Source organism: uncultured Psychromonas sp. (assembly GCF_947489755.1).
Lineage (GTDB): Bacteria > Pseudomonadota > Gammaproteobacteria > Enterobacterales > Psychromonadaceae > Psychromonas.
Map to the genome: position 1 here is coordinate 57,672 of NZ_CANLFB010000019.1, position 43,575 is coordinate 101,246.

Below are 43,575 nucleotides of genomic sequence, written 5' to 3' on the forward strand. Positions count from 1 at the left end.
CATTTTTTAGCGACTAAAATAAGGTCTTGGTTACGCATTATTTTACTGACCGCAGCCACCATTTCAGGTGTAATACCTGCGCGTATACGTTTGAAATCAACTTCAGTCGTTGTCTCTTGTAATAACCAATTGCGAAAATCGCCCACGGTTAAATGTGAAATTTCTGAAAATGCTGCGGCATCATGATCGTCAATAATAAGACGTGTTATTTCATCTTTTTCATAAGGAATCAGTGTTTCTTCAAGAAAGGTCTTTAACGGTAATTCAGCCAATAACATTTGTGCGACAGCACGTTGCTCTGATGACATCGCAGCAACACCAGCCAATTGGTCGCCCGATCTCATTGGTGATGCTTTAGCCATCAAATCAGCAAGATTATCAAATCGATAAACATGACTACCTAGCTGATAGCGATAATTGGACATGGTAAATACCTCAAAACATTAAATTCGGCGCAAACTTTGCAAACTAATAACAACATAGATTGCGAGGATCGTTCCAACTGAATAACGCTATTACGCAAAAACAAAATTACTTTTAAAACAGCATGTTAAGTAAATAACGCCTCAAATTGAGGCATAAATAAGAAAAGGCGGAAAAATGGGGTTTATAAAGCAGCACCAAGGCAGTACCGTCTCTGCACTAGAAAGGTGCAAATCATTTACTTTTGATGTCAATCAACAAGCAGAAAGCCTAATACAATGGGAGCAACGCTATAATCAACACAGTAGTGGCACATTCAGCGGTTATTTAGATGAATTGAAGTTAGGAGGCATTCATTTCTTTGAAGAATTCACTAACCGCACATTACAACAACAGTGCTGTGTGAAACACGACAATCTATGGCTTGGTTTTTCATTGCAACCGCAAAGACCGAAAATTAATAACAGTGGGATAGTCGAAGGGCAATTAATGACGCGTCCTTCTGGTATTGAATTTGAATTAATAACACCACCAGATTTTCATATTTATGGCCTTGTGATTAATAAAAAGAGTATTAGTGAGGAGATGATTGGAGGAGATTACGATCTATGGCAAAACCAAAGCCATACCATGCAGGCTTCACGACCTAATCATTATGTGAGTTATGAGTTAGCCAAGTTGATTAGTTTATTGTTGAATAATAATAACTCACCGATGGGAAGTCATAGTGTTTTCGGCGATGAAAACCCTGCTCGATTAGCCAGATTAACGCCACTTATTACGTCTAAAGTAGCGGATTTATTGGCACAAACAGAATATGGCTTTGATGAAGTGAAAGTAACACAACAAACCACTCAAAGAGTGATTGCTGATATTACTCATTACATTAAAGAAACCAATAACTACCCTCTCACTATCACCGAATTGTGCCAAATAACCAAGGTCAGTCGACGCGCACTGCAATATTGTTTTGAACAAGGCTTTGGCATGTCACCCATTCAATACATAAGAGATTGTCGTCTCAATGAAATCAGACGTCTTTTATTAAATGCAGATAATGAACTTGGTATTGCAGACCTTGCGCTGGATTTTGGTTTTTTTCATATAGGCACATTCAATGCACAATATAAAAATTTATTCGGAGAAACACCGACACAAACTATTAAACGTTCAGAGACTTACCAAAATATAATTATTCACCAAGATAATGCTAAAAAATAAGACTCAAGTAATAATGAAAAATATTAGATCTGTCACTTGTTACAATAATTGCATTCTTTAATCTGACTTGCTTATGATATTATGACTGTTCTTTTACCGATTATAAGTTGTCACTATGCCCCATCCATTACTCGCGCGAGCAATCGATATTTGTGAGTCTAACAATGTACGCTTTACAGCCGTTCGCCAGCAGGTATTTACTTTGATGGCAGAGCATAAAGGCGCGATTACAGCTTATGAATTATTAGAGCAATTACAAAAATCCGATAGCAAAGCAAAGCCTCCAACTATTTATCGTGCTCTTGATTTTTTATTAGATAATCATTTCATTCATCGTATAGAGTCATTGAACTCTTATCTGATGTGTTGCCACCTAGGTTGTGAACACCCGATGCAATTATTGATTTGTGATAAATGTAAGCGAGTGATTGAACTCAGTGATCCTATTATCGATGAAGCATTCTCAACAAAAGCTTCTCAATTTGGCTTTAAGATAACAAACAAAGTATTAGAAGCACATGGTGTTTGCGACAGATGTATTGCGTAATAAATGAAAAAGTAATCCTCACTTAATAAAAAGTCAGTAATAGATAATGAAGGTTGTATCGTTCAACATTTTTCACCTTCATTTTTATTCTTTCACATAACCTTCTCAAACTCACTTTTCAAAAAAGTATTGAAAAAGCAGATTAAAATCATTTCAAACAGTAACCATTGCTCTCATTACTAATTCAAGATTCAATCGAAACATCTTATTTCTGAACATATGACCAACAAGCATATCAAAGATAGTGCTCAATACGGTTATGAAAGGTGCTGGTAGGAAATGATTAAAAAATAGTAGTAGAAAAATGAAGTCAGTATAAATAAAAGAAGTTATCAACTTATATAACGCTATTATCGGTTATACCGTTGTGATTTTAGACACCTTTATAAAAGATTAAAGTAGTACACCAGCTCTCGCTCAATCAACACAAACTAAGCATAACGTTCCTATTACTCGATGTAGTAACGCTATACATTGCGCCCCATTGTCTCAAAATACAGGCAAAAAAAGCCCCCAATATACGGAAATATATTGAGGGAAACAGGGAAGAGATCATGAAATATCTTCAACTGGTTAGTCATTTGATATTTCATTTAGTTCATAAATTATATAACAAATAATTTATAAACTTAATGCGCTTCATCCCAATTATTACCAACATCTGCGTCAGCAATTAATGGCACATCTAGATCAGCTGCATTCGCCATAATGGCTTGAATCTCTTTTGTATACTCTTCGACACATTCTTCTTTAATGGCAAAGACTAATTCATCGTGTACTTGCATGAGTATTTGAACGCTACCTTGTGGCTGTTGTTTCACCCAAGCTGCCATATCGATCATCGCTTTTTTAATGATATCCGCAGCAGTACCTTGCATTGGTGCATTGATCGCTGCGCGTTCTGCCGCTTTCTTCAGCATACCGTTTTTAGCATTGATATTAGGTAACTGTAAGCGACGTCCAAAGATAGTCTCTACATAGGCTTTTTCATTCGCTAACAAACGCGTATCTTCCATGTATGTTAATACTGCTGGGTAGCGACTAAAGTAACGATCCATGTAAGTTTGTGCTTCTTGACGACCAATATTTAACTGTTTTGCTAAGCCGAATGCGCTCATACCGTAAATCAAACCAAAGTTAATCGCTTTAGCACTACGACGCTGATCAACTGTCACTTCATCAAGTGATACAGAGAATACTTCAGCAGCAGTTGCCTTATGGATATCTTTACCTGTTGAGAAAGCCGTTAATAGACCGTCATCTTGAGACAAATGCGCCATAATACGTAATTCAATTTGGCTGTAATCGGCAGCGACAATTTTATATCCTGGTTGTGCAATAAACGCTTGGCGAATACGACGACCTTCTGCACTACGGATTGGAATATTTTGTAAATTTGGATCGCTTGATGATAGACGACCAGTCACAGTGACCGCTTGATGGTATGAAGTATGTAGACGACCAGTATCTGCATTAACCATTAACGGTAATTTATCAGTATAAGTCGATTTTAATTTACTTAAACCACGGTGCTCAATAATCAACTTAGGTAACGGGTAAGTTAACGCTAACTCTTGAAGTACTTCTTCTGCTGTAGAAGGGGCACCTTTAGGTGTTTTCTTAATGACAGGAATATTGAGTTCTTCAAATAAAATAGTCTGTAATTGCTTCGGTGAACTCAAATTAAAAGGTTTACCAGCTTCTTCATAAGCTAATTCTTCTAACTCTAATAAGCGTTTTGCAATTTCAACACTTTGAACACCCAGTAATTTACTATCAATTTCTACACCACCTCTTTCTATGTCAGATAAGACAGTTAATAACGGTATTTCTATTTCATCTAATACCTTCAATAACTCAGGTATTTCTTTTAAGCGCGCTTGTAACTCAAGATGTAAACGCAACGTAATATCTGCATCTTCAGCTGCATAAGGAGCCGCTTCTTTAATCGCTATTTGATTAAAAGTCAGTTGCTTCTTACCTTTACCGGCAATATCTTCAAAGCTGATACATTTATGGCCTAGATATTTTAACGCTAAGGTATCCATATCATGCTTACCGGTACTATCTAATACATACGATTCCAGCATAGTGTCAAAAGCGATACCGCCTAATGTAATACCATGGTTAAGTAAAACACTGCGATCGTATTTAAGATTTTGACCTACTTTTTTATGTTCATCTGACGTCAACAAAGGCGTTAGTAGCTCAAGTGTCTCAGTAAAATCTAATTGTGTAGGTGCATCAATGTAATCATGCATTAACGGTAAGTAAGCGGCTTCAATAACAGGCGCGGCTTCTTCACCTACATTAGTCTGAATAGCAAAAGATAAACCAACGATTTTAGCTTGCATGTAATCTAAGCTGGTTGTTTCAGTATCAAAAGCGAATACGTCTGCTTGCTTTAATTTTTTAATCCACTGTAATAATTGGCCTTTTGTATAAATCGTTTTATAACTATCACGATCTACCATTGATTTAGCGGCTTCTATAGGCGCAACAAACTGCCCTTCTTGAGATGAAGAAGCTTTAGCGACTAAATTATCACCTGCTAATAATGATGCTAACCAACGTTTAAACTCTAATTTTCCAAATAGTTTAATTAGCTCATCAGTATCTTGCGCAGAAGGTTTAAAATCTTCATAACCTTGGTCTAATTCAACATCTAATTTAATGGTAGCCAATAAGTAAGACAAACGTGCCATTGCTTCATTATCTGCCATCTTTTTAGCCATGGTTTTACTACCACGGAAACCTAAATCAGCTAATTTATCTAAGTTTTCATAGATGCTATCCATGTTACCTAAACCTTGTAACATAGCTAATGCGGTCTTTTCACCGACACCTGGTACACCAGGAATATTATCGACCTTATCACCCATTAATGCTAAATAATCGATGATCATTTCAGGTGGAATACCAAATTTTTCTTTAACGCCTTCAACATCTAAAGTGGTATTAGTCATGGTGTTAATTAAGAAGGTATGTTCATCAACTAATTGCGCCATATCTTTATCACCAGTACTGATCAGGGTCTTAACCCCCATCTTACTCGCCTGTAACGCTAAGGTACCGATCACGTCATCCGCTTCAACACCCGGAATAGTTAAAATAGGTAAGCCCATTGCTTTGATAACGGCATGTAATGGTTCTATTTGGCTACGTAAATCATCAGGCATACTCGGACGATTCGCTTTGTATTCACCGTACATATCATCACGGAAGGTTTTTCCTTTTGCATCAAACACAACCACAATATGCGTTGGACTAAATTGCTTTAACAGGCTTTGTAGCATATTCACTACGCCGTACACAGCCCCTGTTGCTTCACCCGCAGAGTTGGTTAAATGTGGAGGAGAAAAAAAAGCACGGTACAAATACGAGGAACCGTCAACAAGCACAAAAGGATTTTCAGGAACTACAGCCATAGATTAACTACCAATCAGATAAAATTGGTACATAGTATACCTACACGCCATAAAATTGTGATCACGTTTTATTATATTGTCGAAGTGAAGTAAAAATTAGAGGTTAATAGTGCGGATTGATAGCGAGGGTATCAATCTCATTAGAACTTAAAAATTAAGCAATTAATCTCCCCTAAATAAAGAGACAAAAGGTAAGTGGCCATTCACTTTCAATGTATAACTCTCTGTGGATAACTCTGTTAATGAATTTACTTAAAATTTGAGGCAGAACAATAAACAATAAATACCTTTTATTTTTCAAAAAGATACAATCAAAAATAAAACGCAAAAAGCACATTCAATACATTATTGAATGTGCATAACAAATATAAAAATTACCTAGTTTAGTTTATATTAGCTCGTGTAATGGCCAACAGGGTTCGCATACATTTTTAATACTGTATCCTGTAATTCTGGCTTAATCGCTTGAATACGGGCTTTAAATGCTTCGATATCTTGTACTGGAATATTATCGACATCTTGCTCAGCCGCGATGAGGTTAGAAGGATGTAAAAAGTAATTTTGATAAATTTGGCTATCAATTTCTTCAGCAACTTGATCCGCATTTTCAAATGCGCCGCTTAGAGGTTTACCAAAGGCAACATGGACATGACCTTTTTTACCGATAATACCACTGACAATACTTTCAATATCTTCGAATTCAGATTTTTTATATTCACCAAATTCTGCTTTCTCATATAATTCACGTGCTTTTTGTTGATCACATGGGTCAAGCTCATAAGAAACGGCAACAGGCACAATATTTAATGATTTAATATATTCAGCAAATGGAATTTTTTTCTTTTTACCATTCACATAAAACATTTTGATAATCGCAGGATCGGTTTTGTCGAAACCATCTTTTGCACGGCCTTCTTTTTGCGCAATCCAGATACTACTGTCTTCTTTCAATGAACTACAAATATAATCTGATAAGTGCGATAACGATTTCATCATCTCACGAACACCAGTGACGGAACGTTTAACAATAAAACTTTTATTCATGCGCATTAAATCTGAAACAAAAGGTTTACTCAGTAAGTTATCACCAATTGCAATACGTACTGTTTTAAAATCCTCTGAATACAAAGCCCAATTAACAAAAGAAGGATCCATCGCGATATCACGATGATTAGATACAAACAGGTAGTTTTTAGTCGCGTCTAAATTTTCTAAACCAGAATAAGTGAAATTTGTCGTAGTAGAATCAATCATGCGTTGTACATAACGTCCCATGATTTTTTGCATTTGATCAATACAGTTAATTTTTCGCCATTTAAATAGTAAATATTGTCTCACTAAGGGTTTAAGCGCAAAACCTAAATACTTTGATAGTTTAGGGAAACGAAAGCCTAATATCGCATCGATAAACTCTTCGCTATTAATGACGCGTTTGATAGCAGGCTGTATCTCTTCATCATTATAAGGGCGAATATCGCTAAATTTATCAATGTTACTTGGCATGTTTTAATTCTCTATAAAATGGAAGACGCATTTTACATGCTTTTAGCTATGACAGCGAGGAGATTTGACTGAATTTGCTACCTGAGCCAATTAGATTGATGCTTCAGAAGGTAGTTTTTAAAATGCATTGACGTCAACTTTGATTGATTTTCAGTAAGGTGCTAACTGACTAGTTGAATATTATTAAAACAGAAAGTAAGTCGATCAGTGTCTGTAGGAGACTTTACGCTTCCTAAAAAAGCTTATTTAGCGTAAATCTACGCTAAATAAGATACCCCTATCGCATGCGATGAGAGGATTATTCAGTACGATTAACTTAGCGGGAATTAACTTAACTGGAATCCATTGAACTAATATCAATTGAACGGTAACCAGTTAAATTAGTAGCAACCTAACCGAGGTTAGATGAATGCAAATGCATCGCCGTATATATTATCGATTAAAGCACCTTGTTTAATGAAATCTTCACGTGCGATTTTTGCCATTTCAAAGCGGCCTACGATATAAATATCAAATGCAGACAAGTCACTAAATTCATCTAATACTGCTTGATGAACATAACCTTTTTTACCTTGCCAAAATGCTTCAGGTAGCTCTACAACAGGGTGAAAATGGATATTTTGATACTCTGTAGACCAGTTAATCGCTTGTTCTTCAAAGTAAAAGTGTGAATATTCCTTAACTCCCCAGTATAGGTAAACAGGGTTCTCTAATTCAGACTCAACAATTTGCTCTAGAATCGATTTGACATAAGAGAAGCCAGTTCCACCTGCCATTAAGATAATAGGACGAGTTGAAGATTCACGTAAATAAGCGGCACCGTTAGCAATTTCGACTTCTAATGGCTCACCTGATTGCATTTTTTCAACGACTTGCATCGCATATTTGTTATCTTCAGTGGCACCGATATGTAATTCAATTAAATCGCTTGAAGGTGTATTGGCAATAGAAAAATGACGTTTATCCCCTTCCCCCATGATCACTGATACATATTGTCCAGCTTTAAAAGAAACAGCACTGGTTGGGGCTAAAAATATACGGTATAAAAACGCATTTAACTTTTCAATTGACGCTACATTACAAGTAATTTGTGACATTCTTTTCTCTTTATTTTTTGGCGAAAAATATGACTAACATAAGGTTAAAAAGTTAATGATAACTAGTTCAACCTTTTTATATTATGGCAAAATATCTAACTCATTCCAAAGATCATCTATTTTTTCTTTTACTTTTTCATCCATGACAATAGGTGTCCCCCATTCACGGGTTGTTTCACCAGGCCATTTATTGGTTGCATCTAGGCCCATTTTTGAACCTAAACCTGAGACAGGTGAAGCAAAATCTAGATAATCGATAGGTGTATTATCAATTAAGGTGGTATCACGGCTTGGATCCATACGCGTGGTGACTGCCCACATCACATCATTCCAATCTCGGACATTAACGTCGTCATCACACACAATAATAAATTTAGTGTACATAAACTGGCGTAAGAAAGACCAAATACCTAACATCACCCTCTTCGCATGCCCCGGATAACTTTTCTTCATCGAGACGACAGCCATACGGTATGAACAACCTTCAGGCGGTAAATAAAAATCAACGATTTCAGGGAATTGCTTTTTAATAATTGGAACAAATACTTCGTTAAGTGCCACACCCAGTATTGCTGGTTCATCGGGTGGACGTCCAGTGTAAGTACTATGGTAAATGGGATCTTTTCTTGTCGTAACATGGGTTACTGTCATTACTTGAAAATCGTCGACTTCATTATAATAACCAGTATGATCACCGTAAGGTCCTTCTGGCGCTTCTTCACCAGGCATCAAGTAACCTTCTAAAATCATTTCCGCTGTTGCAGGGACATCTAAATCATTACTTAAACAAGTTGCGACTTTAGTCCGTGAGCCACGTAATAGCCCTGCAAAGGCATATTCAGATAAGGTATCTGGCACAGGTGTCACTGCACCCAAAATAGTCGCTGGGTCGGCCCCTAAAGCAACACTCACGGGAAAAGGTTTACCCGGATTAGCTTCTTGCCACTCACGAAAATCGATCGCACCACCTCGATGTGATAGCCAACGCATGATAATTTTATTTTTAGAGATCAACTGTTGACGGTAAATACCGAGGTTTTGGCGTTTTTTATAAGGACCTCTCGTAATAGTTAGCCCCCACGTAATTAACGGCGCTACATCACCAGGCCAACATTTCATAATAGGTAATTTAGTTAAATCGACATCGTCACCTTCCATCACAACTTCTTGGCAAGCAGGTGAACTTACCTTTTTGGTTGGCATATTTAACACTTGCTTGAAAATAGGCAACTTTTCCCACATCGCCTTTAGGCCTTTAGGTGGTTCAGGCTCTTTTAAATAAGCAAGCCATTCACCGACTTCACGCAATTCACTGACTTTCTTTTTGCCCATTGCTAATGCAACACGTTCAGTGGTGCCGAAAAGATTAGTTAAAACAGGCGTGTCGTAACCTTTAGGATTTTCAAATAACAAGGCAGGTCCGCCAGCACGTAGCGTACGATCGGATATTTCAGTCATTTCTAAGTTCGGGTCTATTTCTTGGCTAATACGCTTTAATAGCCCTTTTTCTTCTAGCTGATTTAAAAAATCACGCAAATCATCAAACTTCATATTCACCTGCTTATTATATTGAACGGTTACAACTTATTAATCTCGATTAACTATCTAAATCAATACGAAAGAGAGCCAATAACTGATCAAGTTTACTGATTAAAATTAATTATGTCTTAATTGAATGAAAGAATAATAGTAATTCTACTTAATAGCTTATCAAGTGTTATGTCACTAACGATCAGACAAAATTTAAAGTAAAAAAAACGCTACCTAAGTAGCGTTATTTTCCAATAAATCAAAATTAATTATTTTGATTTTTGGTTTTTCATTGCGTCGAAGAAGCTATCGTTAGTTTTGCTTAAACCTAACTTATCGATCATGAATTCTGTTGCGCCGATTTCACCCATTGGATGGACGATCTTACGTAGAATCCACATACGTTGTAATTCATCAGCTTTAGTCAGCAATTCTTCACGACGCGTACCTGAACGAGTGATATCAATCGCAGGATAAACACGTTTTTCAGCTAATTTACGATTTAGATGAATTTCAGAGTTACCTGTACCTTTAAATTCTTCATAGATAACTTCATCCATTTTAGAACCCGTATCGATAAGCGCAGTAGCAAGGATAGTTAAACTACCACCTTCTTCTACATTACGTGCAGCACCAAAGAAACGTTTAGGACGATGTAATGCATTAGCATCAACACCACCTGTTAGTACTTTACCTGAGCTTGGGATAACGGTGTTGTAGGCACGCGCTAAACGAGTGATCGAATCAAGTAAAATAACCACGTCTTTTTTATGCTCTACAAGACGTTTTGCTTTTTCGATAACCATTTCAGCGACTTGTACATGTCGGCTAGCAGGCTCATCAAAGGTTGACGCCACTACTTCACCACGTACTAAGCGACGCATTTCTGTTACTTCTTCCGGACGCTCATCGATTAATAAAACAATCAGTTCGGCATCAGGGTAATTAATTGAAATACTTTGTGCGATATTCTGCAATAGCATAGTTTTACCGGCTTTTGGCGGTGCAACTATCAATCCACGTTGGCCTTTACCAATCGGAGAAACTAAATCTAAGATACGTGCAGTAATGTCTTCTGTGCTACCACTACCATTTTCTAAACGGAAACGCTCATCAGGATGGATAGGCGTTAAGTTTTCAAATAAGATTTTATTGCGGGAGCTTTCTGGTTTGTCGAAATTGACTTGCATAATTTTCAGCAATGCAAAATAACGTTCGCCTTCTTTAGGCGGTCTTATTTTACCTTCAACACTGTCACCAGTTCGTAAATTGAAACGACGAATTTGACTAGGGGAAATGTAGATATCATCTGGACCAGCTAAATAAGAGCTGTCAGAGCTACGTAAGAAGCCAAAACCATCTTGTAAGATTTCTAAAACACCAGCACCGAAAATATCAGCACCACTTTTAGCATGGGCTTTTAATATTGCGAAGATAATATCTTGTTTTCTAAGGCGGGCTAAATTTTCAAGCCCCATAGAACTTCCAAGCTCAACAAGCTCAGGAACGGGAGTATTTTTTAATTCGGTTAGATTCATAATTCTTTTGATGTTTTAATATGGATTAAATGGGTAGATAACGTGTGTTTGAATAGCTTAAATATGAATTGCTCATAATTTGAGCGTAAAGGTAGCATTAATAATTGGAACTGTCCAGAATGAAGATTAAGCTAGATTAACTTAACCTCATTCTGAGTAGAATATTTAAACGTTAGCGTCTAAAAACTCTGTAAGTTGTGATTTAGAAAGTGCGCCAACCTTAGTTGCAGCGACTTTTCCATCTTTAAATAATAATAAAGTTGGAATACCACGAATACCAAATTTTGGTGGTGTTTCACTGTTTTGATCGATGTTTAATTTACCAACAGTTACTTTCCCTGCATATTCAACAGCGACTTCACTTAAAATTGGTGCAATCATTTTACAAGGACCACACCATTCAGCCCAAAAGTCCACTAAAACAGGACCAGCTGCATTTACAACGTCAGTGTCAAAACTTGCATCACTTAAAGTTACGATATTTTCGCTCATTTTTATCTCCAGAAAAGATTTACTAGTAGAAAGTTATTATAACATGCTCACTGGTAAAATATATTTTTTGATATTTGAATCGATCTCAATATTTATTGCAAGTATAAACTGCTATGCTCTGCAAATGAATAAAACACACCTAACTCAAACAAAATTTTCAGACTTGCCTCTAGAGCCAAGTCTACTTTCAGGTTTAACTGCTATAGGTTTTGAATACTGTACGCCGATTCAAGCTTTGTCACTGCCAATTACCTTACAAGGTAAAGATATTGCAGGCCAAGCTCAGACGGGTACAGGCAAAACGTTGGCATTTCTACCTGCCGTTTTCCATCACCTATTAACTAACGATGTACCTGAAAATCGCCGTAAGAATCAACCTAGAGCTATTATTTTAGCACCTACGCGTGAACTTGCGATTCAAATACATAAAGATGCAATCACTCTTTCAGAGTCAACCTCTTTACGCCTTGGTTTAGCATATGGGGGCGAGAAAGTTGAAATTCAACAAAATAAACTAGAAAAAGGTGTTGATATCTTAATTGGTACCACGGGTCGTATTATCGACTTCGTTAAACAAGGTGTCATTAACTTAGATTCAATACAAAGTGTTGTCTTAGATGAAGCGGATCGTATGTTCGATTTGGGTTTCATTAAAGATATTCGTTATTTATTCCGTCGTATGCCGGCTGCTGATAAACGTTTAAACTTATTGTTCTCTGCAACTCTGTCGCATAAAGTACAAGAACTTGCATTTGAACATATGAATAGCCCTGAGCATGTGCAAATTGAACCTGAAGTAATGACTTCAGCTAATATTACAGAAGAACTTTTTTATCCTTCGAACGAAGATAAAATGTTGTTATTACTGAGCTTGATGGAAGATGAATGGCCAGAGAAAGCGATTGTATTTGCTAACACTAAACATGCTTGTGAAAAAGTATGGGGTTACTTAGCAGGTGACGGTCATCGTGCAGGCTTGTTAACCGGTGATGTACCACAGAAAAAACGTGAGCAAATATTAAAACAATTTACCGAAGGTGAAATTGATATTTTAATTGCAACTGATGTCGCAGCACGTGGTTTACACATACCGAAAGTATCACATGTATTCAACTTTGATTTACCTGATGATTGTGAAGATTATGTACATCGTATTGGCCGAACAGGTCGTGCTGGTGAAACCGGTTTAGCAATTAGTTTGGCTTGTGAAAAATATGTGTTTAATTTACCTGGCATAGAAGAGTATATTAAACATAACATTCCTGTCAGTGAATACGATAAAGCCTCTTTATTAGACTCATTACCAGTAATGAAAGTCACTAAATATAAAGTGCATTCAAACAACAATCGTAAAGATAATTACCATAGGTCACATAAAAGATAATATGACAGCAGCACGTTATACCATTATTGATTTAGGCTCTAATAGCTTCCATATGCTGACAGTCGTTAAGCAAGGGAATGGTTTTAACGTTGCCTCAAAGCATAAGCAGAAAGTACGCTTAGCCGCTGGCTTAAATGGTGATAAACAACTCGATCAAGCAACAATGGAAAAAGGCTGGGCTTGCTTAGAAAGCTTTAGATTGTTGCTAGACGAAATCCAACCCGTTTGTATCCTGATCACAGCGACGGCGGCATTACGAATCGCCGTTAACAATCAGCAATTTTTGAATAAAGCTGAAAAAATACTACAATATCCAATCAATCTTATTTCAGGTATTCAAGAAGCAGAGACTATTTTTAAAGGCGTTTCTTTTACCGAAAATACAGATAAAGAATTATTAGTATTAGACATTGGAGGGGCAAGTACTGAGTTGGTTTTAGGACAAGGTAACAAAGTCCATGTAGCGAATAGTTTAAACATAGGTTGTGTGACTTGGCTAAGTCATTATTTTGCCGATGACCTGCTTAATGAATATAACTTTAATAATGCGGTCAATGCCGCAAGACAAGTCATTTCAACGGTTAAAGCGCAATATGTTAGCCTTGAATGGGAACTAACGTTGGGTGCGTCAGGTACGATTCAAGCGGTCAATGAAATCAATCAAGCACAACAATTAAGTCATCATTTATCCATTGAATTATTACAACAAATTAAACAACAATGCATACAATGCCAGTCAATTAAAACACTCAACGTTGTTGGGTTAGAAGCATCTCGAGTGCCTGTTTTTGCCAGTGGTTTAGCTATTTTAATTGCCATTTTCGAATCGTTAAATATTCATTCAATGCAACGCTCTAATGGTGCTCTACGAGAAGGCTTAATAAGCATGATGTTTAATGGGCAAACTCATTTCAACTCATCACGCTTAAATTCAAATAGTCAGTGATCACTTCCATTTTATAGAGCGCCTATTTCTCGCTAGTACTTTATGTTATAAGTACAAAAGAGTCTGATTTAATATCGCTTGTTCATATTTCAAACCAATAACATTAATCATTACATAAGTAACCTCAATGCTAGTTAATGAAAGCGTCATTTAATTTAAAATGCATTCGTTATATTTTTTAATAATCAGCGCAGTTAGTTCTGTGTAATTCAAAGCAAATCATTGAAGCAATAACCGATGACTGGAAAATAATTTAACGCAGAAGTCGAATGAAATAGCGGTACTGTACCGCTTTATTACCAGGCACTGAGCTTAAATAACAGAGGACAACATAGAGCTGATTATGGGTAATTCAAAATAACTTAACACGCTAAATACCATCACTACTTATTCAAATTTGTATCAATTTAACTTAACGGCACAATAAGGATTTAACATGAAACATTTAAAATTAAGCATTCTTCTTTTATTTGTTACGTTTATTACCGCTTGTAGCATGATTAAAATCAATACCTCCACCACTGCTTTTTATACACCAGAATTTACAAGTACTGGTAGTATCGCCGTTATCCCTGCCGATATTGAAAACAATAATTCATTAGAGTTTTCTCACTACAAGCAAAAAATAGAAGATAAATTACGTTTAGCAGGTTACTCCATTGCAGCAAACTCTGACACGGCGGAATATATTGCTATTGTTGCTTATGGAATCGATGATGGTGAAACCTCTCTTATTTCTACGCCTATATTTAGTTCTCCAAATGCACTCCGTGGTGGCCGATTAGCCAAGTCTAAACACCGTTACTCAATGCCTCGCTATCATCGTAGAGTTATAGGTACTTCAACGAGTTCAATCACCACCTATAACCGTGCGCTTGCACTTGATATCGTAGAAGCATCATCATTAAAAAATGGGCCAGAGGATGATGCTAAAAAAGTATATGAATCTCGAGTAAAAAGCGTTGGTGAGTGTGGTGTTGTTGCTGGGGTATTTAATGAGTTACTTGAAGCCATGTTCACAAATTTCCCTGGTGAAAGTGGTCAAACTATTAATGCAAAAATTCCTTACGATGGTCAATGCTAGGCGTTTTAACATGATCCACATGACTTGATTCTAATTCAATGCTGAATAACATAATCTTTATTTTTGTTAATTTAAAGACATAATAAGCGTATATGAACATTTATTTCATCGATAAATGTTCATCGCTCCATACCAAAATTTAATTTAATGAATAAATACATTTTATCCTTCCTTCATATCCGACCATTCTTTTTCATACCTTATTTAGATAACATTTTTAACAAATAACAGAGTAAAAATCAGATCTTTTAGCACATAATAAATATTTTTTCTTTACATTTAACAAAACTCTCGAAATAGAACTAAAAACACTACAAATGCTCGATTAAACACAAACCATGACCGAACGCTCAAATTAAAACCTTTTATGTAGCTAAATTGTTAATGATAAGTATCTTTGTGCACATCAAATCGAACTTAAATATTTATACAGTAAAAGGGAATAGAGATGAATAAACAACATTCGTTACTCGGTAAATGCATCGCAGAATTTATAGGTACAGCCCTATTAATATTTTTCGGTGTTGGGTGTGTAGCTGCATTAGTGTTAGCAGGTGCAAGTTTTGGACAATGGGAAATCAGTATCATGTGGGGTATGGGTGTAGCGATTGCTATTTACTGTACGGCAGGTGTTTCTGGCGCACATATTAATCCAGCAGTAACGATTGCATTAGCTTTATTTCATGGGTTCGGAAAAGAAAAAGTACTGCCATATATCCTATCTCAACTACTAGGTGCATTCTGTTCAGCCGCTTTGATTTATGCACTTTACAGTAATTTATTCACAGATTACGAAATAGCACATGGCTTTTTACGTAGTAGTGAAGCGGCTTTATCAACTGCAGGTATATTCTCGACGTATCCTCACCCATCAATATCAATGTTTGGTGCATTCTCAGTAGAGTTTGTTATTACTGCGGTACTCATGTTTGTTATTTTAGCGCTTGGTGATGAAAATAATGGCGCGCCACGTGGGGCATTAAACCCTGTTTTGATTGGTGTCTTAATCGCAGTAATCGGCGGTTCATTAGGCCCACTAACAGGCTTTGCAATGAATCCAGCACGTGACTTTGGTCCAAAATTATTTGCTTACCTAGCGGGATGGGACTTTGCCTTAACAGGTGCAAAAGAAATTCCTTACTTTATTGTTCCAATCTTAGCGCCTATCTTCGGTGCATGTTTTGGCGCATGGATATACCCGAAAGTGATTTCTCCATACCTACCTGAAACAGGCCATGGTTGTACTATTCCAAATGAATGTGATTAAGAATATTTAGATATCAATTAAACCAAACATTATAAAAGAGCAGAGTTATCTGCTCAACATTAAACAAAGAGGAAAATGTAATGACAGATAAAAAATATATTGTGGCACTAGACTCAGGCACAACAAGCTCTCGCGCAGTGATCCTTGATCATGATGCAAATATTGTCAGTGTTTCTCAACGTGAATTTACACAAATTTATCCACATTCAGGCTGGGTAGAACATGATCCAATGGAAATTTATGCGACACAAAGTGGCGTACTAACTGAAGCATTAGCAAAAGCAAGTATTAGCAGTGATCAAGTCGAAGCTATTGGTATCACTAACCAACGTGAAACTGCCATTGTATGGAACAAAGAAACAGGTAAGCCAGTTTATAATGCGATTGTATGGCAGTGTCGTCGTACGGCAAGCATCTGTGAAGAACTAAAAGCACAGGGTTTAGAAGAATACATACGTGAAAATACAGGCTTAATGCTTGACCCATATTTCTCAGGCACCAAAATTAAATGGATACTCGATAATGTAGAAGGCGCACGTGAAGATGCAGAAGCGGGGAAATTACTATTTGGTACTGTTGATACGTGGTTAATTTGGAAAATGACACAAGGAAAAGTACACGTAACTGACTACACCAACGCATCACGTACTATGTTATTCAACATCAACACATTAGAGTGGGATGACAAACTATTAAAAGATTTCGGTATTCCAAGATCAATGATGGCCGAAGTGAAAAGCTCTTCAGAAGTTTACGGTAAAACGAATATTGGTGGTAAAGGTGGAACGCGTATCCCTATTGCCGGTATTGCTGGTGACCAACAGGCTGCATTGTACGGGCACATGTGTGTAGAAAAAGGCCAAGCAAAAAACACTTACGGTACAGGTTGTTTCTTGTTAATGAATACAGGTAAAGAAAAAATAACATCGACACACGGCCTATTAACGACAATAGCTTGTGGTCCTAGAGGTGAAGCAGCTTACGCTCTTGAAGGTGCAGTATTCATGGGTGGCGCTTCAATCCAATGGCTTCGCGATGAAATGAAATTGATCTCAGATGCTAAAGATTCAGAGTACTTTGCAACTAAAGTTGATTCATCAAATGGTGTTTATGTTGTACCTGCCTTTACTGGTTTAGGTGCACCTTATTGGGACCCGTATGCCCGTGGAACCATTGTAGGCCTAACACGTGGTACTAATTCTAATCATATTATTCGTGCGACATTGGAAAGTATTGCTTACCAAACACGTGATGTACTTGATGCAATGCAAGCAGATTCAAATATTCAATTAGCGTCATTACGTGTTGATGGTGGTGCGGTTGCGAATAACTTTTTAATGCAGTTCCAGTCTGACGTACTAAATACCGCTGTTCATCGACCAGCAGTGACTGAAATGACAGCATTAGGCGCTGCTTACCTTGCCGGTATTGCCGTTGGATACTGGGACGGTTTAGAAGAGTTATCTAATAAAGCAACAATTGAACGCTCTTTCGAACCTAAAGCAGTACAAGAAAAACGTCAACAACGTTACAACGGTTGGAAGCGTGCCGTTAAGTGTGCGATGGTCTGGGCAGATCTTCATAATGAAAATAACGAAGATACGCCATAAACAGCGAGTAATAAGTTAACGCTTTCAGTCCATTCGCCTATTAGGTGACCCAAAGCAATACAAAAGAGCATCCCTAGGATGCTCTTTTTCGATACTATCCCCTTCCTTATGCCCAAAAAACATTGAAAAATGTAGATAAATGATACAACTTGTTGATAACCGAAACTAAAATACTACTTACCACTCAAAAAAATTGTAATTTCTTGCTATTCGCTTTAGTCGCAGTAAACTTAATTTATTACATTTCGGCAGAGATACAAGGAGTAATATTTAGTGAAGCAGACAACCAGGCACCAAGAAATTGTCAACCTAGTACAAAAAAATGGATATGTTAGTACAGATAGTCTTGTTGACCACTTTAAGGTCAGCCCTCAGACTATTCGCCGAGATCTTAATGAACTTGCAGGTGAAAACAAAATTCGCCGTCACCACGGTGGTGCAACGACACAACAAAGCTCTGTAAATACCTCTTATAGCGCTCGTAAAGTAATGCAACTGAACGAGAAAGACTCTATTGCAGAAGCCTTAGTAAAATATATTCCAAACGGCGCTACTTTGTTTATTGATATTGGTACCACGCCAGAGTCAATTGCTAAAGAACTCGTTAAAAACCACAAAGGCCTTCGCGTTGTGACTAACAACATTAACGTGGCTGGAATTTTAATGGGTAACAAAGACTTTAAAGTTATCCTTGCCGGTGGTGAAGTGCGTAATAGAGATGGCGGTATCGTTGGAGAAGCAACCCTAGACTTTATTAAACAATTCCGTTTAGATTTTGGCATTTTAGGCATTAGTGGTATTGATTACGATGGTTCATTATTAGACTTTGATTATCATGAAGTGCGCGTTAAACAAGCGATTATAGAAAATAGCCGCAGTATTTATCTTGCTGTTGACCATACTAAATTTGGTCGTAATGCGATGGTTAATTTAGGTAATATTAGCGAAATAGATATGTTGATAACCGATCTTCCGCCACCAGATGAGATTGTAACCATCTTAAAAGAACACGAAATTCCGCTTGAAGTGACTTCAGTAAAAAAAGCAATATAAGTTTATTTTAGAGAGGCTGATTTAACTCATTAGCTTATTAAAAAAATAAGCACTTAGTTCAATATCTAAGTGCTTATCCTTTTGAGTCCAAGTTATTTTTATATTGAATTAACTATCAACATCAATATGTTATTTGTTTGCTTTTAAAAACTTAACGGCACGATCTGGGAAGTCAGTAAACACACCATCAACATTCGCTTTATTGTAGAAAATATCTAATAAGTCTTCGAAGTCATCAGCATAAGAAGGAATTCTTCCTTCGTCTAATCTAAATGTATACGGATGAACCTGCATACCAGCATCATGTGCATCTTTAACTAGAGAAGTAAACACAAGCTTATCTTTAGTTGATTCAGGTGCGACTACCATTGGTTTCCATGGGCCAACGCCATCAGCATAAGTTGCAATTTCTTTCATTGCGCCAGGCTTAAACATCCAATCATAATTATAATCGACCGCTTTACCATCTACATATTCCTTGGTTTCGCCCCAGCTCGTTTCAGCCATTAACTGTACTAGCTTTATATCCATCGCTAATTTAGGCATTAAGTCAGTTTTAATGCGCTTCAATTCATTAGTATCAAAAGACTGAAGATAGACGCGAGAAGACTTATCTGTATAACCATATTCTTTAAGTACTTTTAATACCGCAGTACTAATATCTTTACCTTCATGGCGATGGAACCAAGGCGCTTTTATTTCAAGGTAAAGACCAATATCATTGCCAGTACTGGTGTTTAATCCTTGAATTAATTCTATTTCATTCTCTAAAGTATGTACTTGAAAGTGAGACTGACCAAGCGGGAAACGTGTTGGATAATCAGCTGATTTTTTACCCTCTTTAACATTAAATGCTTCAGTCATTTCCAGTGTTTCAATTTCTGCAAACGTAAAATCAATCGCATAATATCGACCATCTTCACGCTTACGGTCAGGGTAAACATCTGCCACATTTGTTACGCGATCTAAATAGTGATCATGTAATACCACTAACTTATCATCTTTAGTCATAACCACATCTTGCTCGATGTAATCAACACCCATTGCATAGGCCATGGATTTAGCAGCCATAGAATGTTCTGGTAAGTAACCACTTGCACCACGGTGTGCAACAACGATTTTATCTGCGTATGTATAGCTAGCGATAGGTAATGAAATAACAATACCTAACAACAGTTTTTTTAGACTTGGTAATTGAGTAAACATAGTTTGAATAATCCTTATAATTTAATAGCTTATTTAATAAATTCTATGATTCATTTTCCTGATTTTAAACATATTGAGATAGCTAAAAATAAAGCCTGTATTAAGTATAAATAACTCAATACAGGCTTTGTTCAATCAAGATATTAATGTATCAGTTTGCCCTTAGGCTTCTTTTGCATTCTCTTGATCTATTTTGCGTTGTTTATGGATTTTATTCTCGCCAAACATCGCTAAGATAAGAAACAGTATAGATAAAACACATGAAAGAATAATGACAAGGAAGCCACCATCCCATCCAAAGTGGTCAACAGTGTAACCTAATAAGGCATTGGCTGCGACGGCACCACCAAGGTACCCGAATAGACCCGTTAATCCCGCTGCAGTACCCGCTGCTTTTTTAGGTGCAAGCTCAAGTGCGTATAAACCGATTAACATTACAGGGCCATAAATTAAGAAGCCAATAGAGATTAGAGCCAGCATATCAACAGTAGGGTTACCCGCTGGATTGAACCAGTAAACAAGTACTGCAATCGTCACTAATACCATAAATAAGATACCGGCAGGTGCTCTACGTCCTTTGAATAACTTATCTGAGATTAAACCACATAATAATGTGCCTGGAATACCTGCCCATTCATATAGGAAGTATGCCCATGACGATTTATCAACAGAGAATTCTTTCACTTCACTTAAGTAAACAGGTGCCCAATCCAATACACCGTAACGGATTAAGTAAACAAACGCGTTTGCAATGGCAATAAACCATAGTAATTTGTTGTTAAAGACATACTTAAAGAAAATTTCTTTTGCAGACATTTCTTTTTCAAAAGATTCATCATAATTATCAGGATAATCATCTTTATATTCTTCAATCGCAGGTAGACCACAAGATTGCGGTGTATCTTTCATTGTTAAGAATGTAAAAGCAGCAACTAATAATGCAAAGAAAGCAGGCACATAGAATGCAGCACGCCAGTCATCGTTAAATGCCCACAAACCTAATAGGAATAATGGACCGATTAAACCGCCACCAACGTTATGCGCGACATTCCAAATAGAAACGATTCCGCCACGTTCTTTATGTGACCACCAATGTACCATCGTACGTCCACAGGCAGGCCATCCCATTCCTTGAAACCAACCGTTAAGGAATAAAAGAATAAACATGGCAGTAATGCTACCGGTTGCCCATGGCATAAAACCAAAACACAACATCACTAATGCTGACATCACCAAACCTGTCACCATAAAGTAACGTGGATTAGAGCGGTCAGATATATTACCCATAATAAACTTAGATAAACCATAAGCGATAGAAACAGAAGCTAATACAACTCCCAGATCACCACGGCTATAACCGTATTCTTCAATTAAGAAAGGCATTGCTAAACTAAAGTTTTTACGTACTAAATAATAACCAGCGTAGCCGATAAAAATACTTAAAAATAATTGCCAGCGAAGACGTTTATAAAGAGGATCAATTTGATTTTCAGGCAGACGGTCAATATGCGCCACAGGCCTAAATAAATTTAACATAGGTGATTCCTTGGGATAAATGTTGCTTGTATTAAAATAATTTTTCAATTTCCCCATGATATTAATAACTTTAATCTCATGGCTATTTTTACAGGCGCGATTATCACGCGAACGAACAAAAAATAATGATAAACAGATCACATTCGAGCACTAAATGATTTAAATCAATAAAAATATTTAACATTATGATAAACAAACCAACTTAATTTGTTCAACAATCAAACATATTAAACAAAACCAAACAAAAAAGTTCGATAAGAAACAAAAAGGAAAATTATATTTAAGCGAGCCGCAAGGAAGAGGTGCTTAAAATTCGTTCAAGATTAAATACAATAGATCAAATGATGCGTTGATAAAAAGGGGTCTTAGCCACTGGATATTTATTGGGAATTGAGCATTAATGATGAAGGTTGATGATTAGTCATTCATCAAAAATTTGAAGTAAGCATAAGAAAAGGCATTAGCGTTATTAGTTATATATGAATGACATTACGGCTACCCTAGACTTCATTGTTATTAAGCTTAAAGTGACAAAGAAATATAGGGTAATTACTATTATTTATAAGATCTATATTGAGCAATAGTCATTTTATTTTAGCGCGATTGCTTCATTAAAATCACGTCGATAATGCAACGTTGGCAAGTCACTTTGGAGGCCCTGTTGGCGCTTCGTCGGCAGTAAGGTAACCATCACCATTTTTATCGAGTGATTTAAAACGCTTCACCCTTCCTTTGAACTCTTCAACTGACACTTTATTATCAAGGTCTTTATCAAACCTCTCAATGAATTTCATATTACGGCGGTTTACATTATTGTTAGGTTTATCATTATTTATTGAATGGTCCTTTATCGCTGCGTTCTTAGCTGAATTGCTACCAGCAGAAGCGTTACTCTTAGAATAACGATGAACTGTTTTTTTAGGTACTTGGACAGAAGTATCAACAACACCTCCCCTTACGCTACGTACATAATTATTCACTCGAATCATATCGCCTTGCGGCCCTCTAGACATTGCTTCACCCGTTTTAGGATCACTTCTCTGAGCACCTGCACCATGAACATCCATGATATTGCCTCGCATTTTTCCTAACGATTTTCCAAAAGCAATATAAACTGCATTTTTCTCAGGAACCGGTCCATCAAGGTGAGTCGTTGAACTCCAATAATAAGGGTAATCTTTTTCTCCGGCTTCATTCTTAATAGTAGATGTTTTAAATACTGGATCGATAGCAGCAGAGTTAGAGGTTGCAGGTGAACGACTATAATCAACAATGCTCTGCAACTCTTTGGCATTAGGTAACCGCCAATCGTCATATCCACCTAATGTTAGGTTATTAGAATAAGTTAAAGCATCTTGCCAATTCATGCCCTTATCGCTATCTACTGTTTGCCACATTAATCCCGTTGCTGTGTCTGTAATGGTGCCATCATTGTTATTAACAAAGTGGTTTTTACCATAACCTTGATTACCTCTCACAAACCTAAAGTACATTTTATTAGGCTCTTTAGTACGAGGATCAAACTTCGGATAGCCTTTAATACGACCATCAACAAAGTTAACACCAAACACTGTTTTATCATCTTTCATTGTTGTTGATACATATTCAGTGCTACTCCACACTTGAGCATCAATTTCTCGCTCCCCTTGGTTTACATCGCCTAATGGTTGTTGAAAGTAATCAGTATCAATAAACGGTGTAATAGCTGACTGACCTTTAACTGAACCTGTAAATTGAATTAAAGAATAAAGCTCTTTAATATTAGCGATCCTCCAATCGTTATACCCACCAAAATTGAAAGACTTAACCGCTTCTAATGCCTCCTGATAAGATAGTTTTTTAGTGAGTCCTTGTTGCCACATTAATTGCGTGACATTATCTGTAATCGTGCCGTTATTATTGTTCGTGTAAGAAGGACTATTAATGATAAAACTTGCATCTTGCCCAAAGAAACTATCTATTTTATTAGGATCTTGAATCACACTATCATTGCTATAATATGGAGTCTGACCTGTATCAACCACCTGATACATATAAGTTTCTTTATTGTTAGCTGATGGAACAATGCTACTTTTAGTTGCACTATTTTGGTTATTAATGATCATCAAGTCTTCACCGAAAATGACATGACCAGAGTAATTTTTTCGAATGACTTTCAAGCTCGCTTCTTCATTTACATTGCCAGTATTAAAATGGGTATAAACGAGATTTTTTACATTTGCTTTTTTAGCCATTTTACTTGAATCAGCTAAGTCTAAATGTGCACGTTGACGTGTGTTTTTGCCTTTTTTACTGTGATTATTGCCTTGTCTTTGTTTGGCATTGTTTTGTTTACCATTGCGATTTTGGATCACCATGCCACCAGAATCGATTATCATAAAATCAGCATTTTTAGCTAACGTTGGTAATTTATCTGAATAGGTAAGGTCACCTGTAATGACAATAGACTGCCCTTTGTAATCAAAACGATAAGCAATAGTATGAATAGTATGTGGCACCTCTACTGTGCTCACTTTGATATCACCGACTTTAAATGATTCTCCGCCTTGTATATCTTTGACATCGAATGCTTTTTTACGATCAGCAAGTGTGCGTTGCGTTTTACCTAATCGATATTCAATGTCTTCTTGGTAAAGTTCTACATTTGTTTCAGTCAATTTAATCGTATTAGGTGGGCCAACAATAGTGAAGTTATTACGCCCCATTAAAGCGTTAATTAAAATAGGAACAAATTCTTCATTGTGATCAAGGTGATGATGCGTAAAAAAGAGACTTGATAGATCATGAATTTTAATCCCTAAACGATGCAAGTTAGCTTGAGTACCATTCCCCATATCAACAAGAATCTTAGTTTCTCCTGCGCTAACTAATACACTCGCACTTGCCCTATTTTCATTATATTGAGGTGAGCCCGACCCAATAATAGTCGCTGTCAGTAAATCTTCAGCATTAACGGTGTTGACTAGCATAGTGTTCAGTATAAAAAGCCCCACTATCACTTTAATTTTTCTCATCATCGCCTCAATTTTATTAAACGTATTTGTATACATTCTATTTTCAGTTAAAAAGACTATAAAACTAAAATGAGCAAGAATTATGGAGAAAAGAAGAAAACTTTCTTCATGATATGTTTCAAGATCTCTATTTGAGCACATATATTAAAAACTCTATTTCTTTGTTCATTTTGAATAAAATATAATCAAAAAACAAAGTAATATGGTTATATTTTATCTTTTTAGATTTAATAATAGTTACGACTAAAACTATTATTAAATAGATTAATCGACTAAACAGCACGCCATAAAACCACTGTAAGGCCCCTCCACAAGCGGATTCAATCAACAAACCAATCAAAATGTAATCAGTTAGTTAACGTAATGAATAAACTTATAACATCAACACTCTTTAAATTAACACTTGATAGTTAGTGCACTAATCATTAGGATCGTTATTAATTGAACGTTCAATTAATAACGTTTTATGAAGAATAAAAATAATAAGGAAGTTATTTATGGCGAGGCCAGCGGTCAAAGAAGTTAGACAACAACAACTGATCGATGCGACATTAATGTCAGTAGAACGCCATGGTTTACAACACACCACTATCAACACAATCAGTGCAATGGCAGGTATGTCATCTGGCATCATTAGCCATTATTTTGGTGGTAAACAAGGTTTAATCGAAGCCGCCCTTAAGTATCTTCTCGACCAATTAAAACAAGCATTATTGAGCAGAATTTCAGATAAAAATCTGTCCCCAATAGATCGGTTATCAATGATTGTTGAAGCAAACTTCACTGAGTTACAACGATCTAGTGCTGCGACTAAAACATGGTTAAGCTTTTGGTCTCAAGCAATGCATGAACCAGGTCTAGCAAGACTACAAAATATCAATAGTAAGCGTTTATATAGCAATCTTCTTTTTTGCTTTAAACAGCTATTATCTAATACAGCTGCGACTAATGCAGCCAAACAAACAGCCGCTGTGATTGACGGTTTCTGGCTACGAAGCGCCTTAAGTGCAACGCCAGAAGAAGAATTCAAACAAGCTCAAATATTATCTAAAGCCTTTATTAATACTGTTATTACACAGTATGGAGAAAATCAATGTCATCATTAATCGTTTATCAAAATTATGTCCATGGTCAATATATTGCTAATGGCACTGGCGAAACATTTGAAGTCATTAACCCAGCAACGGGACAAGTTAGTTACTTAGTAGAAACAGCCACTGAAGCAGTTCAACAAGCAGCTATTGCGAGTTCAAAAGCAGGATTTGCAACGTGGTCAAAAATGACTGCGATCGAACGTAGCCGCATCTTACTTAAAGCCGTTGCGTTATTGCGTGAACATAATGACGAGCTTGCTGCAGGTGAAGTTTTAGACACAGGTAAGCCATTACAAGAAGCAATTGAAGTCGATATCGTTACAGGTGCAGACTCAATTGAATTTTTTGCAGGGTTAGCGCCAAGTATTGAAGGTAATCAACAAACTATTGGTGATGACTTTTACTACACACGCCGTGAACCATTAGGTATTTGTGCGGGTATTGGTGCTTGGAACTATCCATTACAGATTGCTTGTTGGAAAGCCGCACCCGCTTTAGCTTGCGGTAACGTAATGATTTTTAAACCTTCAGAAGAAACACCTCGCGGTGCAATGCGTTTAGCAGAAATTTTCACTGAAGCCGGTATCCCAGATGGTGTATTCAATGTGGTTCAAGGTGATGGACGTGTTGGTGCATGGCTAACTGGTAATGAAGATATTGCCAAAGTCTCTTTCACTGGTGAAGTGGGTACAGGTAAAAAAGTAATGGCGGCAGCTGCCAGCTCATTAAAAGAAGTCACCATGGAATTAGGCGGTAAATCACCATTAATTATTTTTGATGATGCCGATGTTGAAAATGCTGTTTCTGCAGCGATGTTAGCTAACTTCTACACTCAAGGTGAAGTTTGCACTAACGGTACGCGTGTTTTTGTTCAAAAAGAACTCTACCCTCAATTCATTAAACGTTTAGTTGAACGCACAGAGCAAAACATTATCTGTGGCGATCCAATGAATCCAGAGACAAACTTTGGTGCATTAATTTCAAAAGACCACCAGCAAAAAGTGTTGGAGTACATTGAAATCGGTAAAAAAGAAGGTGCAACGTTATTAACAGGTGGTAAAGCATTACAACCTGAAAGCGCACCAAACGGCTTCTTTGTAGCTCCTACCATTTTCACTGATTGCACAGATGAAATGACACTCACTAAAGAAGAAATCTTCGGTCCTGTTATGTCTGTACTGACTTTTACCGACGAAGAAGAAGTTGTTAAGCGTGCAAATGATACACGCCTAGGTTTAGCAGCAGCAGTATTTACACAAGACATCACGCGCGCACACCGTGTAATACACCAAATTCAAGCAGGTATTTGTTGGATCAATGCTTATGGTGCATCACCAGCTGAAATGCCTGTAGGCGGCTACAAAATGTCAGGTATTGGCCGTGAAAATGGTAGCGAAACATTAAAAGCTTATACCCAAATTAAAGCGGTATATGTTGGTATGCAAAATCTTGAAAGCCCATTTTAAGGATGACTATGACTACAACAAACTATGATTATATTATTGTGGGTGCAGGTAGTGCAGGTTGTGTACTTGCAAACCGTTTATCAGAAAATCCAAACAATAAAGTTCTACTACTAGAAACGGGTGGCAGTGATAAGAGCATTTTTATTCAAATGCCAACGGCCCTCTCAATTCCAATGAATACCAAAAAGTATGCATGGCAGTTTGAAACGGAAGCAGAACCGTTTTTGAATAATCGTCGTATGCATTGCCCTCGCGGTAAAGTACTGGGCGGTTCTTCATCAATCAACGGGATGGTCTATGTACGTGGCCATGCTCGTGATTTTGACGAATGGCAACATGCTGGCGCTGAAAACTGGGATTATGCACATTGCTTACCTTATTTTAAGAAAGCAGAGACTTGGTCATTTGGCGGTAATGATTACCGCGGTGACTCAGGTCCACTTGCCACCAACAATGGCAACAACATGAAAAATCCACTATACCAAGCATTTGTTGATGCCGGTGTAGACGCAGGTTATTTAGCCACTGCTGATTATAATGCGGAGCAACAAGAGGGTTTTGGCCCAATGCACATGACGGTTAAAAATGGCGTGCGCTGGTCTACGGCTAATGCTTATTTAAGACCTGCGATGAAACGCAGTAACTTAACCGTTGTGACACATGCTCTAGTACACAAAGTATTGCTTGAAGGTAAAAAAGCAGTCGGTGTTCGCTATGAAGTAAAAGGTCAATTAACTGATCAGCTTTGTAGTAAAGAAGTCCTACTGAGTGCTGGATCTATCGGGTCACCTCATATCCTTCAGTTATCAGGTATTGGTAAAGCAGAAACATTAAAAGAAGCGGGTATTGAACAACACCATGAATTACCTGGTGTAGGTGAAAATTTACAAGACCACCTTGAATTTTACTTTCAGTTTAAATGTTTAAAACCAATTTCATTAAACGGAAAAATTGATCCGCTAAATAAACTATTAATCGGTATGCGTTGGATCTTAAATAAATCAGGTCTAGGTGCAACTAATCACTTTGAATCATGTGGATTCATCCGCTCAAAAGCGAGCTTAGAGTGGCCAGATCTTCAGTATCATTTCTTACCTGCAGCAATGCGTTATGACGGTAAAGAAGCGTTTGCTGGGCATGGTTTCCAAGTACATATTGGTCACAACAAGCCGAAAAGTCGCGGCTCTGTGAAAGTCGTATCAAGTGATGTAAATGTTGCTCCACAAATTCAATTTAATTACTTAGCACATCAAGATGATATTGAAGGCTTTAGAGCTTGTGTTCGTTTAACACGTGAGATTATTAATCAACCGGGTTTAGATGAATATCGTGGTGAAGAAATCCAACCTGGATTGGCAATACAAACAAACGAAGAAATTGATGAGTTTGTCAGAAGCTCTGTTGAAAGTGCTTACCACCCTTCTTGTTCATGCAAAATGGGTGAAGATGAGATGGCAGTCGTTAACTCAGAAACGAAGGTGCATGGCATCGACGGACTTCGTGTAGTTGATTCCTCTATTTTCCCAACTATTCCTAACGGTAACCTTAACTCGCCAACGATCATGGTCGCAGAGCGTGCCGCAGATATTATCTTAGGCAACAAAATGCTAGCACCAAGCACTGCTAAAGTAACAGTGGCGGAAGATTGGCAGCAAAAGCAACGATTAACAGAGCCAAAACGAAAAACGAGTTAATCGAAAATGAGTTTCACTTTTAGTGATTCGTTGATTGCAAGATCAATGAATGACTAAAATGAGGTGTAAGGTCAACCTATGCAAGTATTGCAAATGGCCTATCAAACTGCGTTATTTTTCAGGGTTTAACTATCGTCATCTAACTATGTCATTTATTGGCATTATCACTACGATACTTAAGGTTTGAGGGCAAGATTGTCTTAAAAATAATGGCGTAGCGTTTTAAAACATAAAACAAGGAATTATCTATGTTTATCAACACTATCCACTGGGAGGCCAAATAATGACTCTTTGGCTCTCGATCGGCATCTTATTCGTTTTTGCTGCCATCGCATTTATCTTATTCCGTTGGGGTAATATGCAATGTATTGGTGTAACACCAGTACGTAAATTTACCTTTATCGCGATTCTATTTACATCTGGTTTAGATGTAGGTTTAATCATGTTCCCATTGACTGAATTTGCAGGTTATGCCGATTTAGCCACTAGCCCTGAATATGGTTTTACTAATCCCCTCTCTATAGAGTTTGGATTTTGGGCATTTTTAATTTGGGCTTTCTACTTTGTTACTTGTTTCTATTTTTGTGTCATTGAACCAAGAGTTAAGTTTTTTGAAGTGCCACTGATCAAGTTTATCAACAATGTCGTTATTATAGGTACGTGTGCCTTTACGGCCTATTTGTTACTCACCAACTTACCTTGGTATTTACCAGGCCTAGGTGACGGCGAGAGCATTGTTGGCAGTTTCTACTTAATCGTATTCTTAGCGATCGCAGCGGCTGTATATTCAAGTACAAGCATTCGTTACGTACGTATTTTAAGTTTAGGTAGTAGCTGGTTATTTTTCGCATTGATCATCATTATGTGGTCTGGCGCTTTCTTATCTGATAATTCAAGTGTTGGTGAGTTCTTTACTACCTTTGGTTTAATCGGCGATTACTTTGCTAATATTAATCACTTTGTATTACCGTTGAATGATTACCATGAATTTTACCTTTACTGGTGGTTTGCTTGGAGCATCATGATTGGTCAATTTACCTCTCGTTTTGTTAGTGGCATGAAAACGTATCAAGTATTAGGTGCAATGATGATATTCCCATCTATCCCAATTGCAATTTGGTTTACTGTGCTTTATTACTACAGCGTCAATGCTATCTCTACGGCAGGATTTTATAACTTAGCGATGGTTATTGTGGGCATTACCTTTGTAATCAACTCACTAGATTCGCTGGTTCGTTTATATACTGATAACTTAAACTTAACAGTAAAACGTTTTGGTAAAATACCTTACATCATTGGTAACATTGTTTTATTGAGTGGTTTAACATTATTGTTCAAACTAAACTTTTTACAAATCCAATGGGTTGGTGCGTTAGCAATCGGTTTAATCTTAGGATGCTTTGGTTATATGCTATTAGCTCACTACCGTAAAGTAGCCGATATTGAACGTTCTCCAAAAGAGAATAAAATCGACTTTACTAAAATTGAATTGATGGATTAACCAACGATTACAACCTGATATTAAGTGTGTTTACTACTTAATATCAAAGGCAGTAATACACTAATAAAAAGCAGAATAGCGAGTTTCGTTATTCTGCTTTTTTTATGATTTTACACATGAGTCTTATGAATATTTTTGTTATGCTACACAAAAAATAGAGTGAGCATTATGGAAAAGCAAGAGCAGTTATTAATTTCATTACGACGAGTGATCAGAGCGATTAGCATTCACTCTCGTCAATTGAATAAAGAGTCTGGATTAACTGGCCCACAGTTACTAGTAATGAGAAAAATTGACCAGCTTGAAGCGCCACTTGCTAAGCAAATAGCCCAAGAAATTACATTAAGTGCTGCGACAGTAACAACCATTATAGATCGATTAGAAGCGCGCGACTTTGTTATCAGAACGCGTAGTAAAACAGATAAACGTAAAGTACATCTTTCATTAAGTGAAGCAGGGCAAGCGGTTTTAAGCTCATCACCACAACCATTACAAGAACATTTTATTAAACGCTATCAGCGCCTTGAAGAATGGGAGCAAAGTCAGTTACTGTCTGCCGTAGAGCGCATTGCTTCAATGATGGATGCCACTGAACTTGATGCAGCGCCAGTATTATTAGTCGGTACCATCCAAGACGCAGAGTCTTAGTAAGCAGTAAACACATCTATTGTTCTGCTATTACTTATACTATTCTATCAGTTAAACTCTTCCATCAGTAAAATTCTATCGGGTAGCGATTCGCTCAATCGTTACCAGTACCAATACCTACATTCGTAGCTCGACGACATTTTACGATGACTTTGATGATGACTGATACTTAGGTTAAATATGGAGACCTAATATTAAACCTAAATAATGTGTTGGATTTGTTCTATTTGATGATTAAATATCGAATCTAGTGCTTTAATACTATCGGTCGCTAACGCAAAATACTCATCTTGATTAATACTGATTTTATCTGCGCTAATTAACTCCCTTTCAATAGTACTACTTAAAAACTCCATTTTTAATTTAGCGACTTTTAATAACGCCTTATGTTCACCTGTAAAACGTTCAAGTGAAGATAGTTTAGGTAATGTGCTATTAATGGTTTTCTGCATATTTTGTTGTAAAAATGATAAACGTATTTTATGAACACTCGAACATGTTTTGCTCGTTGCAACACCCGTCCCTATTGCGCGCGATTGCCCTATTATTTCAGTCGTGACAACCAACTCCCTCCATACGAATCCAATATTTGGTAATGTAGGAAAAGATCCTGCATTTAAATACCCTCGCTCAGCTTCATCTTCTAGTAGATACAGTAAATTCGCTATTAACTGTGTATGTTGTTTAAAACTATTATCTGCATCTCGCGCTTTATCATGTTGTTTAAGGCGTTCCCAATGATCTATAAACGAACCCCAACGCCCCTTTTCATCAAGGGTACGCTGTGCTTCAAGATACTTAATTTCATTATTAACTTGTTGCTCAATCGTGGTTAACATGGCTTGTTTACTTTGATCACCATTTAAGAATGCAGAACTTAACCCGCGATGAGTTTGTATAGCGCTGATCAGCAATTTAATATGCGAGATGTTATCCAGCCCTTGTACGCATAATGCTTTTTGTTGTTTAGTTTTATAATGATGTAGCCACACTGAAAATAAAATGATCAGTAATAAAATAATGATATAGATTCCCATATCCGTTCCTTATTCAATAATTTTAGCCAGTGATTTGTGTTAGTGATTTAAGGTGAGTTGCAACGGTTTCAGCCTGCTTGGCTACTTCAGCATTGGCTCTAGCCCCTTGTACCACCAGCTCAACATGTTCAGCAATTTCATTGGTAGCGAGTGTTTGTTGCTCAACATTATCTGCAACAGTTTTTATCTTCTCCCGCACATCGAAAGTCGCTTCTTCAATTTGTTGTAATGATTGATCGACGACATCTGCTCCTTGCTTGCATTGCGTAGATTGCTCAACAACATTAGACATACTGTGGCTAATTTTATTGCCTTGATTTATCACCGAACTCACATTTTTTACAATGCTGTCCGCCGCTGTATGTGAACGATGTGATAACGCGCGAACCTCATCTGCAACAACAGCAAAACCTCGCCCAAACTCACCTGCTCTTGCCGCTTCAATAGATGCGTTTAATGCCAATAAATTAGTTTGATCTGCAATACCTTGAATAGATTCAGAAATCTCTGCAACCGTGTGAGCCAGAGTCATTAATAACTCAATATCGTTTGCTGTTGTGTCGGCTTCAAAAGACACTTTTTCTAAAGATATTTTTAATTCCGCAATAGAAACTCGACCTTGTTCAGCAGTATTAAATGCATGTTCCGATGAATGATGAACGTCACTGATACGTGTATTCACTTCATTCAATGAGACACTCATTTCAGTAATTGCTGCAGCCGTAGCATTCGTCGCATCCGATTGTTTTTGTACGTTTTCAGTGACTGAATGTGCGGTATTAATAACTTGTATCGCAGAGTAAGAAACCTCACTCAATTTATCTTTGTTTTTATCATTAACCCGTCCAAGCTCACGATAGGAAGAGGTTAATTGTTCAAGTAAATGAGCCGGTAGTAAGTCACTTTTTTTAAGTTCTCGATAGTCGAATGCATCGGCATTTAATGAACTCAACATCTGTTTAAAAGAATGTAACTCAGCATTTATGATCATTATTAATGCCACTGATAAATAGAAAAAAATAGCTAACTCTATTGAGAGTGCATGAATTGATATTTTTTCAGGGAAATGAACGATGGTTAGTTGTGTAGCGATAATGGCTAATAACACACAAAGATAAAAGCTAAGCATGGCTTTAAAGCCAACAAAATGGATAATCTTTTGTACAGGCAACGAGAATAATTGATACATTTTTTACTCATAACAGACAATTTATCACTTATTAGGTACAAGAAGTATACCAACTCATAAGCATCTGATAACTAACAAAAAAATTGATTAAGTTTATATATTAATGTGATAATTTGGTGCAACTTAAATATAAAGTGTCACATTAGTGCATGATGAGATGATAGTGAGAAGAATTATTCAGCACCATCAAGGTTAATCATGAGCTAAGCTTAATAGTGCCTGAATAATTTAATGAATGGTTTAATAACTTGAGTTGAATAAAAACTTAATCTAATCAATGGGCCTAGTTATTCTCTGGCGCGAAATTAATATAAGCCCATTTTCCGATTTCAAAAGTTGTTTTTACTCTCCGAGTAAATCCTTTTTAATAATATAAAGGCGATTAGCATCGACGGTATTTTTATCTAAGTACTTTTGTTCCAATTTTCCATCCGTTGACCAAGTCGCAAAATCATCATCATTTAATACACCTAAATGTTGATCATCAATAATCCATAAACCTTCCATTTTATCATGTGCATAAGCCACTTCTTTGACCATATCGATAACTAATTTTTTAGACACAGGTTTAATGCCTTTATCAGCTAAGGCATCCCAACCATTTTTCTGAACATATTGTTCTAATGTTAATCCATCAATCAATAAGCCATGGCTTTCATCTTTAGTAATAGATGAGGATAAAGGGACACTAGAGAGTGAAGTACCAGTACTCAAATCGATACGATATACTTGTTTTTGGGCATTAGAATTGACTTCTTTAGGCCCACCGAGAAGGAAGCTGCCATCTCGTTCAATCACTAAAAATTTACGTGCGGTTAACGCAGCAATCTCAGAATTAGCATTTTCAAGTTTCTCTTGGCGATATAAATATTGCTCAGTTTCTCCATTACTTAAGTTAATACTAACAATGCGGGTAAGATCGCCCTTCTGTGCGGCTTTATCAGGGTTCTTTAAGGTAGATTGCATGATACCCACCAGCGTATTTTCATCAGGTGTAATGGCGAGTCCTTCCATACCACGATTGGCTCGACGATGCTGATAGACGGCAGGTAAATGTAATGAGGTACGACTGTCATCTTTAAAGGCATTGATACGATCTATTTCGACGCCATTAGCATCAAAGTGAACAATATGTGGACCGTATTCATCACTTACCCAAAATGAACCATCATTTAAAGCGACTAAGCCTTCCCCATCTAAACCATAATCATCTAATTTAATGGGGTTTGTTGTCGCATTATACGGTAACTGATCATTGACTAATACCGGCTTTCCATCAGCATGGTAAGGCGTTTCACCTGTTCCTCCCAATGCAGAGCTATTCGGCAAACCTGAAATAAGGCTGCCATCGGGACGTTTTAATAGGATATCTTTTAGCTGAACAATCTTGCCACCAGCTTTTACTTCAAATAAACCAATACGAGGTGTGTAATCAGCAACAGGAAAACTCTTACCTTTACCGTATTGTCCTTGATGATTAGCATTAGGACCGCGGTCTGTTAGTGCATAAAATTGATTAGTCTGTGTAGGATGACCCGTCATCGCTGAACCATAACCACCATTACGAATATCAAAAGGTAATTGTGTTTTTGCATCTTTTAAATCAGCACGTAATACCGAATAGGGTAATTCACTACCCTGCTTAGGAAAGGTCGCTAAGATCGAATCCATCTCTGTTGCAATGACATTATTGACAGAGCTAAATAGAGCAACTATCGAAAGAACACCCACTAAACCATTTTTCTTGTTGAACATTTTAAACCTTAAAATGAGTTATTTTATTATCTCAAAGTACAAAATGAATATGACAGTTTAATGAATGTCGATAATTATTGAACCAATTTATCATCCCAAGTCATCATCCCAAGTCATCATCCCAAGTCATCATCCCAAGTCATCATCCCAAGTCATCATCCCAAGTCATCATCATTAGAATAAATCGATAAACCAAACTAAAACCGATTTATTAATATTTCAGAGGACTAATAAAGCGTATTAAAACCAACCTAAATATAGCAATAAAGTCATGCTTAATTGGTTATAAAGTAATTATCTGACTGCCTAATCACAAGCGTTGCTTCGTGCCAATTTTTGACCTCGAATTGCTTATCTTCGACTTTATTTAACATTAATTTAGACATCCCTTCACCAACCGCATCAATATCATATTGAACGGTGGTAATAGAGGGATTGGTATAACGACTATGTTCATAATCCCCATAACCTGCAACAGCAACATCAATACCCACTTGATAACCTAGCGTTTCACAAGCTGCGATAGCACCTAAAGCCATCGTATCATCTGCACACAGAATACAAGTAGGACGGTGAAGTAATGACATGATTGTCTGAGTCATTTGCATCGCATCATGTTCATTAAGCTCACCATTTAATAACCAATGTGGTTCAATTGATATATGCGCTTCATGCATGGCTTGTAAATACCCTTGCTTTCTCGCTTGTGAAACCGTTAATTCATTTGGTGCATCTAAGAAAGCGATACGTGAATGCCCCTGCTTTATTTGACGTTGTGTAAGGTCATAAAATGCTTGTGCGTTATCCACATCAACAAAGCTGTCATTCTTAAAGTCAGTATCAAAGCCAAAGCAAACATAGGGAAATTGATGCTTTTTCAACATTGAGATCCGTGGATCAAGCTGGCGAGTACGTACAATAAAAATACCATCAACTAACCCGCTAGTAATGAAATCAAAATAGACTTGTTGCTCATCTTGCCAATCAAAAATAGTCGTCACAATTAACTGATAATCATGTTTTGCTAAAAACTCAGCAGCCGCGGCTAATACCTTCGAGAAGGCCGATGAGACAAACATTCTTGAATGAGCAGGCAGAATAATACCGATATTGCGAGACTTACCAGAAGCTAACCTTTTAGCCGTAGGATTCGCTTTATAACCGATATCCTGAGCAGCCTTTAGTACTTTTTCACGTGTTTGCTCATTCACATCGGTGTAGCCGTTCAACGCTCTGGATACGGTAGATTTTGATAACCCTAAATATGCGGCCAGTTTTTTAATCGACATAAATCACCTCATCTGAGACTTTAAAAATCAACCTACCACTTAGAGACGCTGCTCTGTTTCAGGGTCGAAAATTAATACACGAGAAAGATCCACCAGCAAATCAATTTTTACGCCCAATGTAATATCAGAGCGTAAATCTAATCGAGCTTTTACCGAGCCACCCGCTAAGTTGAACAAGACTTCTTTATCAAAACCCATTGGTTCAATCAGATCAATAACGACATTGTTAAAGTTAAAAGTTAAATCTGTTTCAGAAAAGAACGCTTTATCGTTAAAAAAATCAGGACGAATGCCTACTTTTACCTTAAGTCCAGAATCTGAAATTGTTTCTTGATAAGCAACATTTGATAATTTTTCTCTTGGTAAATGATGACCATCAATATCTAAATAATCATTAAATAAAGTGCCTTCTATAATATTCATAGAAGGTGAACCAATAAACTGTGCAACGAATATATTGGTCGGGTTAAGGTAGATCTCCATCGGTGTACCGTATTGTGCAATATAGCCATCGTGTAAGACCACAACCTTATCTGCTAAAGTCATAGCTTCAACTTGATCATGCGTAACGTACACACTGGTGCGCCCGAATTTGTTGTGGATTTTACCTATTTCTGTGCGCATATGACTGCGTAATTTAGAGTCTAAATTTGATAAAGGCTCATCAAACAAAAATACATCCGCTTCTCGTATAATAGCTCTCCCCATAGCAACACGCTGGCGCTGACCACCGGATAAATCTGCAGGTTTTCTATCTAATAGCTCCTCAAGTTGTAACATTTCACTGATTTCACTCAAGCGACGTTCAATTTCATCGTTATCAACCTTTAAACGACGTAGTGCAAAAACAATATTTTCCTTAACTGACTTATGAGGGTAAAGCGCATAATTTTGAAAGACCATCGCAATATTGCGGTTCTGAGGTTCAATATCATTCACCACGCGGTCACCAATAATAATGTCACCAGAGGTCGGTTGCTCTAAGCCAGCAATCATTCTTAGTGTTGTTGATTTACCACAACCAGAAGGGCCAACCAATACTACGAATTCGCCATCTTCAATCGCTAAATCGATACCTTTTACAACCTGTGTTTTATCGTAACTTTTGATGATGTTTTTTAATGTAATAGCCGCCATAATTATCCTTTAACCCCGCCGTCTGTTTTTCCGCCTTTCATAAAGCGAGATGCAAATAAGAAACAAATTACAATTGGTGCCAAGGTCAACATTGATGCTGCCATGATCCGATCCCAAATTGCATTTTTGGATACAAACAACTCCTGTAACGCTAGTGGTAATGTGTGGAATTCTGGGTATTGTTTAAGAAACACTGATGCAAATAAATACTCGTTCCAGCCAATAATAAAACAATAAATAAAGACGGTGGCTAACATAGGTAAAGAAAGTGGTAACACGACTTTTATGATGGCTTCTTTACGAGAACAGCCATCCATCATTGCCGCCTCTTCTAATGCGAAGGGAATGCCTCGAAAGTAATTCCCTAACATATACATACCGACCGGTAAGGTTTGCACAATGTAAATCAAGAACAAACAGAAAGCACTTCCCCACAATGAAGAAGCTAAGCCAATATTCATCGCCATTTGATATAAAGGCACCATCAATAACACGCCGCCGACCATATACACAAACAACACTGATCGCTGTATAACGACTTGCCCTTTAAAACGTAATCGACTGATTGAATACGCGCCCATTACAGAAAAAATAAGGGAGAACGTTGCCGCACCAACAGAAAATATAACGCTATTAAGCATGTATTTACCAAAGGGAAATAAGTTCTCGTTAGACGTATATTTAGCGGCAATCGCCTCTTTTTTATCTTTAGGTAACTTTGGGTTATTGAGTATCTTTTGAATGGCAGCTGGTATTTCAACTTTTTTAGCTTCTGTTAATCCTAATAGCTCTTTGTATGCGTCTAGATTAATAGTTTGCGGAATCAATGAAGGGTTTCCCCAGTCATACTGATGTTTAAGCGACGTTGAAAGAATTTGAGCAAAAGGTAATAAGCTAAAGCTCACCAATAATAAGATGGCTAAAGCAAATCCAATACGTCCTGTTAATGTACGTTTTCCCAACATATTAAATCACCACTTCATTATTTTTTTGATGTAAAACCAAATGAATACCGACAATACCGCTAACTGAATAACAGAAGTTGCCGCTGCTAAACCTTGATCGATAACCCCAGTAAAGGCTTGGTAATAAGTAAAAATAGGCAAGGTTTGTACATTAGGCGCAAGAAGATACACATCTTCAAAACGGTTAAGGTTCCATATAAGACGAAGTAATACGACTGTCGCCAGTACAAAGTACAACTCCGGTAAAGTCACATGAAAGAAACGGCCGATCGGCCCATATCCATCTATTGCTGCGGCTTCATATTGGTCTCGTGATACTGACACTAATTTCGATAATATAAGTAAATAAGCGATAGGAGCATGCTTCCAAATATCAAACAACACAACCACCCATAATGCAGAGTCAGGATTACCAATTAAATTAGTGCGTTCACTCCAGATGCCCAATACATCCACAAACAGATAATTTACAACACCCGAAATAGGGTCAAACAAAAACTGCCAACCAAACACCACTGAAATAACAGGTGCAACATAGGGCAACATAATAGCGGCATTCACTAATCCTCGACCTTTAAAAGGGTCTTTCAATAGCAACGCCATGGCCAAACCTAATAGCGTTGTTCCTACAACAGTGCCCAATAAATACAAACTGGTTGTGCCGATTGCAGAATAGTAATCAGTATTTGTCAGTAATTTTATATAGTTTTCAAGGCCAACGAATGTTTTATAACCGTTTAACTGAACATCAAAAAAGCTCAGATAAACGTTATACATCAGTGGATAAAGAATCAGTAAGCCAAGAATGAGAATAGTCGGTGCGACCAACTTCCAACCAAACTTAGCTTCTGCTCGTTCTAGTGGAGTCATAGTGTTCCCTTATCCATATGAGGAATAGCAGCCTCATATGGATCATTGATATCTGTATAACAGAGTAATAAATACGAATTAAAAATCAGTTATTCAGAAACAACCTGTTTCATCTGTTTTTCCGCCCAATCTAACGATACTTGTGTGTTCTCATTTTCAATAGTGGCGCGGTAAATCATGCGAGGAATAATCTGCTTGGCAAAAATCTCACCTGATTTAGGAAAGGTTTTTCCTTCCACTACAGAGAAATTCTTAATATTGTCAAAACCTGCAACGATTTCCTTAATAGACTCTTTGCCGTATTGCGCAAAAATACCTTTAGGATCATTTAAAAACTCATCCGTTTCAGCAATATCTCGTAACATTGGTAAATGTCCGCCAACCGCCATATGTGAATACGCAACCACTTGGTCTTTTTCATTCATATATTCAATAAACGCCTTAGTGGCTTCAACTTCTTCTTTATTGTCATTTTTCATTACACTCAGACCAACCAAAGTGCCGAATGATGAAGGAGAAGTTTTAGTGATGGTGGTAGCTAAACGCGTATTCTTTGCTAAATCAGGATCAAAAGCGGCACCTTTAAGGTCAGTAAAGTTTTCAGCACTTAATGAACTAGCAGCCGCTTCAGCAAGCGCGATATCATCTAAAATATAAGACGAATAAAAGAACATCGCTAACTTACCTTGTAAGTAATAATCTCGTGCTCTCCAACTTTGTGGACCAGGAGGATTGTATTGCGATAGGTTTTTATAAAAGTCTAAGACTTCTTTTTGTGCTGTCGAGTTAAAAACAAGCTCACCGTCTTTGTTAAACTGCCCAGCATCATTAGATAATGCAAATTGTGTATAGCATTGCTCAGCATAATTATCCGCTTTAGTGCCAATCAAAATACCGTATTGATTTTCTGTGGGTTTATAGAAATACTTTGCAGCAGCTTCTATTGTTTCCCATGTTGTCGGTGGCGCTAACCCAGCTTCTTTAAACCAATCGGCACGATACCAAATACCTTGCACCCAGCCACTATAAGGAACAGAAACGTATTCATTAAGCGTGGTACTTTCTACTAACTTCAGTGCACCAGAATAAAAACGTTGTTTACCAATTCGTTTAACTAAATCTGTATTAGAAGCAACGTCTATAATGCCCTCTTCAGCAAACGCTAATGAAAGGTCTGACCCAACTTCAATCATATCCGGTAATGTATTGGCCGCTGCCGCAGCGGCTATTTGTTTTGGCATATCGTTTTCGTCAACTGCAATTATTTTCACATCAATACCTGAATTCAGCGCTTCAAACACATCAGCCATCACTTCAATAGTTTGAAGTCTGTCCGATTGTGTTTGTGTCGTCCAATATTCAACAGTTGTTGCATTCGCTAAACTAGTAAATGGCAAGCTAGCCGCTAACCCGAGAGTTAAGGTATTAATTTTCATCGTTATTTCCTTATTTTAAAATAGACTTAAAAGTAATCTGAGAATCAACTTAGAAAAAATTCAGTAAGATTAAATACAACTTTTTAATGATGAATAAAAAATTAGTAAGCAATCGAACAAATTATTTAATGAATTATTTGTCAACATATATGATCATTTATTAGTCTACCCTGAATAATAGCGATTATTATTTGAACTAAGTCTCTTTATTAACGAATAACAAAACCGGTTTTGATCCATGCGATCATGGTCACTATTTATACTAATTAGTCTTTATGTGTGATTATTTATAAGAGATATAAAAGGCTATTTTGGAGCGAAGAGATATTTAAAATTCAAAAATTAGGAATATAGAAAACGTTGATGAAAAAACAGGCTTAAATAGATATGAGGATGTCGTAGGCTATTAGATAAGAGCAAGATATTTAGTAAGCTAAATTTTATTAATCCTTAGCTATTTTAAAAATGAAAAGCATTACAGTTTACATCGTGTATAAATAACAAAGAGTTTGCTAGGGTCTTCTTTCGCGGGTATATCATAAGTTTTTGCATCATCAGTAATATCACAAACTAAATCGCTTAATAATTCAGTTAATGTTTCACTGTCTTCAGCTTGAATGATGTTCCCATACCAGACGACTAATTCATCATCGTTAGCTGTTTTTGCATAAATATGTTGATGTAAATTACTATTAAAAAACATTTGTGATGGTTTTGAAGTACGGATAATTTTCTCTGGAAAATAGAAATGACCATTTTCATCTGTGATGACCTGATCTAAATATTCTTCTCCATAAGTTAACACCCTAAATACTTTAATGTTAGAGAGTGGTTGGCCATTATCAAGTAAAAGTCCTTGAACTTCTCTTGATAAAACAACGTCCTGCTTTTTTAAGAAACCCAACATATCCACAAATACCAATGTTGAAACGAGTAAAAAAAACGCAATAGAAACAACCGCTATGAATCGTCTTCTTAACTTAGGTGATGACAAGGTAATAGACTCCTCTTAAAGCATATTTATTAATAAAGCACATTCAAACATACTAATAGCTAAGTTTAAAAAGCTTCTCTATAACAAACGACACGGCAGTTAATAAAACAAACATTAACTTACCGTATCATTTTTAGATTATAGAATTTTCCATATAACAAATGCTGCAGCAAAACCGATTAAATAAAGTAACCCTAACCAAGTTAAGCTTCGCAATAATGCACTGTGTTGAATGCTCTTCTCTGAACGAACCAACTTAAAGTTAAGCCATGCAAATATTGGCGTCGTAACAAAGGCAAGTGTCATCGCAAACATTAACATTGGCGCAAGAACCGATTTGAAGAACAATATAACCGCCATACCCGAAAAAGATTGCAGTAATAACCAAATATTCAAACTGTGTTTAGATTGCTTAAAGCCTAATAGTTTATGCGATTCATTAAGCGTACGTGCATAACCGTCAAGCACTGTTAAAGTTGTTCCAAATAAACATAAAAAAGCAATAATGGACACTAAAGGACGTGACCATTCACCAATCGTCATGGCATACATGTCAGACAGTTGTTTGGCAAAAGCAACGCCACCTAATACAGCAGTACTACTTTGACCGTATTGTATCAACACACCTAAGCCAAAGAAAACCAAGGCTAAGATCGCTGTTAACCAGTAGCCAACATTAAAATCAAGCAGGCCCTGTTTTCTGGTAATGGTTTGCTGTGATTGTTTTTCTTTTAACCATAATGAACTAAGTGCAGAGACCTCAATAGGTGCGGGCATCCAGCCCATTAGCGCAACCATAAAGCCAATCATCGCTAATTCATAAGGCGATGGTCCAATATAATCAGCAGGTGCCATAGGGCCGTTATTAAAGGCAACCATAAATGCAATCACAGTGGTGATCGTTAATATCAACATAATCACTTTAGCGACATTATCGAGCGCTTTAAAGTGGCCAAGCAATAAGATAACTAAACAGACAGCCAAGATTAACCAACACAATACCGTAACAGGCACGATGATAGGCAAAGCATAATGCAATAAGCTAGCCGTTAACAAAATAACACCTGCAGTATTCACTACAGCGGCAATGATATTTAAAACAATAAACGAATAAAAAAACCAAGGCCCCTTACTTTGGTAACCTTCGATCAGGCTTTTACCTGTGGCTAATGTGTACTCAACACCAAAACGGAAGAAAGGATATTTAAGTATATTAACGGCAATAATTAACCAAAGCAGTTGCCAACCAAAAATAGATCCCGCTTGCGTTGATGCGACTAAATGAGAACCACCTATAGAAGCTGTCGCCATGAGTATTCCAGGGCCAAAAGCATTAAGACGTGATTTGAATGTTGAAACTGATTGATTCATTTATAACCTTAAACATATATTTCTCGGGGCAGTTAACATACAGAAATTAAAGGCAATAAAAAAGAATAAGTTTTTCTAATAAGTCACAGAATTAAGTTTTTTACTTAACACTTGTTATACCATTCCGCCTAATTATGTGATCTAATGTATTCAATTATTAACTAATTATATTTTCTTGGTGACGTATGAAAAAACATGACTTTTCTGAATTGGCCAAAACACATAAAAGTGTGCGTATGAGACTGCGTTA

33 protein-coding genes (1 of these 33 cut by a window edge) are annotated in these 43,575 nt (G+C 37.0%); 13 read left to right on the top strand and 20 right to left on the bottom strand.

The features are described from left to right. Nucleotides 1-425: the beginning of an ethanolamine ammonia-lyase subunit EutB gene (locus Q0794_RS11900; protein ID WP_298942153.1), read on the bottom strand. It extends 976 nt beyond the left edge of the window; 425 of the gene's 1,401 nt are visible here — the first part of the coding sequence; its start codon is at nucleotides 423-425; its stop codon lies off the left edge, out of view. A gap of 175 nt (nucleotides 426-600) precedes the next feature. Here Q0794_RS11900 and Q0794_RS11905 point away from each other — a divergent pair, with 175 nt between their 5' ends. Both Q0794_RS11905 and Q0794_RS11910 read left to right on the top strand, forming a co-directional pair. Further along, nucleotides 601-1,644 carry a helix-turn-helix domain-containing protein gene (locus tag Q0794_RS11905; protein WP_298942154.1) on the top strand — a complete coding sequence of 348 codons (1,044 nt, stop codon included), beginning with the start codon at nucleotides 601-603 and terminating at the stop codon, nucleotides 1,642-1,644. 115 nt (nucleotides 1,645-1,759) lie between these two features. Next, nucleotides 1,760-2,191, top strand: coding sequence for a transcriptional repressor (locus Q0794_RS11910; RefSeq protein WP_298942156.1), 432 nt, complete (start codon nucleotides 1,760-1,762; stop codon nucleotides 2,189-2,191). 629 nt (nucleotides 2,192-2,820) lie between these two features. Here the strand turns inward: Q0794_RS11910 and polA are convergent. The 6 genes from polA to trxA all read right to left on the bottom strand — a co-directional run bounded on the left by polA (nucleotide 2,821) and on the right by trxA (nucleotide 11,779). Then, on the bottom strand, nucleotides 2,821-5,619 hold the full coding sequence (polA, locus tag Q0794_RS11915; RefSeq protein WP_298942158.1) for a DNA polymerase I: 2,799 nt from the start codon (nucleotides 5,617-5,619) through the stop codon (nucleotides 2,821-2,823). 393 nt (nucleotides 5,620-6,012) lie between these two features. Next, a complete protein-coding gene (locus tag Q0794_RS11920; RefSeq protein WP_298942160.1) occupies nucleotides 6,013-7,122 on the bottom strand; it encodes a 1-acyl-sn-glycerol-3-phosphate acyltransferase in 1,110 nt (369 codons plus the stop codon). Between the two features lie 401 nt (nucleotides 7,123-7,523). Further along, nucleotides 7,524-8,219, bottom strand: coding sequence for an NAD(P)H-flavin reductase (fre, locus tag Q0794_RS11925; protein WP_298942162.1), 696 nt, complete (start codon nucleotides 8,217-8,219; stop codon nucleotides 7,524-7,526). Between the two features lie 81 nt (nucleotides 8,220-8,300). After that, nucleotides 8,301-9,770, bottom strand: coding sequence for a 4-hydroxy-3-polyprenylbenzoate decarboxylase (gene ubiD, locus Q0794_RS11930; protein ID WP_298942163.1), 1,470 nt, complete (start codon nucleotides 9,768-9,770; stop codon nucleotides 8,301-8,303). 248 nt (nucleotides 9,771-10,018) lie between these two features. Beyond that, the gene (rho, locus tag Q0794_RS11935; protein WP_160060188.1) at nucleotides 10,019-11,287 is read right to left on the bottom strand and encodes a transcription termination factor Rho; all 1,269 of its coding nucleotides are present in this window, start codon (nucleotides 11,285-11,287) and stop codon (nucleotides 10,019-10,021) included. A 165-nt stretch (nucleotides 11,288-11,452) separates the two neighbouring features. Further along, nucleotides 11,453-11,779 carry a thioredoxin TrxA gene (gene trxA / locus Q0794_RS11940; RefSeq protein ID WP_025563658.1) on the bottom strand — a complete coding sequence of 109 codons (327 nt, stop codon included), beginning with the start codon at nucleotides 11,777-11,779 and terminating at the stop codon, nucleotides 11,453-11,455. A 124-nt stretch (nucleotides 11,780-11,903) separates the two neighbouring features. Between trxA and rhlB the strand changes: the two genes are divergently transcribed. The 6 genes from rhlB (at nucleotide 11,904) to Q0794_RS11970 (ending at nucleotide 19,123) form a co-directional block, all read left to right on the top strand. Continuing rightward, nucleotides 11,904-13,163 carry an ATP-dependent RNA helicase RhlB gene (rhlB, locus tag Q0794_RS11945; RefSeq protein ID WP_298942169.1) on the top strand — a complete coding sequence of 420 codons (1,260 nt, stop codon included), beginning with the start codon at nucleotides 11,904-11,906 and terminating at the stop codon, nucleotides 13,161-13,163. Nucleotide 13,164: 1 nt separating this feature from the next. Further along, complete coding sequence (locus Q0794_RS11950; protein ID WP_298942170.1) at nucleotides 13,165-14,109, top strand: guanosine pentaphosphatase; 945 nt, start codon at nucleotides 13,165-13,167, stop codon at nucleotides 14,107-14,109. A gap of 436 nt (nucleotides 14,110-14,545) precedes the next feature. After that, the gene (locus Q0794_RS11955) at nucleotides 14,546-15,193 is read left to right on the top strand and encodes a hypothetical protein (RefSeq protein ID WP_298942172.1); all 648 of its coding nucleotides are present in this window, start codon (nucleotides 14,546-14,548) and stop codon (nucleotides 15,191-15,193) included. Nucleotides 15,194-15,635: 442 nt separating this feature from the next. Next, nucleotides 15,636-16,460, top strand: a complete 825-nt coding sequence (locus Q0794_RS11960; protein WP_366522548.1) for an MIP/aquaporin family protein — start codon at nucleotides 15,636-15,638, stop codon at nucleotides 16,458-16,460. An 80-nt stretch (nucleotides 16,461-16,540) separates the two neighbouring features. Beyond that, nucleotides 16,541-18,070, top strand: a complete 1,530-nt coding sequence (glpK, locus tag Q0794_RS11965; RefSeq protein WP_298942175.1) for a glycerol kinase GlpK — start codon at nucleotides 16,541-16,543, stop codon at nucleotides 18,068-18,070. Nucleotides 18,071-18,343: 273 nt separating this feature from the next. Then, complete coding sequence (locus Q0794_RS11970; RefSeq protein ID WP_298942177.1) at nucleotides 18,344-19,123, top strand: DeoR/GlpR family transcriptional regulator; 780 nt, start codon at nucleotides 18,344-18,346, stop codon at nucleotides 19,121-19,123. Between the two features lie 129 nt (nucleotides 19,124-19,252). Here the strand turns inward: Q0794_RS11970 and glpQ are convergent, their stop codons facing one another. The 3 genes from glpQ to Q0794_RS11985 form a co-directional block, all read right to left on the bottom strand. Further along, entirely contained in the window at nucleotides 19,253-20,329 is a 1,077-nt protein-coding gene (glpQ, locus tag Q0794_RS11975) for a glycerophosphodiester phosphodiesterase (protein WP_298942178.1), read from the bottom strand. A gap of 162 nt (nucleotides 20,330-20,491) precedes the next feature. Continuing rightward, complete coding sequence (gene glpT, locus Q0794_RS11980; RefSeq protein WP_298942179.1) at nucleotides 20,492-21,865, bottom strand: glycerol-3-phosphate transporter; 1,374 nt, start codon at nucleotides 21,863-21,865, stop codon at nucleotides 20,492-20,494. Nucleotides 21,866-22,509: 644 nt separating this feature from the next. Continuing rightward, nucleotides 22,510-24,915: a DUF1566 domain-containing protein gene (locus Q0794_RS11985; RefSeq protein ID WP_298942181.1), complete on the bottom strand. Its 2,406-nt coding sequence runs from the start codon at nucleotides 24,913-24,915 to the stop codon at nucleotides 22,510-22,512. 461 nt (nucleotides 24,916-25,376) lie between these two features. Here Q0794_RS11985 and betI point away from each other — a divergent pair, with 461 nt between their 5' ends. From betI to Q0794_RS12010, 5 genes are all read left to right on the top strand, one after another. Further along, on the top strand, nucleotides 25,377-25,985 hold the full coding sequence (betI, locus tag Q0794_RS11990; protein WP_298942183.1) for a transcriptional regulator BetI: 609 nt from the start codon (nucleotides 25,377-25,379) through the stop codon (nucleotides 25,983-25,985). Continuing rightward, complete coding sequence (gene betB / locus Q0794_RS11995) at nucleotides 25,973-27,439, top strand: betaine-aldehyde dehydrogenase (RefSeq protein ID WP_298942185.1); 1,467 nt, start codon at nucleotides 25,973-25,975, stop codon at nucleotides 27,437-27,439. The genes betI and betB overlap by 13 nt, the downstream gene beginning before the upstream one ends. Nucleotides 27,440-27,441: 2 nt before the next feature. Beyond that, a complete protein-coding gene (betA, locus tag Q0794_RS12000; protein ID WP_298942186.1) occupies nucleotides 27,442-29,133 on the top strand; it encodes a choline dehydrogenase in 1,692 nt (563 codons plus the stop codon). A gap of 283 nt (nucleotides 29,134-29,416) precedes the next feature. Continuing rightward, on the top strand, nucleotides 29,417-30,634 hold the full coding sequence (locus tag Q0794_RS12005; protein WP_298942188.1) for a BCCT family transporter: 1,218 nt from the start codon (nucleotides 29,417-29,419) through the stop codon (nucleotides 30,632-30,634). 168 nt (nucleotides 30,635-30,802) lie between these two features. Next, complete coding sequence (locus Q0794_RS12010; protein ID WP_025565334.1) at nucleotides 30,803-31,282, top strand: MarR family transcriptional regulator; 480 nt, start codon at nucleotides 30,803-30,805, stop codon at nucleotides 31,280-31,282. Nucleotides 31,283-31,482: 200 nt separating this feature from the next. Here Q0794_RS12010 and Q0794_RS12015 read toward each other — a convergent pair whose 3' ends face one another. From Q0794_RS12015 to Q0794_RS12060, 10 genes are all read right to left on the bottom strand, one after another. Beyond that, entirely contained in the window at nucleotides 31,483-32,319 is an 837-nt protein-coding gene (locus tag Q0794_RS12015; protein WP_298942194.1) for a nitrate- and nitrite sensing domain-containing protein, read from the bottom strand. Nucleotides 32,320-32,341: 22 nt separating this feature from the next. Next, entirely contained in the window at nucleotides 32,342-33,508 is a 1,167-nt protein-coding gene (locus tag Q0794_RS12020) for a methyl-accepting chemotaxis protein (RefSeq protein WP_298942195.1), read from the bottom strand. A gap of 342 nt (nucleotides 33,509-33,850) precedes the next feature. Then, the gene (locus Q0794_RS12025; RefSeq protein WP_298942196.1) at nucleotides 33,851-35,263 is read right to left on the bottom strand and encodes an esterase-like activity of phytase family protein; all 1,413 of its coding nucleotides are present in this window, start codon (nucleotides 35,261-35,263) and stop codon (nucleotides 33,851-33,853) included. A gap of 275 nt (nucleotides 35,264-35,538) precedes the next feature. Further along, nucleotides 35,539-36,552 carry a LacI family DNA-binding transcriptional regulator gene (locus tag Q0794_RS12030; protein ID WP_298942199.1) on the bottom strand — a complete coding sequence of 338 codons (1,014 nt, stop codon included), beginning with the start codon at nucleotides 36,550-36,552 and terminating at the stop codon, nucleotides 35,539-35,541. Nucleotides 36,553-36,591: 39 nt separating this feature from the next. Continuing rightward, nucleotides 36,592-37,689: a sn-glycerol-3-phosphate ABC transporter ATP-binding protein UgpC gene (gene ugpC, locus Q0794_RS12035; RefSeq protein WP_298942201.1), complete on the bottom strand. Its 1,098-nt coding sequence runs from the start codon at nucleotides 37,687-37,689 to the stop codon at nucleotides 36,592-36,594. Between the two features lie 2 nt (nucleotides 37,690-37,691). Beyond that, nucleotides 37,692-38,654: a carbohydrate ABC transporter permease gene (locus tag Q0794_RS12040; protein ID WP_298942202.1), complete on the bottom strand. Its 963-nt coding sequence runs from the start codon at nucleotides 38,652-38,654 to the stop codon at nucleotides 37,692-37,694. A 6-nt stretch (nucleotides 38,655-38,660) separates the two neighbouring features. Then, a complete protein-coding gene (locus Q0794_RS12045; protein ID WP_298942204.1) occupies nucleotides 38,661-39,524 on the bottom strand; it encodes a sugar ABC transporter permease in 864 nt (287 codons plus the stop codon). Nucleotides 39,525-39,613: 89 nt separating this feature from the next. Beyond that, nucleotides 39,614-40,960, bottom strand: a complete 1,347-nt coding sequence (locus Q0794_RS12050; RefSeq protein ID WP_298942206.1) for an extracellular solute-binding protein — start codon at nucleotides 40,958-40,960, stop codon at nucleotides 39,614-39,616. Between the two features lie 475 nt (nucleotides 40,961-41,435). After that, nucleotides 41,436-41,954, bottom strand: coding sequence for a DUF6795 domain-containing protein (locus tag Q0794_RS12055; RefSeq protein WP_298942208.1), 519 nt, complete (start codon nucleotides 41,952-41,954; stop codon nucleotides 41,436-41,438). A 138-nt stretch (nucleotides 41,955-42,092) separates the two neighbouring features. Then, a complete protein-coding gene (locus tag Q0794_RS12060) occupies nucleotides 42,093-43,325 on the bottom strand; it encodes a divalent metal cation transporter (RefSeq protein WP_298942210.1) in 1,233 nt (410 codons plus the stop codon). Between the last annotated feature and the right edge of the window lie 250 nt (nucleotides 43,326-43,575).

Coding starts and splice junctions, on each gene's coding strand:
- Q0794_RS11905 (WP_298942154.1), top strand. CDS start 601: ATGGGGTTTATAAAGCAGCACCAAGGCAGTACCGTCTCTGCACTAGAA.
- Q0794_RS11910 (WP_298942156.1), top strand. CDS start 1,760: ATGCCCCATCCATTACTCGCGCGAGCAATCGATATTTGTGAGTCTAAC.
- polA (WP_298942158.1), bottom strand. CDS start 5,619: ATGGCTGTAGTTCCTGAAAATCCTTTTGTGCTTGTTGACGGTTCCTCG.
- Q0794_RS11920 (WP_298942160.1), bottom strand. CDS start 7,122: ATGCCAAGTAACATTGATAAATTTAGCGATATTCGCCCTTATAATGAT.
- fre (WP_298942162.1), bottom strand. CDS start 8,219: ATGTCACAAATTACTTGTAATGTAGCGTCAATTGAAAAGTTAAATGCG.
- ubiD (WP_298942163.1), bottom strand. CDS start 9,770: ATGAAGTTTGATGATTTGCGTGATTTTTTAAATCAGCTAGAAGAAAAA.
- rho (WP_160060188.1), bottom strand. CDS start 11,287: ATGAATCTAACCGAATTAAAAAATACTCCCGTTCCTGAGCTTGTTGAG.
- trxA (WP_025563658.1), bottom strand. CDS start 11,779: ATGAGCGAAAATATCGTAACTTTAAGTGATGCAAGTTTTGACACTGAC.
- rhlB (WP_298942169.1), top strand. CDS start 11,904: ATGAATAAAACACACCTAACTCAAACAAAATTTTCAGACTTGCCTCTA.
- Q0794_RS11950 (WP_298942170.1), top strand. CDS start 13,165: ATGACAGCAGCACGTTATACCATTATTGATTTAGGCTCTAATAGCTTC.
- Q0794_RS11955 (WP_298942172.1), top strand. CDS start 14,546: ATGAAACATTTAAAATTAAGCATTCTTCTTTTATTTGTTACGTTTATT.
- glpK (WP_298942175.1), top strand. CDS start 16,541: ATGACAGATAAAAAATATATTGTGGCACTAGACTCAGGCACAACAAGC.
- glpQ (WP_298942178.1), bottom strand. CDS start 20,329: ATGTTTACTCAATTACCAAGTCTAAAAAAACTGTTGTTAGGTATTGTT.
- glpT (WP_298942179.1), bottom strand. CDS start 21,865: ATGTTAAATTTATTTAGGCCTGTGGCGCATATTGACCGTCTGCCTGAA.
- Q0794_RS11985 (WP_298942181.1), bottom strand. CDS start 24,915: ATGTATACAAATACGTTTAATAAAATTGAGGCGATGATGAGAAAAATT.
- betI (WP_298942183.1), top strand. CDS start 25,377: ATGGCGAGGCCAGCGGTCAAAGAAGTTAGACAACAACAACTGATCGAT.
- betB (WP_298942185.1), top strand. CDS start 25,973: ATGTCATCATTAATCGTTTATCAAAATTATGTCCATGGTCAATATATT.
- betA (WP_298942186.1), top strand. CDS start 27,442: ATGACTATGACTACAACAAACTATGATTATATTATTGTGGGTGCAGGT.
- Q0794_RS12005 (WP_298942188.1), top strand. CDS start 29,417: ATGACTCTTTGGCTCTCGATCGGCATCTTATTCGTTTTTGCTGCCATC.
- Q0794_RS12010 (WP_025565334.1), top strand. CDS start 30,803: ATGGAAAAGCAAGAGCAGTTATTAATTTCATTACGACGAGTGATCAGA.
- Q0794_RS12015 (WP_298942194.1), bottom strand. CDS start 32,319: ATGGGAATCTATATCATTATTTTATTACTGATCATTTTATTTTCAGTG.
- Q0794_RS12020 (WP_298942195.1), bottom strand. CDS start 33,508: ATGTATCAATTATTCTCGTTGCCTGTACAAAAGATTATCCATTTTGTT.
- Q0794_RS12025 (WP_298942196.1), bottom strand. CDS start 35,263: ATGTTCAACAAGAAAAATGGTTTAGTGGGTGTTCTTTCGATAGTTGCT.
- Q0794_RS12030 (WP_298942199.1), bottom strand. CDS start 36,552: ATGTCGATTAAAAAACTGGCCGCATATTTAGGGTTATCAAAATCTACC.
- ugpC (WP_298942201.1), bottom strand. CDS start 37,689: ATGGCGGCTATTACATTAAAAAACATCATCAAAAGTTACGATAAAACA.
- Q0794_RS12040 (WP_298942202.1), bottom strand. CDS start 38,654: ATGTTGGGAAAACGTACATTAACAGGACGTATTGGATTTGCTTTAGCC.
- Q0794_RS12045 (WP_298942204.1), bottom strand. CDS start 39,524: ATGACTCCACTAGAACGAGCAGAAGCTAAGTTTGGTTGGAAGTTGGTC.
- Q0794_RS12050 (WP_298942206.1), bottom strand. CDS start 40,960: ATGAAAATTAATACCTTAACTCTCGGGTTAGCGGCTAGCTTGCCATTT.
- Q0794_RS12060 (WP_298942210.1), bottom strand. CDS start 43,325: ATGAATCAATCAGTTTCAACATTCAAATCACGTCTTAATGCTTTTGGC.